Origin of the sequence: Mycobacterium sp. 852013-51886_SCH5428379 (assembly GCF_001665575.1) — a bacterium.
Taxonomy (GTDB): domain Bacteria; phylum Actinomycetota; class Actinomycetes; order Mycobacteriales; family Mycobacteriaceae; genus Mycobacterium.
In genome coordinates this window covers 1-57,671 of sequence record NZ_LZSU01000003.1, presented here as the reverse complement: position 1 = coordinate 57,671, position 57,671 = coordinate 1, and the positions used below count along the sequence as shown (strand labels likewise).

The window sequence follows — 57,671 nt, the reverse complement described above, 5'->3', positions numbered from 1 at the left end:
GGCGGTGTCCTTGACGCGCAGCACCGTCGACAGCGGGGTGTCGTGCACACCGGCGCGCAGGATCAGGAAGTCACCGTCGCGCGGATCGCGTTCCCACTGCCGGCGGGTGCCCGGAATCGTCGCCAGCACAGCGGGATCGGGATGGGACCATTCCAGGGCGGCCCGCTGCTCGGCGGCGTGCACCCGCACGTTGTCCCGCACCACCGACAGGTAGCGCAGGTAGTCGGCGCGCTCGGCGTCGACCTCCTCGGTGCGCATCTTGTTGTCGGTGCCACGGTAGAGCGCGGTCGCGGCGAGCAGCAGCACGAACGGGAAGAACAGGGTGGTCGGCGAGATCAGCCGCATCCCGGTGGCGACCAGCGCAACGATCATGCCGACGATGAGCAGCACGATCAGATAGGGCAGCACCCGGCGTAGCAACGACGGCGGCACCAGCCGCGGCAGTTCCGGGGGCGGTTCGATGGTGATGGTGCCCTGGCGGGCGGCCGGGGGTGGCAACCGGCGGTGGGCCTCGAAGATCAGCCGGCTCATGGGTTCTCCAGACGCACAGGGCTCGGATCGGGTTGCAGGGTGTCGTGCGCCAGCAGCGCGTCACCCCGGGACAGCGTCGGGCCCGCCGCGAACTGGGCGAGAACCGACCACGGCACCGGCAGCGGCGGACTGCTCAGCCCCAGCGCCGCGACCGTGTCATCCCCGGGTGACGAGGAGCCCCCCTGGTCGATGCCGTAGCGCACGCCGGTGTCGCTGACCCAGAACAACGATCCGGCGGTGGGCGAACCGGGCTCCTGCCCGACGGTCTGGACGAAATAGCCGCTACCGGGGGCGATCGCCACCCGGTCGGCGGTGACGCCGTTGCCCGCGCCGACGAGATCGAGGGTACGCAGACTCTCCGGCAGCGGTAGAGCCGCACCGGACAGCAGCGTCAGCGAGCTCTGCTCAGCGTCAACGGGTTTCGCCCACTGCGCGCAGGTGACCGGATCAGCCGATGCGTCGACCAGGCTGACCCGGACCGCGGGATAGGCGTCGGCGTCGAGCGTTCCGGACACCGGCAGGCGGGCGATGTCGTCGGGGGCGAGCCGCGGTGGCTGTGCCAACCCGTAGGAGTTCGTGTTACGCAGGATCGAGGCCAGCACCGAGGACACCGGTTGCAGCCCGTCGGGCAGCACGGCGTAGTACCGGATGGTGTCGTCGGCGTCGAAGGCCGAGACCACCGACCCCACCGGTGCGGGCACCGGGAGCGCGAACTGCGGCGGCTGACCGGCTTCGGGGACGGGCGGCGCGACCAGGGCGGGCCCCTCGGGGATCGCGTTGAACAGCCCGGCCGCGATCGGACGGGGCGTCACGTCGACGGCGGGGATACCCAGCGCATCGGTCACCGGACGGTTGCCGAGGTCGACGGCACTGCGTCGACCGTTCCACAACAGCCAGGTGCCCGACCCGTTGGAGACCAGGACGGCCCGGTCGCCGGCCAGGGTGGTGGCGCGCTCACCGCCGGTGCCGAGTTCACCGGCGAGCACGGTGACACCCGTCGACGATCCGGAGACGGCGTCGCACACCGTCCAGTCGGCGTCGCGAGAGGTGTTCTGCACCATGCGTTCCGGCGCACCGGGGATGCCGACGAGGTTGCCGCGGGGGAACTGGTCCAGCTCCGAGGTCTTGACGGTGGTCGGGTTGTCGGCCCGCCCTGCGATGAGCCGCGCCGAGGTCAGGTTGAGCACGGGATGGAGTTGCTCCCCGACCTTGACGTAGAGCGCGGCGGTGGAGCGGTCGGCCAGGATGGCGTCTGTGCCCGCGGAGCCCGCCGGGCGGATCAGCGAGAACACGAAGCAACCGGCCAGCCCGGTCACCAGGATGAGGGCGCCGACCAGGACCGAGCGCGACTGGGTGCGCAGCGGATCGACGAGCATCCGGGTGTCGTGCAGCGCGACGCCGGATGCGATGCGGCGCATCATGAATCGCCAGCCCGACACCTGGTGGCGGGTGACGAAGCCGCGCCGGTAGGGCGTGCGCTCGGAACCCTCACTCGCCGGTGTCCGGGAGGTGAAGGAGCGCCGGGGGTCAGAGGGGGACGTCATGCCTGCACCGGCGAGCCCGGCACCAGACCCCGCCCGGTCAGATCCGGTGCGGCCAAACCGAGGCCGCGCAGCAGCGGGGCGGCCGAGCTGCGGACGTCTTCCGCGGTGATGGTCATCAGATCCTCGTCGGTGAAGTCGTCGGCGTCGGAATGGTCGAGCCGGTATTCGCGCTCCTCCTCCGACCGCTCGACCAGGTTGCGGACGAACCGGCCGTTGCCGGCGATGTCGAGGCTGCGCCGGTCGACACCGTTGGCGTCCGGTGACGACGACTGCGCCAGTTGCGCGAACAGCCGTTCCATGTCGTCGTGTGCGGCGGGGGCGAACAGGCTGTCGCGCTTCTCGGCCATGCGCACGGCGATCTCCACGAGTTCGGCGGGCGAGTAGGACGGGAAGTCGATGCTGCGGGTGAAACGGGACCGCAGACCTTCATTGGCGTCGAGGAACATGTCGAGGTCTTTGCGGTAGCCGGCGATGATGACGACCAGCCGGTCGCGGTCGTTCTCCATTCGCGCCAGCAGGGTGTCGATGGCCACCAGACCGAAGTCGTTCTTGGCGCCGGTGGAGACCAGCGCGTAGGCCTCGTCGAGGAACAGCACGCCGTCCAGGGCGCTGTCGATGATCGCGTTCGTCTTGGCCTCGGTCTCGCCGATGTGCTGTCCGATCAGATCGGCGCGGTGGACCTCGCGGACGGTCTCCTTGCGCAGTAGACCCAGGCCGCAGTAGATCTTGGCGACCACGCGCGCGATCGTCGTCTTACCGGTGCCGGGTGGACCGGCGAAGACGAGATGGTTGGTGCGCTGGGCGACGGCCAGACCGCGCTCCTGCCGGCGCAGCGCCATCGCCACGGAACTCTTCAACCGGGCGACCTGGTACTTGACCTCTTCGAGGCCGATGAACTCGGCCAGTTCGGCTTCGGCCTCGATGAGTAGGTGCGCCTTGCGGTCCTTGGCGCCGGGGTCGACGAATTCGGCCTCGGAGGGTTCGGACTCCGGATCCCACGGGTTGCTGCGCGCCTCGATCCGGGCGGCGGTGGTGGTGGGGATGCCGTAGCTGGTGTCCAGCAGCGCCGCTTCGAGATCGGCGTTCTCGGGGTTGGCGGCGTAGAGATCCTGCAGAACGTCGGCGGCGTCCTCGTCCTCCCCCTGCGCGCGCAGGGTGAGGCCTTTGGCCAGCGCACCGTCGATGGCGGCGACGGCGACCGGACCGGCGGGATCCTCGAGGTAGGACATCGCCGGGGCGAACATCCCGAGCCGCGCCAGGGCGATGCCGAGGGTGACACGCACGGCGTGGCTGTAGGTCTCGTCGACGGAGGTGTCGTTCACCACCGGGGTGAGCAGCCGGATGACGTCGGACCAGCGTTCGGCGCGGTGGTGGATCGCCACGCGCACCCAGCGGGCCTGCAACCAGCCCGGGCGGCGTTCGAGGACGTCACCGACGAGTCGGTCGGCATCGGCGAAGGCCCCGGCCACGCAGCGGTCCGCGGCGTAGGCGAGTTGGAAGTCGTCGGGATCGGAGGCCCGGAACTGTAGGTACAGCCCGCTGTCATACAAGAAGCCGAGCGCGCCCGGCGCGATCTCCACATGACGCTGCAGCAGGCCGGCACTGCTGCGGGTGCGCCAGACCGATTCGACGACGCGGCTGGACAGGTCGCCGGCGGCGGCCAGTCCGATCCACGCATCGCAGTGGTCGTGCGCGATGTGGGTCAGCGCCTCGAAGCCCGAGCGGGCGGCGGGCAGGTCGGCGGGGCGCTGCCGGTCGTTGACCGTCAGCCCCAGCGCGCGACAGCACGTGGCAAACCGACTGACGACGTCGCGGTCGACGCGGGTGGGCGCCGTCGTCGGCGCCGCGAGCGTGTCACTTCCCATATCCATGAACCGTTTACACACGGAGGCATGAACCCCCGCTGTCTCCCTTTAGGTTTGGTGAGGCTAACTTCAGGTGGAAGTTAGCATTGCATAAGCTAACCGTCCAGACGCACGCCGGTGCGCCTGATCACTCCCACAGCACCCGTGACCAGGGGATGAGCGCCGACTTCGGGCCCGGGTGCGGGCCGTCGGACGATGACCGGACGGCCGGACCGGACGGGGATTCCCGCCGGTCGAACGACGGGCGCCACGGTTCGCGGGTGGCTCTGCGGGCCTGGCGGCCGATGTCCCGACGGGCGGCGGCGCCACCTCACCGACGACCACCCTGCGTCGCGGTCAGCCCGGGCGTCGTCACCGCCGAAGAGGGTGCGCCGCGCGGCGCGATGGCCGCCCGCCAGCAATCGATGCTGACGGTGGCGCCGGGTCAGATGAGCGGACGGCCGGTGCGGATTCGCCGGTCGAGGTCCATCAGCAGGACGTTGAACGGGAACCGGCGCAGGGGCCGCGGCAGGAGGTTGTTGACGGTCCGCAGGGCGCCCATCACCCGGTCGAAGCGCCGCTGGTGTTCGGCGTCCCACGGGAGCCGCATCTCGTCGCGGAACCGCTGCGGCAGGAAGCCGGTGGTGATCAGCAGGTTGAAGGCCTCCAGGCGGCGCTGCAGCGGTCCGGGGGCCTGCAACCCGCGCAGGCGCCCCACGGCGATCGGATACAGGTATTCGCGCACCGCGTCGTCGATGTGCACCTGGTCGAGCGACTCCTGCCAGTACTTGTCAAAAGCGGCGCGGTCGGCGGGCCACATCTCGAGCGGCACCTGCAGCGTGGTGCCCATGGTCGCGCTGTCGCGAAAGTGCTGCTCAGCGGTCTCGTCGTCCATGTCGCCGATGAAGATGCGAAAGACGTCGACGCCGCCTTTGTAGAGGCACGCCGCGACCCACAGCTGCAGATCCTTGTCGAAGGCGTGGTACTTCACCGGGCTCTCATCGGTCGAGTACACCTGCGCGTGGGCGCCGTTGACGGCCCGGCGGAAAGCGGCCTTCTGTTCGTCGGTGCCGTTGGTCGCCACGGCCAGATAGGTGAAGGTGGTGCGGGCCCGCTTGATCGGGTGCAGGTCCACCCGGCCGCTGTCGACCCGGCTCTCCATCACGCCGTAGCCGACGCCGGGGCGTGCCAGCTGCATGATCACGTTCGCCGGGCCGGCCAGCAGGGCCACACCCATCAGTCCGTCGTCGAACGTCGCTTTACCGAGCCGCCGCCCACCGGGCATCCGGTCGGGCCGCGCCGGATCCGTGACCGGCCGATCCACCTGCGAGGTCAGTGCGCTGACGGTCATGGTCCACCTCGGGAGCAAAAGTGAGAACGAATGTTTCCTGATCGTCCACTGTAGCGCGAAGGGCTGTCAAGCAAGATGGACTGATGGCACAGGTCCGGCCCTACCGCGGCGTCGAGGCGCCCGAGCGCGCCGCGCACCGCCGCATGCGGTTCCTGGAGGCCGGACTGGAGCTTCTCGGCTCCCCCGAACACGACATCCTCGAAGGACCTGCCGAGTTGACCGTGCGCGCCATCTGCCGCCAGGCCGGTGTCACCGTGCGCTACTTCTATGAAGCCTTCGCGGACAAGGACGAATTCGTGGCCGCAGTCTTCGACTGGGTGATCGGTGGCATCGCCGGCACCACCCAGGCCGCGGCCGCATCCGCCGAACCGCGGCATCGCATCCGCGCCGTGATGACCGACATCGTGCGCACCGTGGCCGACGATCCGCGCGTCGGACGGCTGCTGTTCAGCTCCAAACTGTCCAACGCGGTCGTCATGCGCAAACGGGCCGAGTCGGGAGCGCTGTTCGCGATGCTGTCGGGCCGACACGCCAGCACCGCGCTCCAGCAGAGCCCGACCCCGCGGATCACGGCGGCCGCGCACTTCGTCGTCGGCGGTGTGGCCCAGACGATCAGCGCGTGGCTGGCAGGCGACGTCGCGCTCGACAAGGACCAGCTCGTCGACCAGCTCACGGCCATGATCGGCCAGCTGTCGGATCCGCGCCTGTACTGAGCGGTCTACAGGTCCCGTTTGGTCTCCGAGCGGGCGCCGGAGACGGTCACCGACGCGCCCGTCTGGACGACAGCCTGATCTCCTTCTCGCTCGGTCACGATGTGCGACACGACCACTTTGACGGAGTACGGTCCCGCCCAGTCCGCCGGCGGCGTCAGAACCAGGCCGGCCCGATCTTCCGCCGTCAGACTCCACGTCCCGTTGCCGTTGTCGATGCCCTGGTTGAAGCGGAAGCCGGCCGGTACGCCACTGATGAGGTAGCTCAAAGTCTCCGAACCGTCGGTGTCGGTCAGCTCCCCGTCGATGTTCAGAGCGACGGTGCCGTCACCCCGGTCGACGGCCACGCTGCGGGCCTTCGCGACCGGGTCGGCGGATGCCATCACCGTCACCGGCGTCGTCACCACCGTCGTCGGCATCCCCAGGAGCCCGAACGTGGTGACGCGGAGCAAGAAATCCGCATCGGCATCGGGAGGCAGGACGATGTCGAGCGTCCCGTCCGTCGGCAGACCCAGGATTCCACCACTCATCCACCGGCCGTTGGTGACCGTGGTGCCGTTCACGATGGTGCCGTCGGGCAGACCGGACAGCTCGAACCCGGACATCAGCAGGCCCACCGAAGTGCGCAGACGGTCCAGCAGTGCGTCTCCGTCGATCTGTCCACCCTCTCGGACGAACACACCCTCCGGCGTCCCGAGCTCACCGGATGAGGCCAGCGAGTCGACTTCCACCCCGTCCACGATGACGCCGACACCGATAGCGCCCGGCCGCCGCAAGGCCTCGATGTCGACGTGCGGGCCGCCGGCGCCGATGGTCACGACGAAGAACGAACCTTCGCCCGCGGCCGTCGAACCGTCCTCGTCGTGTGCCACCGGGGTGACGTTGAGCGCAAGCGACCCCTGGAAGCGGTGCGGTGCGACGAGCCGCAGATCGGCCAACTGCTCCTGACGCAACGTCCAGGAGTTGTCGCCGTTGTTGATTCCCTGGTTCAGGCTGAACCCGTCGGGCACACCCGATATGCGATAGGTGAGCGTCTCCGATCCGTCGGTGTCGGCGAGTTGGCCACCGACGACGAGTCCGATCGGGTCACCGAAGCCTGCCCTGACGTCTTGCCCCCATGCGGTTGACGCGTCCGCCACCGCGTTCACGGTCACACGCAGGCGCATCGGTACCGACTCCATCGATTGGCCGCCCTCGGTGGCCACGGCCCAGATGGTCAGGATGAAGTCGTCGGCGCTGTCGGCGGGCGGGGTGATGGTGAGGTTGCTCAAGTCATGGGCTTCGACGAGCCACGTGCCGTCGCCCTGATCGGATCCCCGGGACAGCTTCGCCCCGACCGGGACACCGGCGATGAAGACTGCCACCGACTCGTCCGGATCGGGGCTCGACACGTTGAGCCCCAACGCAATCGAGGTGTCTTCCGCCCCGGTCACCAGTCCACCGTCGGGCAGCTCCACCGCCGGCACATCCGCAACCGGCCTGAAGTCCACGACCAGGGACGTGAAGATGGAGCCGCCCTCACCCGCCGCGTCACGAACCTCCGCAAAGATCGTCAGACCGAACCAGCCGGAGTAGTCCTCGGGCATGGTGATCGACAGGTCGGCCGCCTCATCAGCCGTCAAAGTCCATGTGCCATCACCGTTGTCGATCCCCGCCGACAACACCGCATCGGCGGGCACCTCGCCGATGGTGATCGTGACGTCCGAGCCGACATCAGGTGTCACGACGGCAAAACCGATGTCCAGAGGAGCCCCCTCTCGACCGGTGACGATCTGATTCTCATCACCCGGCAGTTGCAACTGCGGGATATCGCCCACGTTGACGACATCGACCACCAACGATGCGGCGGTGGAGGCGACCGCGCCGCTCGAATCGGTAGCCGTGGCGGTGATCGCCAAGGTGAAAGTCCCGAAATAATCCTGGGCCGGACTGATCGACACGTTGGCCGCCTCCGCCGCCGTCAACGTCCACGTGCCGTCACCGTTGTCGGCGCCTGCCGACAGGACCGCGCCCTCCGGGACGCCCTCGATCCGGACCGTCACCGTCTCATCGGAATCACCGCTCGAGACGTTGATGCCCAGTGCGATCGCCGAATCCTCCCGCCCGATCACCACTTGACCGGCCGGCAGTTCCAGCGCCGGCGGATCGGTGACCGGCTCCACCGTCACCGTGAGCACGGCTGCCTCCGCTGACCCGTCGGCGCCGACTGCGGTCACCGTTAGATCGAACGACCCCGCGAAATCCACGGGCGGCGTCACCGTCAGACCCGCGAGATCAGCACGATCCAACGTCCAGCTGCCGTCACCGTTGTCCGCGCCCGACGACAGCACCGCCCCGTCCGGGACACCCTGGATGGTGACCGTCACCACCTCCTCCGGATCTCGAGTCGACACCGCGATCCCCAACGCGATCGCCGAATCCTCGGCACCGGTGACGCCACCGCCGGCGGGCAACTCCACCACCAGAGCATCGACGGGCGCCGCGACGATGATGGTGGCGGTCGTGACGTTGCCGACGACCGAGCCATGGACGACCCGGTAATCGAAGGAGTCCCGTCCACTGAAGTTCGCGTCGGGCTTGTAGGTGAACGACCCGTCTTTGTTGAGCGTCAGCGAGCCGTGGGTGGGGCCGGCGGCCATTTCGACTGTCAGAGCGGTGTCGTCGTCGGGCGTCTGGTCGATGTCGTTGGTGAGCACATTGCCGGTCAGCGAAGTGTTCTCATCCATCCGGAAGCTGTCGGGGATGGCCACCGGCGCCAGGTCGGCAGGCGGCGGATCCACGGGCGGCGGTTTCACGGGCGGCGTGTTCACGGGCGGAGGCGGGGTCCGGACCGGGGCCACCGTGACGTTGACGACGGCGAAGTCGGTGTTTCCGCCGCGGAGCAAGGCGAGGAGTCGGTGCAGGGGCCGCGGGGAGGAATCGGCCAACCGGACGACGAAGGTGTCGGTTCCACCGGACCGCGCGAAACTGTCGTCCGGATCGTAGGTGTAGGTACCCGTCGCCTGATCGATGGTGACCGTGCCGAACCGCGGGCCACCCGCCTCCCCACGCTCGGCAACCGAGTACTGCAACACATCACCGTCGGGGTCGAAGCCGCCGAGCGGGATGCGTTGGCTGACATCGCGCGCATCGCCGAGTTCGACGTGATGATGCTGGTCCCTGATCTGCGGACGGCGGTTGAACCAGGTGCGCTGCATCTCCCGACCGAGGAGGTTCAGCATCGTCCAGACCGACAGCGGCTGGGCGGGCGCGGTACGTCCCGCGACACCGACGAAAGGCGTGAGAACGGCGCTGACGAACGACGTCACCGGGGCGGTCGCCTCGAACGCCGCATCCGGTGTCGTCGCCACCGGCGACGCTGCCCACGTCGACAGCGCCCTCCCCCGCTCCGCGGCCGGCGATGACCGCCACGAGGTGAGCCACTCTCGGCCGTCGGCCAGACGGGCCGTCTCGACGCCGGTCGACGGGCCTCGTCCCGCGTCTTTCAGCCGGCTTTCAGCGAACCCACCCGGTAGCTCCCGGGTGTCTGATTCGCCGGCGGTGACCGTAGCCCGCGGCTCCCTGCCCCGGATCGGCGCGTCAAGAAAGACGAACGGCCGAATCCGTTCGACGGCAGCGTCGTCGAGTGCACCGGAATCAAGCGCCGTGGCGTCCAGTCCATGCGTGGCGCCTGCCGAACCGCCGCGGCGCACGCGGGATTCGACAAGGCGGTCGGACGGCGCCTCCTCGTCGGACGGCAGGGCCGTGGTGCGTGACGGTGACTCGCCGACATCCCTCGTTCCCGCGTTGTCCGACGCGCGCGAGCCTTCCGATGCTGTTGCGCCGGAGGTGTTTCCGGAATCTGACCGGTCGACCGAGATGGCCCCCGGGTCGGCGTGGGCCAGACCGACACCGTGCGCCGACGTGATCGCCATCCCGACCCCGAGTGCGACCGCCAGGGCGCCGACCCTTCCGACATAGCGGGCATAACCCTCGGAAGGATGGTTCTGGTGGACGCGTCGCGCGGGCACACTCATCTTGGAATCCTCACGGGTTCGATCGTCGCCGGAATGCGACGCCGGTAAGCCCTGCACCACGGTCAACGTGGTCGGCCCACTGGCATCAGTGGGCAATGTAGGCCGTCTAACTTGCCCCCCGCAGGCAAATTGTCGAAGTCGTCAGTAATTGACCGTCTCGGTGACCTCGCCCGAGCTGCTCAAGCATCGATTACCGCTCCCGACAGGGGATTACGACAAACGATTCCCGAAATAGCTACCGAAGACCCCCGTCGGCTAAATGCCTGGCAGATGTCTCCAGCAACGCCTCGACAGTCGTTTGCCAAAAGTCGGGGTGGGTGACTTCCAGCAACCATTGGGCCGAAACCCGACCGGCGCGGGCACGCTGCTCCTACAATCTGAGATCGGTGCAGCCAGCCGCCGACGAGTGCCGGAGCTTTATGAGCAGAACCGCGTCCACCACCCAAAGCCCTGGGGTCCTAAGAGAATTCGTGGGTCTGGATTCGACCAGCGCCCGCCGTGCGGGATCGGGTGGTCATCCGTGCCAGGGCATCTACTACCGCGGCGTCGGCCGTCGCCCCAAGGTGGCGATCATCGCCAGCCACTATCAGATCGACTTCAGCGAGCACTATCTCGCCGATTACCTGGCCACCCGCGGCATCGGGTTCCTCGGCTGGAATACCCGCTTCCGCGGCTTCGAGAGCAGCTTCCTGCTCGACCACGCACTCGTCGACATCGGCGTCGGCGTCCGGTGGCTGCGCGAGGTGCAGAACATCGACACCGTTGTGCTGCTGGGTAATTCGGGCGGCGGTTCACTGATGGCGGCGTATCAGGCGCAAGCCTGCGACAAACACGTGCAGCCGATGCCAGGTATGCGCCCGGCTGCCGGACTGGGCGACCTGCCACCCGCCGACGGCTACATCGCCAGCGCGGCGCACCCTGGCCGGCCCGACGTGCTGACCGCCTGGATGGACGCGTCGGTGACCGACGAGACCGACCCCGTCGCCACCGACCCGGCGCTCGACCCGTTCGACGAGCGCAACGGTCCGCCGTACTCCGCCGAGTTCGTCGACCGCTACCGCGCGGCGCAGATCGCGCGCAACCACGCCATCACCGACTGGGCGGAGGCCGAACTGACCCGCGTCCGAGCGGCGGGATTCTCCGACCGGCCGTTCACGGTGCTGCGAACCTGGGCCGATCTGCGGATGATGGACTCCACCCTGGAACCATCCAGACGGCCCGCCAACACCTGCTACGTCGGGGCGCCGAAGAACGCGAACCGCTCCGCGCACGGCATCGCCGCAGCGTGCACGCTCTGGAACTGGCTGGGCATGTGGAGCCTGCGCCGCGCACAGACGCGCGCAGAACCGCATCTCGCCCGCATCCGGTGTCCCGCACTGGTCATCACGGCCGACCAGGACACCGGGGTGTTCCCGTCGGACGCCGAACGGATCAGCAACGCGCTGAGCTGCGCGGACAAGACCCAGCGCAGTATCGACACCGACCACTACTTCACGACTCCCGGCGCCCGCAGCGAACAGGCCGACATGATCGCGCGGTGGATCGCCAAGAGGTGGCGCTGACCGCCGCGGGTACATTGGCTCCCAACCGACCGGTTATTAGGGAGGCAACGCCGCTATGCCCATCGCCATCACCGAAGAGCACAACGACCTGGCCGATTCGGTGCGCAGCCTCGTGGCGCGCGTCGCGCCGTCGGAGGTGCTGCACGAAGCGCTCGAGACCCCCGTGCCCAACCCGCCGCCGTACTGGAGGGCCGCCGCCGAGCAGGGACTGACCGGTGTGCACCTCGCGGAGTCCGTGGGCGGACAAGGCTTCGGCTTCCTCGAACTGGCCATCGTCCTGGCCGAATTCGGCTACGGCGCCGTCCCGGGGCCCTTCGTGCCGTCGGCGATCGCCAGCGCGCTGATCGCCGCCGACGATCCGAACTCCGCGCTGCTCTCCGATCTGGCGTCAGGCGCGGCCATCGCGACCTACGCCTTGGAGTCGGACCTCGCCGCCACCCGGCACGGCGACGGCTACCTCGTCCGCGGTGAGGCCCGGTCGGTCATGTCCGCCGGCCAGGCCGCGCTGCTGGTCCTCCCCGTGGCGGGCCTCGAATCCGGTCTCGGCTGGGTCGTCATGGACGCCGATCAGCTCGAGATCGAACCCGTCACCTCCGTCGACCTGCTGCGCCCGATCGCCCACGTGCGGGCCAACGCCGTCGAGGTCGCCGGCGACCGGGTGCTGGGCAATCTGACGGCGGCCGCGGCACGCGCCGTGATCACCACGCTGCTGTCCGCGGAGTGCGTCGGTGTCGCCCGCTGGTCGACCGACGAGGCGTCGGCCTACGCGAAGATCCGCGAACAGTTCGGCCGTCCGATCGGGCAGTTCCAGGCGATCAAGCACAAGTGCGCGGAGATGATGGCCGACACCGAGCGCGCCACGGCCGCGGTGTGGGACGCCGCCCGTGCGCTCGACGAGGCGGTCGAGAAGGGTTTCGAAAGCGCGGACGCGGCAGTCGATTTCGCGACTGGCGTCGTTGCCACACTCGCTCCCGCCGCAGCCCAGCACTGCGCGCAGGAGTGCATCCAGGTGCACGGCGGCATCGGGTTCACCTGGGAGCACGACACCAACGTCTACTACCGGCGGGCACTCGCGCTGAACGCCGCATTCGGCCGGCACGCCGACTATCCCCAGCAGGTGGTCGACACCGCCACCACCTCCGGGATGCGCCGGATGAACCTCGACCTCGACCCGGACACCGAGAAGCTGCGCGACGAGATCCGCCAGGAGGTGGCCGCACTCAAGGCGATGCCCCGCGAGGATCGCCTCACCGCGATCGCCGAGGGCGGCTGGGTTCAACCGCACCTGCCGACACCGTGGGGCCGCGCCGCGAGCCCGATCGAGCAGATCATCATCGCGCAGGAGTTCAGCGAGGGCCGGGTCAAGCGACCGCAAATGGGCATCGCGGCCTGGCTGATCCCGTCGATCGTGGCGTTCGGCACCGACGAACAGAAGCAGCGCTTCCTGCCGCCGACCTTCCGCGGCGAGATGATCTGGTGCCAGCTGTTCTCCGAGCCCGGCGCCGGATCCGATCTGGCCGGCCTGTCCACCAAGGCCACCAAGGTTGACGGTGGCTGGCGCATCACCGGGCAGAAGATCTGGACCACCGCGGCGCAGTTCTCGCAGTGGGGCGCCCTGTTGGCCAGAACGGACCCAAACGCTCCCAAACATCAGGGGATCACCTACTTCCTGCTCGACATGAACAGCGACGGCGTCGAGGTCAAGCCGCTGCGCGAACTCACCGGCAATGCCATGTTCAACACCGTCTTCATCGACGACGTCTTCGTGCCCGACGAACTGGTGCTCGGCGAGGTGGACCGCGGCTGGGAGGTCAGCCGCAACACCCTGACCGCCGAACGGGTTTCGATCGGCAGCAGCGAGCCCGGCTTCCTGGCCAACCTCGACGGCTTCGTGGATTTCGTCCGCGAGGGTCACTTCGACCAGATCGGCCAGAACAGGGCCGGCCAGCTGATCGCCGAGGGCCACGCCGCCAAGCTGATGAACATGCGCTCGACGCTGCTGACCCTCGCCGGCGGCGACGCCATGCCGTCGGCGGCGATCTCCAAGCTGCTGTCGATGCGCACCGGTCAGGGCTACGCCGAGTTCGCGGTGTCGTCGTTCGGGATCGACGGCGCGATCGGCGATTCGAAGTCACTGCAGGGCAAGTGGGTGGAGTATCTGCTGGGCAGCCGCGCCACCACGATCTACGGTGGCACGTCCGAGGTGCAGCTGAACATCATCGCCGAGCGGCTGCTGGGGCTGCCCCGCGACCCGTAGGCCCGCCGACACTCCGCTTGTTGACGCGATCCTCGGCGTGTCGCGTCAACAACCGTACTTTCGGCGCATAAGCGCCCGTCGGCCGGGAAACCGTTGCCCATGACCAACGACGTCGAGAAGCGGTGGCATGACCCGGAGGCCTTCCGGGCCGCGGTGGGCTACGTCGTCGCGTTCGTCGCCCTGGCGGGGGTCGCGTTGGGCTTCTTCGTCATCCCCGGGGATCACCCGCTGATCCCGGCCATCCTGGTGCCCGTGATCCTGTTCGCCGGTGGCCTCGGCGCCTTCATCCGCACCTACCGGGTGTGGAGGGCCGGCGGAACGTGGGTGATCTGGCAGGGCGCGGGATGGTTCCTGTTCGCGCTGTTCCTGCTGGGACTATCGGTGCCCGGGGCGGCGCTGACGGCCTAGGGCAGGATCGAGTCGACGTAGCCGCCGTCGGCGCGCACCGCGGCACCGGTCGTCGCCGACGCCAGCGGCGACGCCAGGTAGGTCACCATGTTGGCGATCTCCTCGGGCTCGATGAGCCGCTGCAGCAGCGACTGCGGCCGATGAGCACGCATGAACTCGCGTTGCGCCTCGTCCCACGGCAGCGAGCGGTCCACCAGCTGATAGACGAAGTCCTCGACACCCGCGGTGTGCGTCGGTCCGGCGATCACCGAGTTCACCGTGACTCCGGTGCCCGCGGCGTCTTTGGCGAAGCCGCGGGACACGGCGAGCAACGCCGTCTTGGAGACGCCGTAGTGGATCATCTCCTGCGGAATGGCGATCGCCGAGTCGCTGGCGATCTGGATCACGCGGCCCCAGCCCCGGTCGGCCATCCCCGGCAGGTAGCTGCGGATCAGGCGGACCGCGGCCAGGACGTTGACCTCGAAATAGGTGCGCCATTGGTCGTCGGTGATCTCGCGCGCCGGTACTGCGCCGAAGATGCCGAGGTTGTTGACCAGGATGTCGACGTCGGGCAGCTCGCGCACCAGGTCGGCCACCCCGTCGTCGGTGGCCACATCCGCGGCGATGCCGATCACGTCGCCGTCCAGGCCGGCAACAGCGGCGTCCACGCGGTCGCGGTTACGGCCGTTCACCACGACGCGGGCGCCCGCCGCGGCGAGGCCCTCGGCGATCGCCAAGCCGATGCCCTGCGTCGAGCCGGTGACGAGCGCGGTCTTTCCGGTGAGATCGATGTTCATGCCCTGCTACGACAGCAGGGCGGAGCCGCCTATTCCTTCTCGGTGCCCTTCTCGGCCCCGTCGACGTCGATCTCACGGAGCTCGCGCTTGAGGATCTTGCCGGTGGGGTTGCGGGGCAGTTCGTCGATGAAGATGACCTCGCGCGGCACCTTGTACCGGGCCAGGTGCTCCTTGACGTAGGCCTTGATGTCGTCCTCGCCGATGCTGGCGCCCTCGGCCTTGACGACGAAGGCGCGCAGCCGGTGGCCCCATTCCTTGTCCTCCACGCCCAGCGCGGTCGCCTCGACCACCTCGGGATGTCCGCTGATCAGGTCCTCGACCTCGGCGGGGAACACATTCTCGCCGCCGGAGACGATCATCTCGTCGTCGCGTCCCGACACGTACAGCAACCCGTGCTCGTCGAAGTAACCGACATCGCCCGACGACATCAGACCGTCGATGATCTGCTTGTGCCCGCCGCCGGTGTACCCCTCGAACGGGAACGTGGTGCCGACGAAGATCCGGCCCACCTCACCCTTGGGCACTTCTTTGCCGTTCTCGTCGTACAGCTTGACCCGCACCCCCTTGACGACGGGGCCGACGGTGGCCGGGTTCTTCTCCAGATCCTCCGGCCGGGCGATGGTGGCGAAGGCGATCTCGGTGGAGCCGTAGAGGTTGTAGACCACCGGTCCGATGTCCTTCATCGCCCGCTGCGCGAGTTCCGCACCGAGCTGCGAGCCCGAGACGAACACGATGCGCAGCGAGGACAGATCGGGTTTGGAGTCCATCTTCTCGATGTGGTCGAGGATGCGTGACAGCATCACCGGCACCACGATCATCGCTGTGGCCCTGTGCTTTTCGATGTCGGCGAGGACGGTGGCCGGTTTGAAGCGCCGGCGCAGCACGAGCGTCGACCCCAGCATCATCCCGATGGTCGCGTGCAGGTAGCCCAGTGCGTGGAACATCGGCGCGGGCAGCAGCGTGACCTCGCCCGACTTGAACGGGACGTGGGAGAGCACGCCGCCGATCGGCGCCAGCGACAGCGGTGGTTTCCGGTTGGCCCCCTTGGGCGTACCGGTGGTGCCGCTGGTGAGGATGATGACCGACGAATGCTTGGTCACCTTTGGGGCGGGTTTGAAGCTGGCACGCTCGACGATGGAGGCTAGGGGCTCGGCGTCGCTTTCGGAGGGCTCGTCGTTATCCGGGTTCGTGGGCAGCGCGCGCAGGAACCCGAGCTCGGGTGAAGCCTGCGAGACCGCCTTGCTGTACTCGTCGTCGTGGATGATCAGCCGGGCGCCCTCGCGTTCGGACACCTCTTTGATCTGCGGCCCGGAGAACTCGCTGTTGAGCAGGATGATCCGGGCGCCGGTGCGGGCGGCCCCGTACACCGCGACGACGAACCACCGGTGGTTGCGGGCCAGGATCGCCACGCCGTCACCACCCTTGACGCCCTTCTCCAGCAGCGCGTTGGCGACGGCGTGGGCGGCGTCGTCGAGTTCCTTGTAGGTCATCTCGCCGTCGTCGTCGATGACCGCGGCGCGGTGGGGTGTGCGGCGCGCGTTCAGCGCCGGGATCATGCCGAACTCACCCCAGCGGCGCATGTCGGCGACGAAGGCGGCCATGTTCTGCGGCGGTTCGATCTGGAGCGCGCCGGCTTCGAACATCTTGCGGGCGTAATGCAATTCGGCCGAACCCCGGTCGAGATACTGCTTGGCCTTCTCGGCCGCCTGCAACGAAAGATCGGTGAGTTTCGGCATGACACCACAATATGTGACTCGCGCCGCAGGCCGGGTGGGTATCGCCAGTCCCTACCATTGCTGACATGGCCGGACCCAGAGCGCTGGACATCGGCGGCCACGAGCTGACCGTCACGCATCCGGACAAGGTCGTGATCGACGGTGAAACCCGCGTCACGAAACTCGATCTCATCGAGTACTACCTCTCGGTGGCCGACGGTGCGCTGCGCGGAGTGGCCGACCGTCCGATGATCCTCAAGCGCTTCGTCAAGGGCATCTCCGAGGAAGCGGTGTTCCAGAAGCGCGCCCCGCAGAAGCGGCCCGACTACGTCGACGTCGCGGAACTCAAATACGCGTCGGGCACCTCGGCCAAGGAAGCCGTCATCAGGGACGCCGCCGGACTGGCGTGGGCGGTCAACATCGGCTGCGTCGACCTCAACCCGCATCCGGTGCGCTCCGGCGACCTGGCCCATCCGGACGAGCTGCGTGTCGACCTCGACCCGATGCCGGGCGTCACCTGGGAGCAGATCCTGGACGTGGCGCTGGTGGCGCGCGCGGTGCTCGAAGACCATGGCCTGACGGCCTGGCCGAAGACGTCGGGTTCGCGGGGGTTCCACATCTACACCCGCATCGCGCCGCGCTGGCCCTTCAAGTTCGTCCGTCTCGCGGCCCAGGCGGTGGCCCGCGAGGTCGAGCGCCGCGCACCGGACCTGGCCACCAGCCGCTGGTGGAAAGAGGAGCGCGAGGGGGTGTTCGTGGACTTCAACCAGAACGCCTTCGACCGTACGGTCGCCTCGGCCTACTCGGTGCGCGCGATGCCCGACGCGCGGGTCTCGACACCGCTGTTCTGGGACGAGGTGCCAGGCTGCCGGCCGGAGGCCTTCACGATCGACACCGTGCCCACCCGCTTCGCCGAACTGGGCGATCCGTGGGAGCCGATGGACGACCACGTCGGCAGCCTCGACGCCCTGCTGGACCTCGCCGACCGGCAGGGCCCGGCGGAGAAGGCGCCGCGCGGGGCGCGCAAAGCGGACGGCACGGGTACCGGCCGTCGCCGGTCGGTGATGCCGCTGATCGAGATCGCCCGCACCAAGACCAAGGACGAGGCCCTGGCCGCACTCGACGTCTGGCGCAGCCGCCATCCGCAGGCCGCGGCGAAGCTCGAACCGGTCGACGTCCTCGTCGACGGGATGCGGGGTCCGAGCTCGATCTGGTACCGGATCCGGATCAATCTCCAGCACGTCCCCGAAGCCGAGCGGCCCTCCCAGGAGCCGCTGCTGGCCGATTACAGCCCCTGGGAGAACTACTCAGGGGCGCAGTCGCGCAACCCCTGACGGAGACCGGCCACAACAGCGCTACCGGGCGGTAACAATTGCATCACGAGTCCCGGGAATGTCTTTTCTTATCAAAGCATTAGCGGTAGCCACCCAGCCGCCTTAATCTCCCGCCCTAAATTCGGTGTCAGATTCAGTGACGAAGTCGCCGAATCGCAAAAGGGAATTCGCCGAAGGGAGGCCGCTCATGACACGCACGAGCACCCGCACCAGGACTTCACAGGCTTCTGATGCTGCTTTCCACTACGGCAATCCGGCCTTCGACTGCCACGGCGTCCGCATGCGGGCACGCTGCCGTCAGCTGGCCACGGTCGTCACGGTCAGCGGTGACATCGACTCCACCAATGTCGACTGTGTCGCCGAATACGCCAAGCGATTCGTACTGGCCGAGAAGCCGTTCGTCCTCGATCTCAGCGGTGTGAATTCCTTTGCCGCCGAGGCTCTCTCGATGTTCTACGACCTCGACGAGCAGTGCGCGGCGGCCGAGGTCGAGTGGTCGGTGGTCGGCAGCCAGCCGGTTCTGCAGGCGATGCGCTCGTCGGCCGGGCTCGACGCGATGCCGGTGACGAACTCGGTGCCCGAGGCCCTGCACCACTTCAGCGAAGGCATCCTGGCACGCCGCCGGCTGCTCCCCCTCCTGACCAAGACCGCCTGAGGCGCAGAAAGGACCACCATGCTCATCGACGTCCGCTGGCTCAGCTATCTACTCAAGCGTCGGCATCATTCCCTGCCGGCAATGACGGCCATCTCGAGCTGATTCTCCAGAACACAACGCCCGGTGCCCACGCGCCGGGCGTTTCTGGTATTCCGGGGAACGGATGAGCCGTTCCGGTCGGACGACCCGACCCTCGCATTCTTTGGCTGGGACACCCAGCGTGATTAGCTAGACGCGACGCGACGCGACGCGAGGACGAGGTTCGGATGTCGCAGCAGAACCAGGTGCATCTACGGCTCGCCGAGATGGTGCGTGAGCTGAGCCGGGAACACGTCGACGACATCGAGACCCTGATGGTCGAGATGACCCGAGCGGCCGTCGACTACGTCCCCGGCGCGGATTCGGGCGGGATGACGATGGTCGAAAGCAGCCGAGCCGTGCGCACCATCGGAGCGACCGACGAAGTCGCGCGCAGGATCGACGGCATCCAGGAACGGCACGGCGAGGGCCCCTGCCTGTCGGCGGCGTGGGAACTCGACACAGTGCTGGTCGACGACTTCGCCGACGACCACCGATGGCCGCAGTTCCGGCAGGCCGCGCTGGCCGAGACGCCGATACGGTCGTCCCTGTCGTTCCGGATGTTCACCCACCGGACCTCAATGGGCGCGCTCAACCTGTATTCGACGACGCCGGGCACGTTCGACCAGGACGCCGTCGAGCTCGGCTCGATCTTCGCGACGCACAGCGCCGTGCTGTGGGCAGTGTCCCTGCGCGACGATCAATTCCGTAGTGCACTCGCCTCGCGCGACCTCATCGGGCAGGCCAAAGGCATGTTGATGGAGCGCTTCAGCATCGATGCGATCCGCGCCTTCGACCTCATGACGCGGCTGTCCCAGGAGTCCAACACCAAGGTCATCGACGTGGCCCGCAAGGTGGTAGACACCGGTCCGAAGATCTGACCGCTCAGCCGCCGGGTTTGACCCACCGCCACTGGCCCGGAATCCACTCCCCCGCGTCAGGGAGACCGTCCGCGACCGCCGCCACCACACCCGGCCACCACTCGGGGTGGTAGTCATCGCCCGACAGCCAGCCGCCCGGCCGCACCTTCGGCGCCCATGCTGCGATGTCGGCGCGGACGCTGTCGTAGTCGTGGCGGGCGTCGATGTGCACCCAATCCAGTGAACCATCAGCGAAAAGCGTTGCCGCGGCGAGAGAATCGCTGATCAGCAGCTGCACCAGATCGGCGAAGCCGCACGCGAGCACATTGCGGTGCAACAGCCCCGCGAACGTGCCGCCGCCGTATTCGACGGCCGGGCCGTGGGCGTTGACCTGCTGGTTGCCCTCCGGGCCGCTGCCCTGGCAGGTATCGACGCCGACGACCGCGATCGACCGTCCGGATCCGCGCACCACCTCGGCCAGCGAGCACAGGCTGCGACCGAGATAGCTGCCGACCTCGACGAACCGGGCACCGTCGGTGAAGTGGGCGACGGCCTCCTCCTGGGCGGCGCGCCAGCCGAACCAGCCGGGGATGTCCTCCCAGCGGTGGACGGGCTTGTCGAAGGCGGAGGCGTTGGCCTGGATCTCAGCGGACACATCACCATCCTCGTCATGGCGCGCGCCGGCCGTCGGGGCGGGGTCAGACCGGCCAGGTCTCCCGACGCTGCGCCGCATCCCAGAACATCCATTCGTAGCGCGATGTGGTGACGAAGTGGGCGCGGGCCGCGGCCTCGTCGGCCGGGGTGAGGGTCTCGCCGACCCGGTCGGTCAGCGCGAGCACCTCGGCGACGGTGGCCGCGAACTCCTCCCCGCCGTAACTGTCGATCCAACGCTGATAGCGCGGGTCCGCCGACCCGCGCGCCACCAGATCCGCACCGACCCGCGCATAGATCCAGTAGCACGGCAGGATGGCGGCGAGACCGTCGACGAAGCTGCCGCCGTAGACGGTGGCGAGCAGATAACTGGTGTAGGCGCGGGTGGTCGGAGCCACGGGTACGGCGGCGATCGCCGCGGGGTCCAGGCCCAACTCCGGCAGCAGGGTCCGGTGCAGCTCGAGTTCGACGTCCATCACCTCGGCGGCATGCCGGGAGAACATCGCGGTGTCGGCCAGGGTGGGCGCCTTGGCCCCGACGACGGCGAGTGCGCGGGCGTAGTCACGCAGATAGTGGACGTCCTGGGCGACGTAGTGGCCGAACACCCCCTCGTCGAGGGTGCCGTCGACCAGACCCGAGATGAACGGATGGGCCAGGATCGCGGAGTAGATCGGCTCGATGTCCCGCCAGAGCCGTTCCGACCAGCGCTGCGATGCTTCATCCTGCGAACTCACCGTCGCAACGTACAGCGCCGGGTGCTGTCACCGGATCGCAGGGTTGGGCCCCGGTGCGCCCGGGTAACGGACGGGCATGTCCTTCCCCACCGTCCGCAACGACGGCTTCTACGACGTCCTGATCGTCGGCGGGGGGAACGCCGGCATCAGCGCCGCCGCGCGACTCAACCGCCGTGGGATCACCCGTACCGCGGTGATCGAGCCGAACCACGTGCACACCTACCGTCCCCTGCTCTCGTATGTGGGCGGCGGGCAGGCCCCGATGCGCGAGGCGGAGCGCACACAGCGGTCGGTCACCCCGCCGAAGACGACGTGGTTGCACGATTCCGCGCTGACCGTGGACGCGGCGACGCGCACCGTGCGCTGCGTATCGGGACGCAGTTACCGCTACTCCGACCTGATCCTGGGACCGGGTCTGGTACCCGACACCGACGCGCTGCCGGGTATCCACACCGCCCTCGACAGCCCCGCGGTGGCGAGCAACTACACCAATCAGGCCGAGACGACCTGGACGCTGACGCGGGACCTGTCGCCCGGCTCGCGCGCCGTGTTCACCGTGCCCCGCCCGCCGGTGAGCTGCACCGGCACCACCATCAAGCCGCTGCTGCTGGCCGCCGCGCACTGGCGACGCACCCATCGCCTCGAGCGCATCGACATCACCCTCGTCGTCGACCGGCCCGACCTGGTGCCGTCACCCGATGTCGCTAGGCGCGTGGACGACTGCCTCCGGGAGATCGGGGTCCGGGTCCTGCTCGACACCGCGGTGACCGGGTTGGAACCCGCCGATCGGCGCATCATCGTGACCCGGCGCGACGGCCACAGCGAGCAGCTGCCCTACGACATGCTGCACCTGGTCCCACCCTTCCGGGGCCCCCGCTGGCTGGAGACCTCGGCGCTCACCGGCGACCAGCCGCACGGCCTCATCGACATCGACCCGCGCACCCTCCGACATCGTGCCCATCCGAACATCTGGGCGGCCGGCGACGCCGCGGCCGTCGACACCGACCCGTCCGGCGGAGCGCTGCGTCGTCAGATCAAGATCCTGGTCGACAACCTGCTCGCCGCCCGGGCCGGCCGGGATTTACAGGATTACGACGGCTACACCGTCGCCCCGGTCGCGACCGACGCCCACCACCTCATCCCCGGCGAGTTCGACCGCACCGGTGCGGTGTCGTCCTCATTGCCCTCTTTCATCGATCCGCTCAAACCCCGCCGGCCGGCATGGGCATTCGACCGCTACGGGCTGCCGCAGAGCTACTGGCACGCCATCCTCAAGGGACGGCTGTAGCCCGCGGTCCCAGCAGACCCGCCGCGGACCGGACGGCGACGGTGACGCGCTCGAGCAGCGGGCTGTCCAGCTTCCAGCACTGCCAGTACAGCGGGACGTCCAAATGTACGTCGGCGATGCGCACCAGCGAGCCATCGGCGAGCATGCCCGCCGCCAGCCCGTCGGGGTACATCCCCCATCCCAGCCCGGCCAGCGCCGCGGCACCGAACCCCTCGGCCGTCGGGATGTAGTGCACCGGCCGGTCGATCGTCTGGCGGAACACCTTGCGCACCAACATATCTTGGAGAGCATCGTCGCGGCTCCACGCCAGTGACGACGCCTGGGCCGCCGCAGCGACGGTGAACCCGTCGGGTAGATGGCGCGCGACGAAATCGGGAGAGGCCACCGGCAGATACCGCATCACTCCGAGGCCGCGCACCCGGCATCCCGGCACCGCCGTGCGTTCGGTGGTCACCGCACCCATCACGGTGCCCTCACGCAGCAGCTGTGCGGAGTGGTCCTGATCCTCGATCCGCACGTCCCACATCACCCCGTCCAGATCAGCCAGGACGTCGGCGAACCACGTCGCCATGGAGTCGGCGTTCACGGCGACAGCGATCCGGGGGCGCCGAGCCTCGGCGCCGCCGCCCAGCTCTGCGAGCGCGTCGGCCTCCAGCAGCGCGGACTGCGCGGCCAACCGGATCAGCGGTGCCGCGGACGCCGTTGCCCGACAGGGTTTCTCGCGGACGACGAGCACCTGACCCACCCGCTGTTCGAGCGCCTTGATCCGCTGGCTGACGGCCGACGGCGTGACGTGCAGCCGGTCGGCCGCCGCATCGAAGCTGCCGTACTCGATCACCGCCGCCAGGGCGGTGAGCTGATCGGCGCCCAACCGCAGCCCCGGGCCGTCCGATCGCGCTGTGGTCACCCGTCCCAATGTGCCGAACGCATGCCGGGCGGGGGTGATGACTCGCCGTCGGCGGGCGCACAGTTTAGGTTCTACGCATGAATCGCCTCGACCGCTTCTTCGAGATCACCGAGCGCGGCTCCACCGTCGGTGCCGAATTGCGCGGCGGCGTCGTGACGTTCATCGCGATGGCCTACATCGTGGTGCTGAACCCGATCATCCTCTCGGGGACGGCGGACGTCGACGGCAACCGGCTGGAATTCGCGCAGGTGTCGGCGACGACGGCGCTGGCCGCCGGTGTCATGACGATTCTGTTCGGGCTCATCGCGCGGCTGCCGTTCGCGTTCGCGGCGGGCCTGGGGATCAACTCGTTCCTGGCGTCCACCGTGGTCGACGAGGTGACCTGGCCCGAGGCGATGGGCTTGGTGGTCATCAACGGTCTGATCATCGTGCTGCTGGCGGTGACGGGTCTGCGCCGGCTGGTGTTCGACGCGGTGCCGATGCAGTTGAAGCTGGCCATCACCGCGGGTATCGGACTGTTCATCCTGTTCATCGGACTGGTGGACGCGGGGTTCATCAGTTCCACCGGCCGGCCGTCGCCCCCAGTCGGGCTGGGCGCCGGTGGGCTGGGGTCGATCACCACGGTGCCGACGGCGATCTTCGTCCTGACCCTGCTGGTCACCGGTGTGCTGGTGGCGCGCCGGGTTCGGGGCGGCATCCTGATCGGGCTGGTCGCCGGAACCGTCGTCGCGGTCGTCGTGGAGGCGATCTGGAATCTCGAGTCGGCCCAGGACAAACCCGGCGGCTGGAGCCTGTCGGTCCCGCAGCTGCCGAGTTCGCCGTTCGCCCTGCCGGATCTGTCCCTGGTCGGCGAGTTCGATCTGGCCAACAGCTTCGCGCGGATCGGGATCCTCGCCGCGGTCATGCTGGTGTTCACGCTGGTGTTCGCGAACTTCTTCGACGCCATGGGCACCATGACCGGCCTGTCGCGCGAGGCCGGGCTGTCCGACGACAAGGGGACGTTCCCCCGGCTGCGCTCCGCCCTGGTCGTCGAGGGGGCGGGCGCCGTCGTCGGCGGTGCCTCGTCGTCGTCGTCGAACACCGTGTTCATCGAGTCCGGCGCGGGTATCGAGGAGGGCGCACGGACGGGTCTGGCCAACCTGGTGACCGGCGCGTTGTTCCTGGCCGCGATGTTCGTCTCGCCGGTGGCGTCGATCGTGCCGACCGAGGTCGCCGCGGCCGCGCTGGTGATCGTCGGCGCCATGATGGTCGCCCAGCTGCGTCACATCGACCTGTCGGAGTTCTCGGTGGCGCTACCGGTCGTCCTGACCGTCGGGACCATGCCGTTCAGCTACTCCATCGCCAACGGCATCGGGGTGGGCTTCATCGCCTGGGTGGTGGTGCGCAGCGGAGCCGGCAAGATCCGGGAGATCAGTCCGCTGCTGTGGATCGTCACCGCGGGCTTCGTGGTCTACTTCGCGCGCAGCTGGATCGAGGCGCTGCTGGGGGTGTGAGTCCCCGGCCGGGTCCTCGTCTGGATCCGCCCGGAACGTCACGGCGACGTGCTGGAACCCCTTGACCTGTTCGGCCTTCGCTTTGCGGGCATACGTCTTGCGGTCCGCGGCGGTGAGTTCCACCGCATCGGTGAACGGCGTGAGCAACGCCCGCGGATACAACCGGTCCACCCGGACCACGTTCATCTCCGCGCACAGCACCAGGCTCACCGAGATGAGGAACAGGAACGCGAGCAGACCCAGCACCAGGGCGAACACGGTGTTGGTGGCGCTGGCGGAGGCGGCGGTGCGGGCCACGTACCCGGCGCCGAACCACTGCAGCAGCTGCCAGAGCACCGCGGCCGCCAGCGCACCGGGCAGCACCTGGCGGTAGGTGACGTGCCGGGCCGTGGTCACCTTGAAGGCGACCAGCACAATGCCGGTGTTGATCAGGATCGTCAGCACGACGATGCCCGCGGTGCCGAAGAAGCCCAGGGAGGTCGCCGCTCGGCCGATCGCCGACAGCAGCGTCGCGGTGACGGCGGCCGACCCCAGCACCAGCAGGAGCAGCAGGCTGCGGAGCCGGGACCGGATGGGGTCGGGACGCTTGTTGCGCGGCACCGCCCACACCGTGTCCATGGCGTTCTGCAGGGCCACGCCGACACCTGATCCGCCGTATAGCGCACCCACGATGCCGACCACCACCGCGACCGCGCCGCCGCTGAGCTGCTGCGGCTCCTTGAGCTGTTCGCCGAGCACCGGGAACTGGCTGATCGTGGACTGCAGCACCTGCTCCTGCAGATCGGGCCGGCCGACCAGCACCACGCCCAGGGCAGTGGTGAGCAGCAACAGAAGCGGAAAGAGCGAGACGAAGGCGTAGTAGGTGATGAGCGCGGCGAGGTAGCCGCCCTGATCGTCGATGTACTTGTAGACGACGGCGATGATGTATCCGGCGGCGCGGCTGCGCTGCTGCAGCCTGTCCAGCCAACCGATCACGACACCGACACCTCCCCCGACGCCGCGGCCGACACCGTCTGCCGGTGATACCCACGTTGACCGGCACAGACACTTCACAGTTCGCGCCGTAGGCTGGTTGCGGATCGGCGTGTCGCATCGGCGCGGGAGAAGTGGCCGTTTCAACCGGGCGACGGACCGGTAATACAGGCACAGACGCTCGATCATCCACATGCGAAGGGGTTTCATGTCTCAGGCGGCAGAGTCGGAGCCCGACGACCGTGCCGATCCCGGCGTCGAAAGCGACGATCAGGCCAACGAGCCGGCTGAACTGACCTTCGACGAGCATCTGCATCCGGCCCGGCCGCGCGCCCTGCGCTTCCGGCCGCGGGTGCGTACCCCGTTCACCCGCCGCTCCCTGGCTCAGGACGGACCGCCGAACGGGGACAACCCGGCCTACGTGTCCTGGTTGCTGTCGCAGTCGATGCTGGCCGATGCCAACGAGATCAGCCAGCAGTTCTCGGGGCAGGGTTCGATGTGGCAGAACCCGTATGCGACACCGAGCCCCCGCGGGGCCGTCGAGACGGCGTCGGTGTGGTTCACCGCCTACCCGCTGTCGCTGATCACCCGGCCCGACGAGTCGTTCCTCAAAGCCATGGCCGACGAGGAGATGTGGAAGGCGTTCGCCGAGATCGGCATCGAAGGTGTCCACACCGGACCGGTCAAGCGTGCCGGTGGCATCTCCGGGTGGCAGATGACCCCCAGCGTGGACGGGCATTTCGATCGCATCAGCACCCAGATCGACCCCGCCTTCGGCACCGAGGCCGAATTCCGGCAGATGTGCGGCACCGCCAACTGGTACGGCGGCACGATCATCGACGACATCGTGCCGGGCCATACCGGTAAGGGTGCCGACTTCCGGCTGGCCGAGATGAAATACGCCGACTACCCCGGCATCTACCACATGGTCGAGATCGACCCGCGCGATTGGGAGCACCTGCCCGAGGTGCCGGCAGGAGCCGATTCGATCAACATCGACCCGGCCACCGAGGACTGGCTCGACAAGGCCGGCTACATCATCGGCAGGCTGCAGCGCGTCATCTTCTACGCCGAGGGCGTCAAGGAGACCAACTGGAGCGTCACCCGGCCGGTCGTCGGTATCGACGGCGTCGAGCGTCGGTGGGTGTATCTGCACTACTTCAAGGACGGGCAGCCCTCGATCAACTGGCTCGACCCGTCATTCGCCGGGATGCGGCTGGTCATCGGCGACGCCCTGCACTCGCTGACGGACCTGGGAACCGGCGGACTGCGCCTGGACGCCAACGGATTCCTGGGTGCCGAGAAGACCGCGGCCGAGGACAGCACCGCGTGGTCGGAGGGCCACCCGCTCTCCGAGGCCGCCAACCACCTGATCGCCAGCATGGTGCGCAAAGTCGGCGGGTTCACGTTCCAGGAGCTCAACCTCACCATCGATGACATCCGCGAGATCGGCGAGGCCGGTGCGGACCTGTCCTACGACTTCATCACCCGGCCGGCATACCACCACGCGCTGGCGACCGCCGACACCGAGTTCCTCCGGCTGACCCTGCGCACCACCCTGGAACTCGGCGTGGACCCGGCCTCGCTGGTGCATGCCCTGCAGAACCACGACGAACTGACCTACGAACTGCTGCACTGGTCTCACGGGCACCGCGACGACGTCTACACCTACCGGGACAAGGAGATCACCGGTGAAGAGCTCGGCGACCGGATCCGCCGCGACCTGACCGAGAAGCTCACCGGCGAGAACGCCCCCTACAACCAGGTCTTCACCACCAACGGCATCGCCTGCACCACCTCGACCGTGATCGCGGCGGCGCTCGGGTTCACCGACCTCGACGAGCTCGGCTCGGATCCGCACCAGGTCGATCACATCCGACGGGCCCATCTGCTCCTGGCGATGTTCAACGCGCTGCAGCCCGGCGTTTTCGCGCTGTCCGGCTGGGACATGTGCGGCATGCTCACGCTGCCGACTACCCAGATCCCCCAGCTGATCCAGGGCGGAGACACCCGGTGGATCAACCGCGCCGCGCACGATCTGATGGGCGTCAACCCTGATGCCACCCAGTCATCGGCCGGAATGCCCAGGGGCCGAAGCCTTTACGGTTCGATTCCCGAACAGCTCAACGACGAGACCAGTTTCCTGCGTCAGCTACAGGCGATCCTGCGGGTCCGGTCCCACTATGGGATCGCCACCAGCCGGCAGATCGACATCCCCGAGGTCTCGCACCGCGGCATGCTGGTGCTGGTGCACCAGTTGGCCGATGAGGGTCAGTACCAGCTCACCGTGCTGAACTTCGCCAACGAGGACGTCGCGGGCACGGTGCGGTCCAAGAAGCTGCCCCCGGGATCCGCGGTGTCGGACATGTTCACCGGCAAACCGTTGGCCACCGTCGACGATCTGCACAGTTTCGCGGTGGAAATGCCCGCCCACCACGGCATGTCACTTCTGGTGGAGGCACCGCCCGAAATAGAGGGCGACGAGGAGTAGCCGGGGCTAGCTGTTCTCGGCGTCCGGCCGTGCGGGCGCTGTCTCGACCTCGGCCAGTTCGGTCAACCCGCTGATCGTCAGCACCGGGATGAGGAACGGGTGGGCGATCAACCGCATGCGGGCGATGTCATCGGCGTGCACCGCCAGGACGTTGATCGCCGCGCTGTCCAGGTACTCGACGGCGCTGAGGTCGATGATCACCGCGTCGGAGCCGCCGCCTTCGGTGATGGTCGTGGTGATCGCCTGGGTGAAGGTGTCCACGTTGCTCAGGTCGATCTCGCCGGCGGCCACCAGTCGGGGAGTTCCATCGCTGCCCCGCCCACTGCTCAACGAGAGCGGTGTGGCCATCAGGAAATCCTTGCGTGAAGCTCGACGGTCGTCCCGTCCGTGTTGGACCGGATCGAGAAATCGTCCATCAGGCCACGCATCAGTGCCAACCCCCGTCCCCGCCGGATGTTCTCCCCGGGCCTGTTCTCCTTCCACGTCCCGGTATCGGTGACGGTGACACGAAGTCGATCGGCGAAAGCGCAAGCCCGCAGCGTGACGATACCGTCCGGGGTGTTCCGGTGTCCGTGTTCGATGGCGTTCGATACCGCCTCCCCCACCGCGATGAGCACGTTCTGGATCTGATCGGGGTCGACGCCGACCCGTGTCAGCCAATTCCGCAGCTCAGAACGCGACGGGGCGAGCTGATCGGTGTGGGCGGGGAAGGCCATCTCCAGCGGACCGGGCTGCCGGTAGAGCAGCAGCGCCACATCGTCCTGGTATCCGCCGCTCGGTTCCAGTTCGGTCATCAGCTCCTCGGCCATCCGGTCCAGGTCGATCTCCCGGCCCGCCCGCACCACTTCGGCCGCCTGCCTGATCCCCTCGTCCAGCGATGCGCGACGCCGTTCCACCAGACCGTCGGTGTACAGCAGCAGCGTGGAGCGGGGCGGCAGAGTCACCTGGGATTCCGGGCGGTCCGGATCCGGCCGCAGCGCGAGCGAGAAACCCCGCCCGCCGTCCAGCATCCGGGTCATCCCCGCCGAATGGACCAGGATCGGGGGCGGATGACCGGCGCTCGAGTACACCAGATCGCCGGTCTCGGGGGTGAGCACCGCGCAGAACACGGTGGTGCAGCGGGCGCCGGGCAGCCGGGCGGCGAACCGGTCGAGTCCTGAGAGCACGGCGCCGGGCCGGGGCTGGTCGAGCAGCAGCGCGCGACAGGCACTGCGCAGCTGACCCATAACGGTCGCGGCCGCGAGATCGTGCCCGACGCAGTCCCCCACGATCAGCGCGATGCGCCCGTCGTCGAGATCGACGACGTCGTACCAGTCGCCACCGACCTGCAGCGGGCGACCGGCCGGCTGGTAGCGGACCGCGAACCCGCCCGGCAGATCGGCCGGCCCGAGAATCGAATGTTGAAGTGCCAGAGCAGTTTCGCGCTGCTGGTCGACCTGGTGTACCCGGTGCACGCCCTGGCTGAGCCGTCCTGCCAGCACGGTCAGCAGGGTGCTGTCCTCTTCGGTGAACGGCCGCCGTTCGGGCAGTTCGAGGTAGACGACCAGCACGCCACGGGGATGCTGGATCGCGATGCCGGCCGCGCCGGGCACGCTGGTATCGGTGACCACGAGGTCACCGTCGTACAGCGCCAGAATCTGGGCGCGCACCTCGCGCGTGAGCTCGCTCCACCGCGCCGACTCGCCGACCACCAGCAACTCGGAGGGTTCCTCGTCGCTGCGCGAGGGCCGCCCGGCCGGGAAGGTCGCGGCGACGACCCGGTGAGCCTGCCACACCTCGCGCAGCTCGCGGGCCGCGCCCAGCAGCGCGTCGTCGAGTGTGTCTGCCTGGGCGAGTTGCTGATTGATCGCGGCGAGCGCAGTGTCGCGCTGCACCGTGTAGTGGTCGGCGGTGACGTCGCGGAAGGTGCCGACCATCACCGCGCGTCCGGTGTCCGGATCGTGGGTGGGGTTGAAGTTGGCGGTGACCCACAACCGGTGGCCGTCGCGGTGGGTCACGGGGAAGGTGAACTCGCCGTGGACCTTGTCCATCAGCGCGGCGAACGCCTCACCGACCTGTCGGTGCGCCTCGGGTTCGGTATCGGCGTCCGGCCACCACGGGTGGACGGGGTGGTACGGCAGTTGCTCCGGTCCGTACCCCAGGATGTCGGTGAAGGCGGAGTTGATCTCGACGACGGCGCCGGTCTCATCGCAGACGAAGAACGCCTCCTGCAGTGAGTCGACGAGTGCGGTGCGCCACCGCGCGTGATGGTTGCGCAGCCGGGCGAGTTCGACGTTGGCGCGGACGCGCGCGAGCAGTTCGGCCGCGGCGAACGGTTTGACCAGGTAGTCGTCGGCGCCGGCGGAGAGGCCTTCGATGGACGCCTCCTGGCCCGCCCGGGCGGAGAGCAGTAGTACGGGCAGGGCGGCGGTGCGCGAATCGGTACGCAACGCCGCGAGCAGTTCGAGCCCGTCGACGCGGGGCATCATCACGTCGCTGATCACCAGGTCGGGTTCGTCCCCGCGGATCGCCTCGAGGGCCTGCTGACCGTCGCCGACGGCGGTGACCCGGTACCCCGCGCCCGCCAGCAGTCCGGTCAGGTAGTCGCGCATGTCGGCGTTGTCGTCCGCGAGCAGGACGTGCGCGGCGGCGACGGACGATCCGGTGGCGGCTGGGGCGACTCCCGCAGCGGACCCCTCGGGCAGATCCATCTCGGTGGGCAGCCAGCGCAACGCCTCCTGCACGAAGGGATCGGTGACGCCGGAGACGGAGCGCGCCGACCCCGGTGGGGCGAGGTCCGCGGGGTCCAGGTGCGCCGTCCCGAACGGCACGCAGATCCGGAACGTCGTCCCGGTTCCCTCGGCGCTGTCGGCGGTGATCGTGCCGCCGTGCAGACCGACGAGTTCACGGACCAGCGCCAGGCCGATTCCGCTGCCCTCGGTGGAGCGGGCGCGCGCGTTCTCGATGCGGTGGAACCGTTCGAACAGTCGCGGCATCTCAGCGGCGGGGATACCGATCCCGGTGTCGGCGATGGTGACCTCGGCATGGCCGGTCCGACGCGCGACCCCGACGGTGATCGACCCGTCGAAGGTGAACTTGAGCGCGTTGGACAGCAGGTTGAGGACGACCTTCTCCCACATGTCGCGATCCACGTAGACCGGTTCGTCCAGCGCCGGACAGTCGACGTCCAGGCGCAGGCCGGCGCGTTCGACCGCCGAGCGGAACACGCTGGCGAGTTCGGCCGTGACGACGGCCAGATCGACCGGTTCGAAACGGCCCTGCATCCGGCCGGCCTGAATCCGGGAGAAGTCGAGCAGCGTGTTGACCAGCTTGGCCAGCCGTAACCCGTTGCGGTGCACCAGGTCCAGCTCGGTGGCGGCCTGAGCGTCCAGACCCGGTCCGCGGGCGCGCAGGTCCGCGACGGGTCCGAGGATCAGCGTGAGCGGGGTGCGGAACTCGTGGCTGATATTGGAGAAGAAGGTGGTCTTGGCGCGGTCGAGTTCGGCGAGTTCCTCAGCGCGCCGCTGCTGGGCGCTGTAGCTGCGCGCGCTGCCGATGCCCGCGGCGAGGTGCCCCGCGACGAGTTCGACGAAACCGCGATAGGTTTCGTCGAGCCTGCGGTGCTGGTTGAGTGCGGCGACCAGGAATCCGGCCGGTGGTGCGCCCTGCTGCAGCAGCGGCACCACGAGGGCCTCGGTGGGTGGCGCGTCCCACGCCCCGGTCGGCAGGTCGAGGGATTCGCCGTCCAGTTCGGTGAGGACGGATTCTCCTGCGGCGGCCTGCTCGGTCGGCCAGACCGCGTACCCCTCGGCGGGCAGGGTCAGCGGCGCGGCCGGGTGGCCGGCCTCGATCCCGCTGAACCCGGACAGCCGTGCGTTGCCCTCCTCGTCGAACAGGTACGTCAGCGTGAACGGCAGGTCGTACAGGTTCCGGCTGAGTTGGCCTGCGGCGAAGTCGAGCATCTGCCGTTCGGTGCGCACGACCGTCGGGTCGGAGCCGAGGTCGCGCAGCGTCGTCATCCGCCGTTCACCGATCACCCGGTCGGTGTCCTCGCTGACCACGCACAGCATGCCGACGACGGCGCCGTCGTCGTCGCGCAATGGGCTGTAGGAGAAGGTGTGGTAGGTCTCCTCCTTGTAGCCCGACCGCTCCAGGAACAGCCGGAGTCCGACGTCCCAGGTGGCCTCGCCAGTGCCCAGCACCCGGTCGATGCGGGGCCCGATGCCCGGCCAGATCTCGGCCCAGACCTCACTGGCCGGCCGCCCCAACGCCCACGGGTATTTGCGGCCGAGGGTGTCGCGGCGGTACGCCGAGTTGCACAGGAACGTCAGCTCGGGGCCCCAGGCCATCCACATCGAGAACTTGGACGACAGCATCACGCTGACGGTCGTGCGCAGACTCTGGGACCACTGGTCTGGAACGCCGAGGGGGGTGGCCGACCAGTCGACGCGGGCGAGGTGCGCTCCGACCTCGGGGTCGGCGCCGAACACCCCCATCGCCACGTCGCCGTCGACGCCTTCAGCGCTCACTCGCCACATCCCTTCGTGAGCCCTGGAGAAGGCTGCCCCTGACCGAAATCCGACCTTAGTCGACGGGTGTCTACCCCATCGGGCGCAACTCCATACGTCTTCCTCACAGACCGGGACTGAGCAGGTCCGCAATCGCCGTGCGGGGGATCGCAACCCGCGTCGCCGCGTAGGTGGGGTGCAGATGATCGCGGTCGAAGAAGAAGACCACCGCGTCGTCGGTGATCGCGAAGTTCTGATAGTTGGCCGGATCGTTGGCGATCGCAGGATCGATCGTGATCGGTTGTCCCACATCGCGGCCCATCTGGTCGGCCACCATCGGCGCGATCACGTCCAGCGGCCTGGTCCCGGGCCGGAAAAGCGTGCCGAAATCGATCGGCGCACCGGACGCGTTGGCGTAGCTGAAGGCCCGGTACCACGTCGCGGGCCGCTCGTCGCCGAGGTCCTGATACACCTTGACGACCACGGTCTTGGTTCCGGCAGAGCTGTAAGAACTGCTGGTGGCCTCCATTTCATGGATGGGTGACCCGTCGGCGTGCGTGTCGGCAAGGCCTGCCGCGGCGTCGAAATCCTGAAGCACCTGGGTCAGATAGTTGACGACCTGCTGTTCCTGGCGGGCGCCCGCCGTGGCCATCGCGTCACCGCCGTAGGACGGCCCGGAAGCCGACAACGCGCAGCCGCCATGCGCGTCGAGTGAGGCGCAGAGGCCGCCGGGATCGGTTCTCGGTGCGGTGCGTGCGATCCCGGCCATCCCGAGGGCGGTGGCTCCGATCATGGCGGCGACCACGGCAGAACGGACGGTTTTCATGCCCCGAGCGTGCGACCGCGCCCTCTATGGATTCTTGGAGGATTCTTGAAGCCGATTCGCAGCCGGGCGGGCGGCCGTCACGCGGCGGGCGAGAACGCGGCGAGCGGGGCCGGCGCCGTCCCCTCCGCGGCGGCGACCATGGGCACACAGGCGGCGCAGACGTCACTGCCCAGCGTGGGATAGCCGCACGCCCGGCACGTCGTCATCCGATTCTCCCCTGAAGGGTAAGTGGCTGGCATGCGGATTCCTTTCGTTGCAGCCCCTGTACCCGCCACAGCGCTAATTCACGCCTGTGTAGCTTGGATCACCTCCCGGTACCGGAGTGGTCACAGACCGTCCGGGCGCGGCGAGAGTGGGCAGGCGGATGGTGAACGTCGTGGCCCCCGGGGCCGAGCGGGCCGTGATCGTTCCCCCGTGCGCGTCGACGATCGACGCGACGATCGACAGGCCCAGGCCGAAGCTGCCGGCCTGTCGCGATCGGGACTTGTCCGCGCGGACGAAGCGCTCGAAGAGGTGGGGTAACAATTCGCCGTCGATGCCCGGTCCGTCGTCGCTGACCGTGACGTCGACGCAGGCCCCGCCGTCGTCCCCGGTTACAGCTGTCACGGCGGTGGCGACGGTGGTGCCGGCGGGGGTGTGCACGCGCGCGTTCGACAGCAGGTTGGCGACGGTCTGATGCAGACGGGCCCGGTCACCGCTGACCCACACCGCCGTGTCGGGGACGTCGGTGAGCCAAGTGTGGGACGGCGCCGACACCGCCGCGTCGTTCACGGCGTCGACCACCAGGCGGGTCAGGTCGACGTCGGCGGTGTCCAGATCGTGGCCCTCGTCGAGCCGTGCGAGCAGCAGCAGATCCGCGACCAGCGAATTCATCCGCTGGGCCTCGGCCTCGATACGGGCCAGGGAGTACTCCGTGGTCTCGGGCAGCACCGCGCTGTCCTGCCGGGTCAGTTCGGCGTAGCCGTGGATGGCGGCCAGCGGCGTGCGCAGTTCGTGGCTGGCGTCGGTGATGAACTGCCGCATCCGCCGATCGGAGGCGGCGACGTCGGCCAGGGCGCCCTCGACGTGGTCGAGCAGGCGGTTGAGGGTGTCGCCGACCAGACCGACCTCGGTCCGGGGATCGGTGTCCCGGTCAGCGACCCGCGGGGTGATCGCGTGGTTGTCCCGATCGAGCGGGAGCGCCGCCACTTCCGCGGCCGTCGCCGCCACCCGGCGCAGAGGGCGCAGGGCGAACCGGACGATCGCAACGGTGCTCGCCGCGGCGACCACGAGTGCCAGTGCGGTCAACCCCGTCACGATGAGCTCCTCGTCCACCAGCTCGCCCGACTCGGGTGTGCGCGGGACCCCGGTCACGAGGATCTCGCCGCCGCTGCCGGGGCGGCTGACCATCCGGTACCAGTCCAGCTCGGGAAGTTCGACCGACCGCGGCGCGGGGCCGCCGGCCGCCTCGGTGGCCACGGCGGGCAGCGCTTCCGGCGGCAACGGTCGCGCCTCGCCGTCGAGGAAGATCGCGGAATCGATGACCTGTCCGTCCCGGACACGAGCGATGACGTTGCCCGGTGCCTGACCGGCGAAGGCGGTCAGCGGTTTCATCGCGTCCGGCGGCGGCAGTGTGCCGTCTGATCTGGGGGTGATCCGGTACTTCGCCATGCCGGCCTCGAAACTGTCTGCAGACATGGCCAATTGGCCGTCGACGATGCCGAGCATCGACCACCGCAGCGTCAGCACCGACATCGACCCGATGGTCGCCACCGCGATCATCACCACGATCGAGACGCCGACGACGAGTTGACGCAGCAGCGTCCAGCGCTGCCACATCCGTCTCATTCCGGTGGCCGCAACATGTACCCGACGCCGCGCACGGTGTGGATCATCGGGGCCCGGCCGGTGTCGATCTTCTTACGCAGATAGGACACGTACAGATCGACAATGCTGGACCGGCCGCCGAAGTCGTACTCCCACACCCGTTGCAGGATCTCGTCGCGGCTCAGCGCCCGCCGCTGATTCCGCATGAGGAACCGCAGCAGATCGAACTCCGTCGAGGTCAGCGAGATGCGCTCACCGCCGCGGGTCACCTCGTGGCCGGCCGCGTCGAGCACCAGATCTCCGACACGCAGCACTTCGTCGCCCGCCGGCGCCTGGTACGCGATACGGCGCAGCAGTCCGCGCAGGCGGGCCACCAACTCCTCCAGGCTGAACGGCTTCGTCATGTAGTCGTCGCCGCCTGCGGTCAGACCGGTTACGCGGTCGGCCACCGAATCACGGGCGGTGAGGAACAGAACCGGGGTGTAGGAACCGGATTCGCGGATGCGCTCCAACACTCCGAAGCCGTCGGTGCCCGGCATCATGACGTCGAGCACGAGGGCGTCGGGCGGTTCGGCGCGGTACTTCGCGATGGCTTCCTCCGCGTCGTGCGCGACGTCGATCTCCCACCCTTCGTACCGCAGCGCCATCCGCACCAGATTGGTCAGCGCGCGTTCGTCGTCGACGAGCAGGACGCGGATCGCCGACCCGTCCGCGCGGTACATCCGCGGGAGCTGACCCAGGATCGCCCGGCGGGGACCGTTGCCTTCGACCGGCGTTGACACCACCCCGCCATTGTCGCGCCCTCGCCAGGTATCGGCGGCGGTCTCATAGAGATTTCATATGTCCGGCGCCGCCCGGCCCACTTTGATATGCGTTCGATGTGAGACAGGTGCTCCGGCGAGGAGCGACCCATAGCGTCGGAAACATGAAATCCGTTCCTGCCCATGATTCTTCGTCGATTGTCGTTCAAACCCCCTGCAGTGAAGATCTTTTCGATGTCCTCGTCGCCCCGATGCGGGGTGAATTGTTGCGAAGGGCGCGGCGGCTGACCAACGACGGCCCCGATGCCGAAGACCTGGTGCAGGACGCAATGTTTCGCGCCTACCGCAGCTTTTCGACGTTCGACCCGGACACCAATGTGCGGGCGTGGCTGCACCGGATCCTGCGGAACGTCTGGATCAACAACTACCGGATGAGTCAACGGCGGTTGGCGGAGGTCCCGATCGACGGGGTCGCCGAGCAGTACACCGACGGCGCCGGGCCGGAACCGACGTTTCTCGCGGCCGAACCCGACACCGAGATCCACCACGCGATGGCAGCGCTGAGCGACGAGTTCCGGATGGTCGTCTACCTCGCGGACATCGAGGGATATCCGTGCGCCACGATCGCCGCCATGATGGGCACCCCCGTCGGCACCGTGATGTCGCGACTGCACCGGGCACGGAAGCAATTGCGGATGTCTCTCGGCGGCACCGTGCGCCGGCGGCGCCTGGTGGCCACCGCCGACGCCCGCCTCGACGTTGCATAAGCTCAGCTAACCCAGATGAAGAATCTTTAGCTTTACTGCACTGGTCCTGCGGCCTAGCGTCCACGGGTGTGACCTCCCCGCTCGCCTACGGCTTCCTGACCTCGCTGACGCTGATCGTCGCCATCGGTGCGCAGAACGCGTTCGTCCTGCGGCAGGGCATTCGCGGCGAACACGTCGCTGCCGTCGTCGCGCTGTGCACGGTGTCCGACATCGTGCTCATCGCCGCAGGTATCACGGGCGTCGGAGCGCTGATCGCCGCACAGCCCGCCGCCGTCGACGTCGTCCGGTGGGGCGGCGCCCTGTTCCTGACCGGCTACGGCCTCCTCGCCGCCCGCCGCGCCTGGCGGCCCGCTTCGCTCACCCCCGCCGAGCAGGGCCCGACCCGGTTGGCCGCGGTGCTGCTCACCTGCGCCGCGTTCACGTGGCTCAACCCGCACGTTTACCTCGACACGGTCATTCTGCTCGGCGCCCTGGCCAATGAACACCGCGACGAACGCTGGCTGTTCGGCGTCGGCGCCGTCAGCGCCAGCGCGGTGTGGTTTGTCTGCCTCGGGTTCGGCGCGCAGCGGCTGTCGCGGGTGTTCGCGTCACCGACGGCCTGGCGGGTGCTCGACGCCGCGATCGCGCTGTTCATGATCGGGTTGGCCGTAGCCCTCGTCGCAGGCTGAGGTTCCCCGGCAAAAATTACGTACCCGCGAAAACCTTCCCCCAGCGAATTTGAAGCGTACGCTGGCCGTAAGGCCTGGAGCCCTTCTGAACGGTCGTTCTCCCTAGCGCCGCGACGCGGGCTCCAGGTCATTTTGCTGCACATTTGTATAAGTTCTCTGGCGGATGAATCGTCACATCCGTCACATCTGAACCACCAGCCTGGTCTGTCACAGCAAACAGCGCAACAGGCTCCGTCGGCCGCCCAGGTTTGCGATTGCGCCGCAGAGGTGATCTTTACGTATGCCCACCTCCAGAAGCGTTTTCATCACCGGCGCCGCAGCCGGGATCGGCCGTAAGACGGCCATCGCCTTCGCCAAGAAGGGGTACACGGTCGGCGCCTACGACATCGACGACACCGGTTTGGCCTCGCTCACCGACGAGCTCCAACGCGTCCGCGCGACGGTGGTCACCGGGCACCTCGACGTCACCGACGGCGCCGAGATGGCCCAGCGCCTCGAGGAGTTCGCCGCCGAAACCGGCGGCCGCCTCGACGTGATGATCAACAACGCGGGCATCCTACGGCCCGGCCGGTTCGAGGAGATGGATCTGGCCGGCCACCACAAGGAGATCGACATCAACGCCAAAGGTGTGGTGAACGGCCTCCACGCGGCGTTCCCGTATCTGCGTAGTACCCCGCACTCCGTCGTGGTGAATCTGGCGTCCGCGTCGGCGATCTACGGTCAGGCCGAGCTCGCCAACTACAGCGCGACCAAGTTCTTCGTCCGCGGGATCACCGAGGCGCTCGATCTCGAATGGGGCCGCTACGGCATCCGCGTCATCGCGATGTGGCCGCTGTACGTCCAGACCGCCATGACGGACAACGTCAAGATCGGCACCACGGATTCGCTCGGCATCCGGTTGACCGCCCAGGACATCGCCGACGCGATCGTCGCCGCGGTCGAACCCTCGGCCCTGCGCAAGGCCATTCACCAGGTGCACTTCCCGGTCGGCGTGCAGAGCAAGGTGCTCGCCACCGGAGCCCGCTTCTCCCCCGCGTGGCTGACCCGCCTCGTCAACAAGAAACTCGCCCACTCCTGAATTGGCTTCACGCTGAGCGCAACCGGTGTGCGCCGGTCGCGGCTCTCCTATCTTCCGAGCCATGAATGAGGATTGGCTCGCCGTCGTCGCCGGCCTGACCCTGCTCGCCCTGGTGCTCGTCGGCGCGATCCCGGGCAGCGTTATCCCGTGACCGAACAGGCCACCCACCCCGAGACCGGTGCGCGCCGCAGCGGTGGAATCGGTTATGCCGTCGCGGGTGTCGCCGTGGTCGTGGCGCTCGGCGCCGCCACCCGCTTCCTCGAGGCGCAGGTCCCCGAGTGGGCCGACGGGACGTCGTTCGAGCGCGTCGCCAAGGCCGTCGAGTTCCCCGTCTACGCCATCGCCCTCGGGCTGCTCGGCAACGTCGTGCTCAGCCGGCTCGCACTGCGTGACGCACTGTCGGGCGGCTTCCGCACCGAGTTCTTCATCAAGACCGGCCTGGTGCTGCTCGGCGCGTCGATCAACTTGAAGCTGCTCGTCACCGCGGCAGGGCCGGCCATCATCCAGGCGCTGCTGCTCATCACGATCGTCTTCGGCTTCACCTGGTGGCTCGGCGGACGGCTCGGCCTCGACGACAAACTGCGGGCCCTGCTCGCCTCCGCCGTGTCGATCTGCGGGGTCAGCGCGGCCATCGCCGCGGCCGGCGCAGTGCAGGCCAAACGCGAACAGCTCGCCTACGCCGCATCGCTGGTGATCGTCTTCGCGTTGCCGTCGATCTTTCTGCTGCCGTGGCTGGCCGGCGTCTTCGGCCTGCCCGACGCGGTCGCCGGCGCGTGGATCGGCGGCAACATCGACACCACCGCCGCGGTCGCCGCGGCCGGCGCGCTCGCCGGCGAGGATGCGCTGCAGATCGCGACCATCGTCAAGACCACCCAGAACGCATTGATCGGGATCGTGGCGATCGCGCTGACCGCCTACTTCGCCCTCAAGGTCGAGCGCAATGCGGACGCCCGCCCGACCGTCGGTCAGTTCTGGGAGCGGTTCCCGAAGTTCGTGCTCGGCTTCATCGCCGCCTCGGTCATCGGGACGCTGTACCTGCAGTGGGGCGGGGACAAGGCGGCGATCGCCACGGTCAACGATCTGCGGACGTGGTTCCTGATCTTCGCGTTCGTGGCGATCGGGCTGGAGTTCTCGGCGCGCGGCCTGCGCGAGGCCGGGTGGCGGCCCATCGCGCTGTTCGCCTCGGCCACGGTGGTGAACATCGTCGTCGCGCTGGGGCTCGCGTTGGTGCTGTTCGGTGACTTCCAGGTGAGCTGACCGCGGATTCGGCCCCAACCGGGCACGCCTGCGAGAATGTCCCGGTGACCAGCACCGAGACAGCGCACCGCGGCTCCGCGAGTGTGGGTTCAGGCATCTATCCGGTGCTCGTCGCGGTGTTCACCGGACTGGTACTCATCTCCAACATCGCGGCCACCAAGGGAGTCGCCTTCGGACCGCTGCTCACCGACGGCGGATTTCTGGTGTTCCCGCTCACCTACGTCATCGGCGACGTGCTCAGCGAGGTGTACGGCTTCCGGGCGGCCCGGCGCGCGGTGCTCGTCGGGTTCGCGATGCAGGCGCTGGCCGTCCTCGTGCTGTGGACGACCGTGCACCTGCCCGCCGCAGCGGACTACACCAATCAGGAGGCGCTGGAGTCGACCGTCGCGGCGATCTCCGGGCTGGCGATCGCCGGGCTGTCGGGTTTCCTCGTCGGCCAGCTCGTCAACGCCTGGATGGTCGTCCGGATCAAGCAACGCACGAAGGAACAGCATCTGTGGGCACGACTGCTCGGGTCGACCGTCGTCGGCCAGTTCGCCGACACGCTGGTGTTCTGCGCGATCGCCGCGCCCATCATCGGATTCGGCGACATGGGATCGTTCGCGATCTACGCCGCGCTCGGCTGGATCTACAAGACCCTCGTCGAGGCCGCCCTGCTGCCGGTGACCTACCGCGTCATCGGCGTCATCAAACGCCGCGAGCCCACCTACCAACCCGCGGTCTGAGGGTGTTTTAAGGCACCTCTGGCAAAGTCCTCAAGGACGGGACGCGTACCTTACTCGGCGGTAGCTTTGGGTATGACCGCAGTATCGGACGTTATGAAACCACTGACACTCGGCGACGTGGTCGACTACGGCGATCACGCGCTCCTTCTCCAATTCGGCAGTACCACCGAGGTTTTGGCGTGGACCGAAGCGGTGCGCGGCGCCGCGCTCCCCGGTGTCCTCGACATCGTCCCGGCCTCGCGCACCGTACTCGTCAAGCTCGACGGTGCCCGATACCGCGCACCGACGCGGCAACGTCTGGCGGCACTGCGTCTCGACCGATCCGCCGTCGCCGATGCCGCCGAACCCACCGGGCACGAAGCCGACGTGGTGATCGACGTCGTCTACGACGGGGCGGACCTCGACGAGGTCGCCCGGCTCACCGGACTCGCCACCGACGAGATCGTCGCCGCCCACACCGGGACGCTGTACCGCGCGGGGTTCGGCGGCTTCGCTCCGGGCTTCGCCTATCTCGTCGGCGGTGACGAACGTCTGCACGTCCCCCGCCGCGCGGAACCGCGCACCAAGGTGCCCGCCGGATCCGTCGGACTCGCCGGCGAGTTCAGCGGCGTCTATCCGCGGGAATCGCCGGGTGGTTGGCAGCTGATCGGCCGCACCGACGCCGCGCTGTGGGACGTCGATCGCGAGAACCCGGCGCTGATCATGCCGGGTATGTGGGTCCAGTTCCGGTCCGTCGGCTGAGGAGGCGACCATGACCATCACCTTGGAGGTCCTGAACACCGGACCACTCGCCCTGGTCGAGGACCTCGGCAGACCCGGCCTCGCGCACATGGGCGTCACCCGCTCGGGCGCCGCCGACCGCCGCGCCCACACGCTGGCCAACCGGCTGGTCGCCAACCCGGGCGACCACGCAACCGTCGAGGTCATGCTGGGTGGGTTCACCGCCCGCGTGCACGGCGGTGACGTCGCGGTCGCCGTGACGGGTGCCGACACCTCACCGGCGGTGAACGGAAAACCGTTCGGCAGCAACAGCGTCCACTACGCCCACGACGGCGACGTGATCACGCTGGGCACGCCGCAGTCCGGGCTGCGCAGCTATCTGGCGGTGCGCGGCGGATTCGACGTGCACCCCGTCCTCGGCTCGCGAAGCTACGACGTCATGTCCGCCATCGGACCGCAACCCCTGCGCCGCGGCGACACGCTGCCGGTCGGCGACCACAGCGCTGACTTCCCCGAACTCGACCAGGCGCCCGTGGCCGCCATCGACGACGACGTCCTCGAACTGAACGTCGTCCCCGGACCTCGCGACGACTGGTTCGTCGACCCCGACGTGCTGGTGCACACCAACTGGCAGGTCACCAACCACAGCGACCGGGTGGGGATGCGGTTGATCGGGATGCCGCTGGAGTACCGGCGGCCGGACCGCCAGCTGCCCAGCGAAGGCGCCACCCGCGGCGCGATCCAGGTGCCCCCCAACGGTTTTCCGGTGATCCTCGGACCCGATCACCCGGTGACGGGCGGCTACCCAGTGATCGGCGTGGTGACTGACGACGACGTCGACAAAGTGGCTCAGACCCGGCCCGGGCAGACAGTCCGGCTGCACTGGTCGCGGCCGCGCCGGCCACTGCGGGATGGTGCAGAATAGCCGGGTGAAACGCCTGTTCCGACGCGGGCGCGGGGCGGACCCACCCGCGCCGACCGATGCGCCGGACTGGTTCCTGGCCGCCGTGGGGCAGCAGCCGCAACGCCACACCGTCGACGTCGAGAACTGCCCCATCCACGTCCGGGCATGGGGTGAACCCCACAACCCACCGCTGGTGTTCGTCCACGGCGGCGGCGCGCACTCCGGGTGGTGGGATCACATCGCGCCGTTCTTCACCGCCACCCATCACGTCATCGCACCCGATCTGAGCGGACACGGCGACAGCGGCGCCCGCACGAGCTATGCGGTCTCCCTCTGGGCCCGCGAAGTCCTCGCCGCGGCGACGGTGTCCCGTTCCTCGGCTCGACCGACCATCGTCGGCCACAGCATGGGTGGCTGGGTGACCTCGGCCGCCGCCACGCGCCACGGCACCGAGATCGACAGTGTGCTGATCCTCGATTCGCCGCTGCGTGACCGCGCCCCGGAGGAGAACCGGCTGCGCAGCCGACGGCGGCACAGCTACCGAACCGAGGCGGAGATCCTCGCGCGCTTCAAAGCTGTTCCCACACAACCCATCACGCTGCCCTATATTGATGACCACATCGCCAGGCAGTCGGTGCGCCGCACCGACGACGGGTGGGCGTGGAAGTTCGATTCGCAGATCTTCAGCGGCGAACTGCTCGCGCACACCCCGGGCGAACAGGAGCTCGTCGGCGACACTTTCACCCGGCTACCCTGCCGCGTCGGATATCTGCGGTGCGAGAACGGGCTCGTGCCACCGGACATGGCCGAGCAGATCCGCTCGATGTTGCAGCTGCGCGGGCCGTTCGTGGAACTGGCCGAGGCCGGACACCACCCGATGCTGGACCAACCGCTGCCACTGGTGGCCGCGGTGCGGACATTGCTCGAATTCTGGTCGATCACATGACCCGGCGCCCCGAATGCCCCCGAATAGCGTTGTGAGAGGCACCCACCGCTGGTAGAACCGAGGTGTGCAGCTGCAGGAGCCCCGCGCGGTCCGCATCCGAGAGGTGCACACCGCACGTCTGGTGCACACCGCCGACCTGGATCTCGAGACCATGGACGGCGCCCGCCGCATGCTCGTCGAGGCGTTCGACGGCGACTTCTCCGACGACGACTGGGATCACGCCCTCGGCGGTATGCACGCCCTCATCTGGAGCCACGGCACCCTGATCGCCCACGGCGCCGTCGTCGCGCGCCGACTCCTGCACCGCGGCAGCGCACTGCGCTGCGGCTATGTCGAGGCCGTCGCCGTCCGGGAGGAATGCCGGGGGCTGGGCCTGGGCACCGCCATCATGGACGCGCTGGAACAGGTGATCCGCGGCGCCTATCCGCTCGGCGCGCTGGGCTGCACCGAGGCGGGCCGACCGATGTATCTCTCCCGCGGCTGGGTGCCGTGGCGCGGTCCGACGTCGGTGCTCGCACCCGGCGGGCTGACTCGCACCCCCGAGGACGACGGCGCGGTGCTCGTCCTACCCACCGGCGCCGACCTCGACGTCACCGCCGACCTGACCTGTGATTGGCGCGCCGGCGACGTCTGGTGACCATGGCGGCGAGGCGGGCGGCACTCCTCACAGCTTCGCTGCCGATCAGGTGAGCATGATTTCACGCACGAGACATCGCCGAGCGCCTTGAGGTAACGAGCGCTTCCTAACGTTTCGGCCATGTCGTCGCATCGCATCACCGACTGGGATCCCGAAGATGTCGTCGCCTGGGAGGCCGGGAACAAGTTCATCGCGCGCCGCAACCTGATCTGGTCGGTGGCCGCCGAACACATCGGCTTCTCCGTCTGGTCCATCTGGTCGGTGATGGTGCTGTTCATGCCCGAGAGCGTGTACGGCTTCTCCGCGGGCGACAAGTTCCTGCTCGGCGCCACCGCCACACTGGTCGGCGCGTGTCTGCGGATCCCCTACACGCTGGCCACCGCCCGCTTCGGCGGTCGCAACTGGACGGTGTTCTCCGCGTTCGTCCTCCTGATCCCCACCGTCGGCACCATGCTGCTGCTCGCCAACCCGGGGTTGCCGCTGTGGCCGTACCTACTATGCGCGGCGCTGGCCGGGTTCGGCGGCGGCAACTTCGCGTCGTCGATGACGAACATCAACGCCTTCTATCCGCAGCGGCTCAAGGGCTGGGCGCTGGGACTCAACGCCGGCGGCGGCAACATCGGTGTGCCGATGGTTCAGCTGGTCGGTCTGCTCGTCATCGCTGTCGCGGGCAACCGCCAGCCGTACTGGGTGTGCGCGGTCTACCTCGTCGCACTCGCCGTCGCGGGTATCGGCGCCGCGCTGTACATGGACAACCTCGAACAGCACCGGATCGACTCCTCGGCGATGAAAGAGATTCTCCGAGTGAAGGATACGTGGGTCATCTCGCTGCTCTACATCGGCACGTTCGGCTCGTTCATCGGCTTCGCGTTCGCCTTCGGCCAGGTTCTGCAGATCAACTTCGCCGCGGGCGGGCAGACCGCAGCCGAAGCGTCGCTGCACGCCGCGCAGATCGCGTTCATCGGTCCGCTGCTCGGCTCGCTGTCCCGGGTCTACGGCGGCAAGCTGGCCGACCGTATCGGCGGCGGCCGGGTCACACTCGTCGTCTTCGCCGGCATGATCCTCGCCGCGGGCATCCTGGTCACCGTCAGCACGCTCGACGACGCCAGCGCCGGTGCGGCCACCACCGCGACGATGACCGGCTACGTCATCGGGTTCATCGCGCTGTTCCTGCTGTCCGGTATCGGCAACGGCTCGGTGTACAAGATGATCCCGTCGATCTTCGAGGCCCGCAGTCGCTCGCTCGCCGTCAGCGAGGCGGACCGGGTGGCGTGGTCGCGTGCCATGTCCGGTGCGCTGATCGGTTTCGCCGGCGCCGTGGGCGCCCTCGGCGGAGTCGGCATCAACCTGGCGCTGCGCCAGTCGTATCTGAGCAGCGGGTCGGCCACCGCGGCGTTCTGGGCGTTCGCGGCCTTCTACGTGCTCGCCTCGATCGTCACCTGGCACCGGTACGTGCGCCGGCCGAACGCGACCGAGCTCACCACCCCCGCCGGGCAGCGACATGCCTCGGCAATGACTGGGTAACCAGACCGAAACATGACGTGCATAGACAGGGTTCATGAGTGAGCCGACCATGAGTGAGCCTGACTGGGCGCCGCTCACCGGCTTCCGCGTGGCGGTGACCTCCGCCCGCCGCGCCGAGGAGCTGGCCGCACTGCTGCGCCGCCGCGGGGCGGCGGTGACGTGCGCGGCCGCCATCACGATGGTGCCGCTGCCCGATGACGAGGAACTGCGCGCCAACACCCAGGCGCTGACCGACGTCCCGCCCGACATCGTGGTCGCCACCACCGGAATCGGCTTCCGCGGCTGGATCGCCGCCGCCGACGGGTGGGGGGTGGCCGCAGAACTGACCCGCGCACTGGAGAAGGCCCGCATCGTCTCGCGCGGACCGAAGGCAACCGGCGCGCTGCGGGCAGCGGGCCTGCCCGAGGAGTGGTCACCGGATTCGGAGTCCTCCCGCGAGGTGCTGGCCTATCTGCTCAAGGGCGGCATCCGCGGCCGGCGCATCGCCGTCCAGCTGCACGGCGCGACCGACGAGTGGGATCCGTTCCCGGAGTTCCTCGACGAGTTGCGCGCCGCGGGTGCCGACGTCGTCCCCATCCGGGTCTACCGCTGGCGCCCGGCCCCGCGGGACGGCGAGTTCGATCAGCTGGTCCACGGTATCGCCGAGGAGAAGTTCGACGCCGTCAGCTTCACCTCGGCCCCCGCGGTGGCCTCGGTGCTGATGCGGGCCGGCGAACTCGGTGTCGCCGAGCAGGTGCTGAGGGCGCTGCGCACCAACGTCCACGCGATGTGCGTCGGGCCGGTGACAGCGCGTCCGCTGGTGCGCCTCGGGGTACCCACGTCGGCCCCCGAACGGATGCGGTTGGGCGCCCTGGCGCGGCACATCACCGACGAACTGCCGCTGCTGCAGGCCCGCACCATCCGGGTCGCCGGACACCTGCTGGAGATCCGCGGTACCTGCGTGCTGGTCGACGGCGAGGTCAAATCCCTCTCGCCGGCGGCGATGGCCACGATCCGTGCGCTCGCCCACCATCCGGGCGCGGTGGTGTCCCGCACCGATCTGCTCCGCGCGCTGCCCGGCGGCGGCACCGACACCCACGCCGTGGAGACCGCGGTGCTGCGGTTGCGCACCGCGCTGGGCGACAAACGCATCGTGGCCACCGTCGTCAAACGCGGATACCGGCTGGCCATCGACCAGGATCTGGCGCATGACCCGGCCGACGGGTCGGGGGCGCCGTGAGGCGCATCCTCGTCGCTCACGGCACCCGCAAGGCCAGTGGCGTGGCGCTGATCGAGCGAATCGCCGACCGGGTCGCCGGCACCCTCGACCAACCGGTCGACGTCGCGTTCGTCGACGTGGTCGGCCCCAGTCCGGCCGACGTGCTACAACGGACCTGCGACGGGCCCGCGGTGCTGGTCCCGGCGTTCCTGTCCCGCGGGTACCACGTCCGTACCGACATCCCGGAGCACATCGAGGCCAGCGGCCATCCCGATGTGACGGTGGCCGCCGCGCTGGGACCCGACCCCCAGCTGGTGCGGGTGCTCAGCGACCGGCTCATCGAATCCGGTTGGCGCCCTGATGATTCGGTGATTCTGGCCGCGGCGGGCACCTCCGACCGGGGCGCGCTACGTGATCTGCACACCACCGCGACGTGGCTGTCGGCCCTGACGGGCGGGCGGGTCGAGTTGGCGTTCGCCGCCACCGGGACGCCGCGCATCGCCGACGCCGTGGCCGCGGTCCGCGTGCGCAGCGGCCGCCGCGTGGTGGTCGCCTCATATCTGCTGTCGGAGGGGCTGTTCCAGGACCGCCTGCGCGCCTCGGGTGCGGACGTCGTCACCGATCCGCTCGGCACCCATCCGGGTCTGGTGCGGTTGATCGCCAGCCGGTTCCGCCGCGCGCGGTTACCCGTTGCGGCCTAGTGCGCGGCCGTAGCCAGCCGGCCCCCGGCGGGCGCATGCTCGGCGGCCATGATCTGCGCCACCTGCGCCACATACCGAGAGCTGTCGTGGATCGCATGCTCGCCGAACGCGCCGGGCCGGTCGCTGTAGAGCGTCAACACCGCGCACGTGTCACCGTGGTGGACGACCTTCTGCGCCAGTAGGGCGCGCACGGGCGTGGCCGTGAGCGCGTCCGCCGCGAACTCCGGCCAGCGGGAGTCCCGAGCGAGATCGGCGATCAGCAGAGACCGGCCGGCGGCGAGCAGATCGAAGGCCGGGCCCTGCCTGCAGCGTCGGGCGATGTTGGTGAGTACCAAAGCCTGGACATCCGTGGCGGCGAGGCAGCGGATCGATCCGTCGGCCCGCGCGACGGTGATACCGGCGTGGTCGGCGCCTTCGACGGCGTCGACGGCGAGCACGCCCGCCCTGTCGAGGGCGGCGCGGAGGCTGCTGTCACCGGTCACCGCGGCGACGTACCCACTTTCGGGAGATCCAAACCATCACCAGCCTCGGCGGGGCGGATGCGAGCCGACCAGCTCACCCTTCGGGGACACGTCGCGGCTGCGGTAGACGATGTACGGGCGGAACAGATACCCGATCGGGGCACTGAACACGTGCACCAGCCGGGTGAACGGCCACAGGCAGAACAACACCAGCGCGATGATCACGTGGATGTGGAACCACAGCGGCGCCTGCGCCATCAGGTCACCGCGCGGCTGCAGGATCCAGATCGACCGGAACCACGGCGACACGGACTGCCGGTAGTCGTGTTCGGCGCCCACCGGTGTCGCGCCGATCAGCGTGCAGGCCAACCCCGCGACGATCGCCAGCACCAGCGCCAGGTACATCACCTTGTCGTTGCGGGTGGTGGCCATGAACACCGGACCGGTCGTGCGGCGCCGGTACACGAGCAACGCGATTCCGGTCAGGGTGGTGACGCCGGCGATCGACCCGAGCACCAAAGCCTGTACGTGGTAGACGTGATCGCTCATCACGAGGTCGGTCCACGATTCCGGAATGACCAGGCCGATGATGTGGCCGACGATCACCACCAGGATGCCGAAGTGGAACATCGGGCTGCCGATCCGCAGCAGCCGCGATTCGTACAGCTGCGACGACCGCGTGGTCCAGCCGAACTTGTCGTAGCGGTAGCGCCACCAGATGCCTACGGCGACGATCGCCAACGTGACGTACGGGGCCACGTCCCAGAAGATCTCCCAGCCGGCCATCTCAGCTGCCTCCCTCGGCCCGTCGGGGCGGAACCGTCAGCGTGAACGGTTGCAGGCCAACGGCTTCGGCCGGCGGCCCATCAGCGGTCAAGGTGCGGGCCAGGCGGGCGTCGGCTTCGGTGGCGGCGGGCAGCGTCATGAGTACCGCCGCGATGGTATGGGCGTAGGGCGACGACCGTTCCGAAAGCGCCTGGTGCAGCACATCGATCGGCACCCGGTGTGCGGCGAGCAGCCGCAACCCCGACTCGGGGTCGACGGTCGCGGCGAACTCCAGCACCACGGGCAGGTGGTCGGGCGCCTCGTCGACCGGTGGAGTCACCCCCGCGTCGCGGTACACCTGCGCGAAGGACAGCATCGCCGCACCACGGTTGCGGGTGTCGCCGGCGGTCCAGTAGGTCAGGTACATCGTGGCGCGGCGGCGCAGATCGAACGTGGCGACGTAGTCCTGCGCGGCCCGCAGCGGGTCCACCGCGCGCAGCGCGGTCGCGGTCCGTGAAAGGTGTTCGGCCGCAGGGCTGTCGAGCTGCGCCAACAGCTGTTCGGCGGTGTCGAGCCGGCCCTCGTCGGGATAGGCCAGCAGCAGCGACGCGCACTGCCACGCCAGCCGCTGGTCGAGGTCGGGCGCGGTGCGCCTGCGCAGCAGTTTCATCGCCGATCACCGTTCTCCGGGAAGATCCCCTCCGGGCTGCCGCGGCCGTCCCAGTTCAGCAGGTTGACCCGCGACGGGCGGCTCTCGTTGGCGGCGATCCCCTCGGAGGTCTGCCGGTGCTGCAATGCGTGGAAGGTCTCCACAGCCACCGGCACCGGCTGCCCGCTGGCCTCCCCGAACGGCCCCGAGTCGTACATCCCGGGCCCGCCCTCGAACGACAACGAGCACCCCGGCTCCTCCATCGACCACGGCTCGACCTCGGCGTACGCGGTGGGGATGACGTAGCGCTCGTCGTACTTGGCCAGCGCCAGCAGGCGGTACATGTTGTACATCTGCTCCTCGGTCATCCCGACCGCCTCCGGGATGTGCGGCTGGGTCTCGCGGCCGAGGTTGATGTCCCGCATGTAGGAGCGCATCGCGGCCAACCGGCGCAACACCTTGTCGACGACTGCGGTGTCGCCCGCGGTGAACAGTCCGGCGAGATACTCGATCGGGATACGCAGCGCCTCCAGCGCGCCGAACAGGTTGCCGAAGTCCTCGCCGTCGTGTCCGTCGCGGCTGACCGCGTCGACCACCGGCGACAGCGGCGGGATGTACCAGACCATCGGCACGGTGCGGTACTCCGGATGCAGCGGCAGCGCCACCTGATAGGTGTGGATCAGCGCGTAGATCGGGGAGCGTTGCGCGGCCTCGATCCACTCGTCGGAGATGCCCTCGGCACGCGCCCCGGCGATCACCTCGGGATCGTGCGGATCGAGCAGGATCGACTTGTGTGCCTCGTAGAGGTCCCTGTCGTCCTCGACCGACGCCGCAGCCAGCACCCGATCCATGTCGTAGAGCACCAAACCCAGATAACGCAGCCGGCCCACACACGTCTCCGAGCACACGGTCGGCAACCCGACCTCGATCCGCGGATAGCACAGCGTGCACTTCTCGGCCTTGCCGGTTTTGTGGTTGAAGTACACCTTCTTGTACGGGCAGCCCGACACACACATCCGCCAGCCGCGGCAGCGGTCCTGGTCGACGAGCACGATGCCGTCCTCGGAGCGCTTGTACATCGCCCCCGACGGGCACGACGCCACACACGACGGGTTCAGGCAGTGCTCGCAGATCCGGGGCAGATAGAACATGAACGTCTGCTCGAGTTCCATCCGCACCTGCTCGCTGACCTTGGCGAGCACCGGGTCGCCCGGCACGATCTCCGGTGAGCCCCCGAGGTTGTCGTCCCAGTTGGCCGACCACTCCACCTTCATCGGCTCACCGCTGATCAGACTGCGCGGCGCCGCGACGGGCATGTGCTCACCCAGCGGCGCGTTGGTGAGGTTCTCGTAGTCGTAGGTCCACGGCTCGTAGTAGTCGTCGATGCTGGGCATCTTCGGATTGGAGAAGATGTTGAGCAGTTTGTTCAGCCGTCCGCCGCCGCGCAGCCGCAGCCGTCCGCGCTTGTCGCGGACCCAGCCGCCGAGCCAGCGCTCCTGGTCCTCGTAGGTGCGTGGATATCCCTGTCCCGGGCGGGTTTCGACGTTGTTGAACCACACGTACTCGGTGCCCGGGCGGTTGGTCCAGGCCTGTTTGCACGTCACCGAACAGGTGTGGCACCCGATGCACTTGTCGAGGTTCATCACCATCGCCATCTGGGCCATGACTTTCACTGGTAGACCACCTCCTGTGCGCGGCGGCGCACCACCGTCACCTCGTCGCGCTGGTTCCCGGTCGGACCGAGATAGTTGAACGCGAACGCCATCTGGGCGTACCCGCCGGCCAGGTGGCTCGGTTTGATCAGCAACCGGGTCAGCGAGTTGTGGATGCCACCCCGCTTTCCGGTGGTCTCGCTCAGCGGTACGTCGATCACCCGCTCCTGGGCGTGGTAGACGAACACCACGCCGTCGGGCATCCGGTGGCTGACGATCGCCCGGCACACCAGGACCCCGTTGCGGTTGACCGCCTCCACCCAGTCGTTGTCGCGCACGTTGATCTTCGCGGCGTCACGCGGGCTCATCCACATCGTGGGCCCACCGCGCGACAGCGACAGCATGAACAGGTTGTCCTGATACTCCGAGTGGATCGACCACTTCGAGTGCGGCGTCAGATACCGGACCGTCAACCCCACTCCCCCGGAGCCCGCATCTCCCAGTTCGGGTTCGCCGAACAGGCGGTGGATGTCCAGCGGCGGCCGGTAGATCGGCAGCTGTTCGCCGAGTTCCTCGAGCCAATCATGGTCGAGGTAGAAGTGCATACGCCCGGTGAGGGTGTGAAACGGTTTGAGCTCTTCGATGTTCACGGTGAACGGGGCGTACCGCCGCCCTCCGGTCTCGCTGCCCGACCATTCCGGACTGGTGATCACCGGCACCGGGCGGGCCTGGGTGTCGGCGTAGGTGATGCGGCGTTCCTCGCTGCCCTCGGCCAGGTGCGCCAGTGGCCGGCCGGTGCGCCGTTCCAGCTGGCGGAACCCCTCCAGCGCGAGCCGGCCGTTGGAGGTGCCCGACAGCGCCAGGACGACGTCGGCCATCCGCTCGGCCGTGGTGATCGCGGGGCGCCCCGCCGCCGGGCCGGAGTTCAAGACCCCGAACTTCGCGGACAGTGCGCGCACCTCGGCGTCGGGATGTGTGGTCACGCCCTTGGTCGTGACCCCCAGCTTTTCCACCAGCGGCCCCAGGGTGCCCCACTTGTCGGCGATCGCGGTGTAGTCGCGTTCCACCACCGCGATGGGGCCGATCGTCTTGCCCGGCATCGGCGTCTCGCCGGTGCTGCGCCAATCATGTTCCGTGCCGGCGGGATAGGCCATCGCCCCGGGGGAGTCGTGCTGCAGGGCACCCAGCACCACATCGGTTCTGGTGCCCAGATGGGTTTTGGCCAGCGCGGAGAACACCCGCGCGATCGCCCCGAACGCCTGGAAATCCGAACGGGTCTCCCACGGCGGATCGATCGCGGCGGTGAACGCGTGGATATACGGATGCATGTCGGTGGTGTTGAGGTCGGCCTTCTCGTACCAGGTCGCCGCCGGCAACACCACGTCGGAGAGCAGCGTCGTCGACGTCATGCGGAAGTCGATCGACATCAGCAGGTCGAGCTTGCCCTCCGGGATGTCCTTATCCTCGCCCCATTGGATGCCGTTGGGCCGCAACGCCTCCGGTGTCAGATCGGCCTGCAGGTTCGACGCCGCGCCCAGCAGGTGCCGCAGGAAGTACTCATTGCCCTTGCTGGACGAGCCCAACAGATTGGCCCGCCACACGTTGAGCACCCGGGGCCAGTTCGCCGGATTGTCCGGATCGGTGATCGCCAGTTTCAGGCTGCCCGCGGCCAGTTGTTCGACGACGTAGTCGGGGATCTCCCGGCCGGCGGCGCGGGCCTCGTCGGCGACGTCGAGGCTGGACCGGTCGAACTGTGGATAGAACGGCATCCAGCCCATCGCGGCCGCCGCGGCCAGCACGTCCATCGTGTGCTTACCGGTGAACCGGCCGCGACCCGTCGGACTGGCCAGCGCGTCGGCGCGGTAGCCGTCGTAGCGCCATTGATCGGTGTGCACGTACCAGTACGAGGTGCCGGGCATCTGCCGGGGCGGGCGCGCCCAGTCCGTGGCCATCGCCATGGTCGCCCAGCCGGTCACCGGCCGGCATTTCTCCTGGCCCACGTAGTGCGCCCAGCCGCCACCGTTACGCCCCATGCATCCGGTGAGCAGCAGCAGAGACAGCACCGCACGGTACGTGGCGTCGCCGTGGAACCACTGGCAGATCCCGGCGCCCATGATGATCATCGAGCGGCCGCCGGATTCCTCGGCGTTGCGGGCGAATTCGCGGGCGATCCGGATGACCTGGCTCGCCGAAACCCCGGTGATCGCCTCCTGCCAGGCCGGGGTGTACGGATGCTCGAAATCGTCGTAACCCTTCGGCCAGTCTCCCGGCAACCCCGGCCGAGCTACGCCGTACTGGGCCAGCATCAGGTCGAATACGGTGCACACCAGGTGATCCCCGACGCGGCGCACCGGAACGCCGCGCTGCAGCGTCTCACCGTGTCCGTCGATCGTGTCGAACCGCGGCAGCGCGATCCCCGTGACCTCGCCGCCGTCTGTCGCCACCGTGAGCGCCGGGGTGATCTCGCCGAGGTCGAGGTTCCACTTGCCGGCACCGTCATCGCCATAGCGGAAACCGAGCGAACCGTGCGGGACCGCGACGTCGCCGGTGCGCCCGTCGAGCAGCACCGGTTTGAACGGCGCATTCTCCACATGCCGGCCGAGATCGGCTGCGGTGAGCATCTTTCCGGGCACGAGGGCGCCGTTGCGATGCTCGAGTTTCACCAGGAACGGCAGGTCGGTGTACTGGCGCACATAGTCGACGAAGAACGGGATCCGCTGCTTGACGAAGAACTCCGACAGGATGACGTGGCCCATCGCCATGGCCAGCGCACCGTCGGTGCCCGCTGCACACGGCATCCACTCGTCGGCGAATTTGGTGTTGTCGGCGTAGTCGGGGCTGACGCTGACCACCTTGGTCCCGCGGTAGCGCACCTCGGTCATCCAGTGCGCATCGGGCGTGCGGGTCACCGGGACGTTGGACCCCCACATCATCAGATACGAGGCGTCCCACCAGTCGCCGGACTCCGGCACGTCGGTCTGATCGCCGAACACCTGCGGTGAGGCCACCGGCAGATCGGCGTACCAGTCGTAGAACGAGGTCATCGCGCCGCCGATCAACTCGACGAACCGTGAACCCGCCGCATGGCTGACCATCGACATGGCCGGGATGGGCGAGAAGCCGGCGACCCGGTCGGGGCCGTAGGTCTTGATGGTGTGCACGTGGGCGGCGGCGATCATCTCGCATGCCTCCGACCAGCTGACCCGCACCAGCCCGCCCTTACCTCTGGCCTGCTGGTAGCGGCGGCGGCGCTCGGGATCGGCCTGGATGTCGGCCCAGGCCAGCACCGGGTCCCCGAGTCGCGCTTTGGCCTCCCGGTACATCTCGACCAGCAACCCGCGCGCATAGGGGTAGCGCACCCGCGTGGGCGAGTAGGTGTACCAGGAGAACGCCGCACCGCGGGGGCAGCCCCGCGGCTCGTATTCGGGCCGGTCGGGGCCCACCGACGGATAGTCGGTCTCCTGGGTCTCCCAGGTGATGATGCCGTCCTTGACGTACACCTTCCAGGAGCACGATCCGGTGCAGTTGACGCCGTGGGTGGAGCGGACGACCTTGTCGTGGCTCCACCGGTCGCGGTAGAACACATCGCCCTCCCGGCCGCCACGGCGCGTGACCGTCCTGCCGTCGGCGGACGGTTCGCCCGGGGTGAAGAACCGGCCGCTGCGCTCGAGCAGTTCCTCGACAACGCCGCCGACGCGTGGAGTCTGACTCACGGTGCGGTCTCCTTCGGTGGCGGTTCGTGTGCGTGCAGCCGCAGTGCGGTGTAGCCGAATGCGAGCAGCGCCGTGAGGACCAGCAACCCCAGGCCCACCGTGTAGTGGTTCTCATCCGCGTTGTAGGTCGCCCCCATCACCAGCGGCGGGAAGTAACCGCCCAGGCCGCCGAACGCCGCGACGACCCCGGTGACGGCACCGACCGACGTCGCGGGCGCGCGCCGCGCGACCCAGGCGAACACGCCGCCGGTGCCGACGCCGAGGAACAGCGCCAGGGAGATGAAGGTGACCGCCGACCACAGGTCGGGCGGTGGCTGCAGCGCCGCCACGGCGGCCAGCGCCGCGGTGCCGCCGAACGACACCAGGACGACGTATTTCGGCGCGATGCGGTCGGCGAGTGCACCACCGACCGGGCGGGCCAACACGGCGGCCAGCGCGAATCCGGCGGTGCGGGCGCCTGCGTCAACGGCCGAGAAATCGTAGATGTTCTTGATGTAGGTGGGCAGATAGTTGCTGAAGGCGACGAATCCGCCGAATACCACCGCATAGAGGAACGACATCTCCCAGGTCACGCGGAGTTTGGCCGCGGCCCTGAGCTTGGGGACGACGGCGTCGTGGTTGGGTACGAAATGCGGTGAATCGCGCATCACGAACACGCAGGCGGCGGCGGTCATGGCCAGCGCCACCGCGATGATGACGTGTGTGGTGAACAGGCCGAACCAGCCCACGAACCGCGGGGTGAAGAACGCCGACATCGCGGTGCCCACCATGCCCATGCCGAACACGCCGGTGGCGAATCCGCGCTTGGATGCGTCATACCAGTGGCCTGCGAAGGGGATGCCGACGGCGAAGACGGTCCCGGCGATGCCCAGGAAGAAGCCGAAGACCAGCAGCATGGGGTACGAACCGGCAGCTCCGGCGGCGCCGACTGCGAGTACCGGAACGATCGAGGCCAGTGTCACCGCGATGAACATGGCCCGCCCGCCGTAGCGGTCGGTGAGCGGTCCGACCACGATCCGTCCGAGCGACCCCACCAGGATCGGCGTCGCGACGAGCATCGAGGCCTGGGTGCTGCTCAACGACAGATCGCCGGCGTAGGTCGTCGACAGCGGGCCGATCATGTTCCAGGCCCAGAAATTGATCGCCGAGACCCAGGTGGCCAATCCCAGGTTCAGTCCTCGGCGTGCTTCGGTGTGCTGCGCCGTCAACGCGCTCACGTGTCCCACCAAAGCATCAATCGCCGGATATTGCAGCCGGTTTCAGAGCTTTGACGGTGAAACGGGCGTCAGCCGGGAGTGCTCCCATAGTGGGGTAGACCGGGCTCGCGGAACCGCCGACCGGTCATCTTCGCCGACCGGATCCGAATGAAGTGATCTCGGCGGCCGTCCACCCAGGGTTGCACGAATGTGCCGGACACCTCGACCATTTCATCGACATCGGTGATCTCCTCGGCGTGGCCGACCACCACGACACTCCACCCGGTGTGGTGATCGGGGTCGAGTTCGTCGGCCTCGAACGCCACGAGCTCCGCACTGCCCGCCACCGCCAGCTTCGCACCGCCGGCCACCCGGAACACCACATCGTCATGCCACAGCCGGAAGTTGACGGGGTGCACCGCGGGAGCACCGTCCTCGGTGAACACGAGCCGGCCCACCCGGGCATCCTGCAGCAGGTCGAGGCACTGCCTGCGGTTGAGGACGGAAAGGTCTTGCCCCTTGGTCATTTTCACTTCTCCTTGTTGGGCAGTGCGAGTTCACGAGCTGAGTAGGGCTACTCCGGCCGCGACGAGCGCGATCACCTTGACCACCTCGAGGACGACGTAGGCGTGATGGGCGCGCGACCGCGGCGCGTTCTCACCGGCCAGCACCGCACGAGAGCGACGGGTCAACCGCGGTCGGACGCCGAGGAGCTGGACGATCAACATCACCACGACGACCGCAACGGCGACGAGCACGCTGACCGGCGGACGACTGAACGCCACGGCGACGACGACAATGCCGGCCAGCACCACCTCGGCGATGTTGAGCGCCCGGAACACCAACTGGCCGATCCCGAGCCCGATGGGCACCGTCACCCCGGGAGCACGGAACTTCAGCGGCGCCTCCAGGAAGGAGATCGCCAGCACCATGCCGAGCCAGACGAAGACCGCCGCTGCCGCGATCGCTGTCACGGGGCTCATCACGCCACCTCCTTGGCGGCCAGATGCGCCAGGCACAGATCGGGTTCGACGAACGGATCCAGCCGGTCGACGGTCAGCGGCGCGTCCCAGGCGTCGAGCGCTCCCTGCATGAGGCCCAGGTGGACCGGGCAGACGACCGACGACCTCTCCGTCGCCACTTCGAGAAAAGGACAGTGCCGCAACCCGATTCGTACCTGACCGTCAGCACGGCGGCGCTGCGGGGCGAACCCGAGCCCGTCGAGCAGATCGACCAGTCGATCGACCGGTTGAGCATCCGTCGACGGTGGCGGCATCGACCGCACCGCGCGGTCGGCCCACGCCCTGCCCGCGTCGCGAGCCGTGGTCGCGGCGTCCCGATCGCCGGCCAGGCCGGCGACGAGGATTTCGGCGAGCAACAGGTAATGGCGCGGACCTCCCCGGTCCATCTGCCGGGCCGCGCGGAACAACTGGGGCGGTCGCCCGGTGCGACGCTGTTCGGCCTCGGCGCGCTCGACCCGGCCGTCGGCGACCAGGGCGTCCAGATGGAACCGCACGGTGTTCGGGTGTACCCGCAGCCGGTCGGCGATGTCGACGATCGGCATCGGCCCGTCCGCCGCACGCAGCGTGGCGAGCACCGCGGCGCGCCGGCCGCCGGCTTCTTCATCGGTTCTCGTGCGGGTCATCGATTCACCTTCTCGCAACGTAGCCCAACCCGAGTTTATACAAATAGTTTTGGAAAAACTGCGGGAGTTGGAAACTTCTTGTCGGACCCCTCTGCTTTGATGGTGATATGTCCTCAGCGGCAGTGTCTTTGGTCGGTCGGGCGAGCCCGAAGGACCGCCTCGAGGTGCTGTTCGAGGAGTTCGCCGAGCTGTCCGGTCAGCGCAACGCGATCGACGGACGGCTGATCGACATCATCGCCGAGATCGACCGCGACGAGCTGTGGGGAATAACCGGCGCCCGCTCCGTGGAAGCGCTGGTGGCCTGGAAAACCGGCGTCACCCCCCGCAACGCCGAGGTCATGGTCACCGTCGCCCGCCGCGCCGAAGAGTTTCCGCGCTGCACCCAAGCGCTGCGCGAGGGGCGGCTGT

The 57,671-nt window shown here is 68.6% G+C and carries 48 protein-coding genes and 1 pseudogene (1 of these 49 running past the window's edge); 23 read left to right on the top strand and 26 right to left on the bottom strand.

The features are described 5' to 3' along the window. The 4 genes from eccCa to A5757_RS00435 all read right to left on the bottom strand — a co-directional run. Positions 1-531: the beginning of a type VII secretion protein EccCa gene (gene eccCa / locus A5757_RS00450; protein WP_066827988.1), read on the bottom strand. The gene continues 3,441 nt to the left of window position 1, outside the view; only the first 531 of its 3,972 coding nucleotides appear in the window; the start codon lies at positions 529-531; its stop codon lies off the left edge, out of view. Next, positions 528-2,075 (bottom strand): type VII secretion protein EccB, encoded by a 1,548-nt coding sequence (gene eccB / locus A5757_RS00445; RefSeq protein WP_066827986.1) that lies wholly within the window; start codon positions 2,073-2,075, stop codon positions 528-530. Before eccB ends, eccCa begins: the two co-directional genes overlap by 4 nt. Continuing rightward, complete coding sequence (eccA, locus tag A5757_RS00440; protein WP_082929238.1) at positions 2,072-3,946, bottom strand: type VII secretion AAA-ATPase EccA; 1,875 nt, start codon at positions 3,944-3,946, stop codon at positions 2,072-2,074. The genes eccB and eccA overlap by 4 nt, the downstream gene beginning before the upstream one ends. 418 nt (positions 3,947-4,364) lie before the next feature. Further along, a complete protein-coding gene (locus tag A5757_RS00435; protein ID WP_066827982.1) occupies positions 4,365-5,270 on the bottom strand; it encodes an oxygenase MpaB family protein in 906 nt (301 codons plus the stop codon). 83 nt (positions 5,271-5,353) lie between these two features. Between A5757_RS00435 and A5757_RS00430 the strand changes: the two genes are divergently transcribed. Next, positions 5,354-5,983: a TetR/AcrR family transcriptional regulator gene (locus A5757_RS00430; protein WP_066827980.1), complete on the top strand. Its 630-nt coding sequence runs from the start codon at positions 5,354-5,356 to the stop codon at positions 5,981-5,983. A gap of 5 nt (positions 5,984-5,988) precedes the next feature. On the opposite strand, the gene A5757_RS00425 is transcribed toward A5757_RS00430, so the two are convergent. Next, positions 5,989-9,996, bottom strand: coding sequence for an Ig-like domain-containing protein (locus A5757_RS00425; protein WP_156618070.1), 4,008 nt, complete (start codon positions 9,994-9,996; stop codon positions 5,989-5,991). A 419-nt stretch (positions 9,997-10,415) separates the two neighbouring features. Between A5757_RS00425 and A5757_RS00420 the strand changes: the two genes are divergently transcribed. The 3 genes from A5757_RS00420 to A5757_RS00410 all read left to right on the top strand — a co-directional run bounded on the left by A5757_RS00420 (position 10,416) and on the right by A5757_RS00410 (position 14,223). After that, entirely contained in the window at positions 10,416-11,558 is a 1,143-nt protein-coding gene (locus A5757_RS00420; RefSeq protein WP_066827977.1) for an alpha/beta hydrolase, read from the top strand. Positions 11,559-11,613: 55 nt separating this feature from the next. Next, positions 11,614-13,815, top strand: coding sequence for an acyl-CoA dehydrogenase (locus A5757_RS00415; RefSeq protein ID WP_066827976.1), 2,202 nt, complete (start codon positions 11,614-11,616; stop codon positions 13,813-13,815). A gap of 99 nt (positions 13,816-13,914) precedes the next feature. Next, on the top strand, positions 13,915-14,223 hold the full coding sequence (locus A5757_RS00410) for a hypothetical protein (RefSeq protein ID WP_066827974.1): 309 nt from the start codon (positions 13,915-13,917) through the stop codon (positions 14,221-14,223). On the opposite strand, the gene A5757_RS00405 is transcribed toward A5757_RS00410, so the two are convergent. Next, entirely contained in the window at positions 14,220-14,999 is a 780-nt protein-coding gene (locus A5757_RS00405) for an SDR family NAD(P)-dependent oxidoreductase (protein WP_066827972.1), read from the bottom strand. The genes A5757_RS00410 and A5757_RS00405 overlap by 4 nt on opposite strands. Before the next feature lie 29 nt (positions 15,000-15,028). After that, positions 15,029-16,735, bottom strand: coding sequence for a long-chain-fatty-acid--CoA ligase FadD2 (fadD2, locus tag A5757_RS00400; protein ID WP_066827971.1), 1,707 nt, complete (start codon positions 16,733-16,735; stop codon positions 15,029-15,031). Between the two features lie 65 nt (positions 16,736-16,800). Here fadD2 and A5757_RS00395 point away from each other — a divergent pair, with 65 nt between their 5' ends. From A5757_RS00395 to A5757_RS00385, 3 genes are all read left to right on the top strand, one after another. Then, a complete protein-coding gene (locus tag A5757_RS00395) occupies positions 16,801-18,048 on the top strand; it encodes a DNA polymerase domain-containing protein (protein WP_066827970.1) in 1,248 nt (415 codons plus the stop codon). Between the two features lie 187 nt (positions 18,049-18,235). Next, a complete protein-coding gene (locus tag A5757_RS00390) occupies positions 18,236-18,703 on the top strand; it encodes an STAS domain-containing protein (RefSeq protein ID WP_066827967.1) in 468 nt (155 codons plus the stop codon). Between the two features lie 266 nt (positions 18,704-18,969). Then, positions 18,970-19,662: a GAF and ANTAR domain-containing protein gene (locus A5757_RS00385; protein WP_066827966.1), complete on the top strand. Its 693-nt coding sequence runs from the start codon at positions 18,970-18,972 to the stop codon at positions 19,660-19,662. A 4-nt stretch (positions 19,663-19,666) separates the two neighbouring features. On the opposite strand, the gene A5757_RS00380 is transcribed toward A5757_RS00385, so the two are convergent. Together A5757_RS00380 and tenA are read right to left on the bottom strand one after the other, a co-directional pair. Continuing rightward, positions 19,667-20,296: a class I SAM-dependent methyltransferase gene (locus tag A5757_RS00380; protein ID WP_231983841.1), complete on the bottom strand. Its 630-nt coding sequence runs from the start codon at positions 20,294-20,296 to the stop codon at positions 19,667-19,669. Positions 20,297-20,339: 43 nt separating this feature from the next. Beyond that, a complete protein-coding gene (gene tenA, locus A5757_RS00375) occupies positions 20,340-21,026 on the bottom strand; it encodes a thiaminase II (protein ID WP_066827965.1) in 687 nt (228 codons plus the stop codon). A 76-nt stretch (positions 21,027-21,102) separates the two neighbouring features. Here tenA and A5757_RS00370 point away from each other — a divergent pair, with 76 nt between their 5' ends. Beyond that, entirely contained in the window at positions 21,103-22,314 is a 1,212-nt protein-coding gene (locus A5757_RS00370) for an NAD(P)/FAD-dependent oxidoreductase (protein ID WP_066827964.1), read from the top strand. On the opposite strand, the gene A5757_RS00365 is transcribed toward A5757_RS00370, so the two are convergent. Continuing rightward, the gene (locus A5757_RS00365; protein ID WP_066828026.1) at positions 22,298-23,191 is read right to left on the bottom strand and encodes a LysR family transcriptional regulator ArgP; all 894 of its coding nucleotides are present in this window, start codon (positions 23,189-23,191) and stop codon (positions 22,298-22,300) included. The two genes, A5757_RS00370 and A5757_RS00365, sit on opposite strands and share 17 nt — an antisense overlap. A gap of 107 nt (positions 23,192-23,298) precedes the next feature. Here A5757_RS00365 and A5757_RS23550 point away from each other — a divergent pair. Then, a pseudogene (locus tag A5757_RS23550) lies at positions 23,299-24,480 on the top strand (NCS2 family permease); the annotation flags it as partial. Between the two features lie 33 nt (positions 24,481-24,513). Here A5757_RS23550 and A5757_RS23545 read toward each other — a convergent pair. Beyond that, positions 24,514-25,689, bottom strand: coding sequence for a YihY/virulence factor BrkB family protein (locus A5757_RS23545; protein ID WP_197497216.1), 1,176 nt, complete (start codon positions 25,687-25,689; stop codon positions 24,514-24,516). A 205-nt stretch (positions 25,690-25,894) separates the two neighbouring features. Here A5757_RS23545 and treS point away from each other — a divergent pair, with 205 nt between their 5' ends. Beyond that, positions 25,895-28,177, top strand: coding sequence for a maltose alpha-D-glucosyltransferase (treS, locus tag A5757_RS00355; protein WP_066827960.1), 2,283 nt, complete (start codon positions 25,895-25,897; stop codon positions 28,175-28,177). 6 nt (positions 28,178-28,183) lie between these two features. Here the strand turns inward: treS and A5757_RS00350 are convergent, their stop codons facing one another. The 6 genes from A5757_RS00350 to A5757_RS00330 form a co-directional block, all read right to left on the bottom strand. Beyond that, positions 28,184-28,525 carry an STAS domain-containing protein gene (locus A5757_RS00350; RefSeq protein WP_066827958.1) on the bottom strand — a complete coding sequence of 114 codons (342 nt, stop codon included), beginning with the start codon at positions 28,523-28,525 and terminating at the stop codon, positions 28,184-28,186. Beyond that, entirely contained in the window at positions 28,525-32,694 is a 4,170-nt protein-coding gene (locus A5757_RS00345; protein ID WP_066827956.1) for a SpoIIE family protein phosphatase, read from the bottom strand. The genes A5757_RS00350 and A5757_RS00345 overlap by 1 nt, the downstream gene beginning before the upstream one ends. A 94-nt stretch (positions 32,695-32,788) precedes the next feature. Beyond that, on the bottom strand, positions 32,789-33,490 hold the full coding sequence (locus A5757_RS00340) for an RsiV family protein (RefSeq protein ID WP_156618067.1): 702 nt from the start codon (positions 33,488-33,490) through the stop codon (positions 32,789-32,791). A gap of 77 nt (positions 33,491-33,567) precedes the next feature. After that, positions 33,568-33,696 (bottom strand): hypothetical protein, encoded by a 129-nt coding sequence (locus A5757_RS23860; protein ID WP_255360345.1) that lies wholly within the window; start codon positions 33,694-33,696, stop codon positions 33,568-33,570. A gap of 73 nt (positions 33,697-33,769) precedes the next feature. Then, entirely contained in the window at positions 33,770-35,317 is a 1,548-nt protein-coding gene (locus A5757_RS00335) for a cell wall metabolism sensor histidine kinase WalK (RefSeq protein WP_066827951.1), read from the bottom strand. Continuing rightward, entirely contained in the window at positions 35,314-36,018 is a 705-nt protein-coding gene (locus tag A5757_RS00330; RefSeq protein WP_066828025.1) for a response regulator transcription factor, read from the bottom strand. The genes A5757_RS00335 and A5757_RS00330 overlap by 4 nt, the downstream gene beginning before the upstream one ends. A gap of 203 nt (positions 36,019-36,221) precedes the next feature. Between A5757_RS00330 and A5757_RS00325 the strand changes: the two genes are divergently transcribed. From A5757_RS00325 to A5757_RS00270, 12 genes are all read left to right on the top strand, one after another. Next, on the top strand, positions 36,222-36,824 hold the full coding sequence (locus A5757_RS00325) for a sigma-70 family RNA polymerase sigma factor (protein ID WP_082929236.1): 603 nt from the start codon (positions 36,222-36,224) through the stop codon (positions 36,822-36,824). Positions 36,825-36,892: 68 nt separating this feature from the next. Further along, positions 36,893-37,492, top strand: coding sequence for an L-lysine exporter (gene lysE / locus A5757_RS00320; RefSeq protein WP_066827945.1), 600 nt, complete (start codon positions 36,893-36,895; stop codon positions 37,490-37,492). A gap of 280 nt (positions 37,493-37,772) precedes the next feature. Further along, a complete protein-coding gene (locus A5757_RS00315; protein WP_066827944.1) occupies positions 37,773-38,570 on the top strand; it encodes an SDR family oxidoreductase in 798 nt (265 codons plus the stop codon). A gap of 147 nt (positions 38,571-38,717) precedes the next feature. Next, a complete protein-coding gene (locus A5757_RS00310) occupies positions 38,718-39,827 on the top strand; it encodes a YeiH family protein (protein WP_066827943.1) in 1,110 nt (369 codons plus the stop codon). 44 nt (positions 39,828-39,871) lie between these two features. Beyond that, a complete protein-coding gene (locus tag A5757_RS00305) occupies positions 39,872-40,552 on the top strand; it encodes a queuosine precursor transporter (protein WP_066827942.1) in 681 nt (226 codons plus the stop codon). Positions 40,553-40,624: 72 nt separating this feature from the next. Beyond that, positions 40,625-41,293 (top strand): allophanate hydrolase subunit 1, encoded by a 669-nt coding sequence (locus tag A5757_RS00300; protein ID WP_066827937.1) that lies wholly within the window; start codon positions 40,625-40,627, stop codon positions 41,291-41,293. A 10-nt stretch (positions 41,294-41,303) separates the two neighbouring features. After that, the gene (locus tag A5757_RS00295) at positions 41,304-42,197 is read left to right on the top strand and encodes a 5-oxoprolinase/urea amidolyase family protein (RefSeq protein ID WP_066827935.1); all 894 of its coding nucleotides are present in this window, start codon (positions 41,304-41,306) and stop codon (positions 42,195-42,197) included. Beyond that, positions 42,184-43,122, top strand: coding sequence for an alpha/beta fold hydrolase (locus tag A5757_RS00290; RefSeq protein ID WP_197497214.1), 939 nt, complete (start codon positions 42,184-42,186; stop codon positions 43,120-43,122). Before A5757_RS00295 ends, A5757_RS00290 begins: the two co-directional genes overlap by 14 nt. 151 nt (positions 43,123-43,273) lie before the next feature. Further along, positions 43,274-43,759: a GNAT family N-acetyltransferase gene (locus tag A5757_RS00285; protein ID WP_082929240.1), complete on the top strand. Its 486-nt coding sequence runs from the start codon at positions 43,274-43,276 to the stop codon at positions 43,757-43,759. Between the two features lie 120 nt (positions 43,760-43,879). Continuing rightward, positions 43,880-45,283 (top strand): NarK/NasA family nitrate transporter, encoded by a 1,404-nt coding sequence (locus A5757_RS00280; RefSeq protein ID WP_066827931.1) that lies wholly within the window; start codon positions 43,880-43,882, stop codon positions 45,281-45,283. A gap of 49 nt (positions 45,284-45,332) precedes the next feature. Beyond that, the gene (locus A5757_RS00275) at positions 45,333-46,502 is read left to right on the top strand and encodes a uroporphyrinogen-III synthase (protein ID WP_066828023.1); all 1,170 of its coding nucleotides are present in this window, start codon (positions 45,333-45,335) and stop codon (positions 46,500-46,502) included. Continuing rightward, positions 46,499-47,182 carry a sirohydrochlorin chelatase gene (locus A5757_RS00270; protein WP_066827929.1) on the top strand — a complete coding sequence of 228 codons (684 nt, stop codon included), beginning with the start codon at positions 46,499-46,501 and terminating at the stop codon, positions 47,180-47,182. The genes A5757_RS00275 and A5757_RS00270 overlap by 4 nt, the downstream gene beginning before the upstream one ends. Here A5757_RS00270 and A5757_RS00265 read toward each other — a convergent pair. The 9 genes from A5757_RS00265 to A5757_RS00225 all read right to left on the bottom strand — a co-directional run bounded on the left by A5757_RS00265 (position 47,179) and on the right by A5757_RS00225 (position 57,263). Further along, complete coding sequence (locus A5757_RS00265) at positions 47,179-47,664, bottom strand: GAF domain-containing protein (RefSeq protein WP_066827925.1); 486 nt, start codon at positions 47,662-47,664, stop codon at positions 47,179-47,181. The genes A5757_RS00270 and A5757_RS00265 overlap by 4 nt on opposite strands. A 36-nt stretch (positions 47,665-47,700) precedes the next feature. After that, entirely contained in the window at positions 47,701-48,429 is a 729-nt protein-coding gene (gene narI, locus A5757_RS00260) for a respiratory nitrate reductase subunit gamma (RefSeq protein WP_066827923.1), read from the bottom strand. 1 nt (position 48,430) lies between these two features. Further along, the gene (narJ, locus tag A5757_RS00255) at positions 48,431-49,078 is read right to left on the bottom strand and encodes a nitrate reductase molybdenum cofactor assembly chaperone (protein ID WP_066827921.1); all 648 of its coding nucleotides are present in this window, start codon (positions 49,076-49,078) and stop codon (positions 48,431-48,433) included. Beyond that, positions 49,075-50,730 carry a nitrate reductase subunit beta gene (gene narH, locus A5757_RS00250; protein WP_066827919.1) on the bottom strand — a complete coding sequence of 552 codons (1,656 nt, stop codon included), beginning with the start codon at positions 50,728-50,730 and terminating at the stop codon, positions 49,075-49,077. The genes narJ and narH overlap by 4 nt, the downstream gene beginning before the upstream one ends. Then, complete coding sequence (locus A5757_RS00245; RefSeq protein WP_066827917.1) at positions 50,727-54,422, bottom strand: nitrate reductase subunit alpha; 3,696 nt, start codon at positions 54,420-54,422, stop codon at positions 50,727-50,729. Before A5757_RS00245 ends, narH begins: the two co-directional genes overlap by 4 nt. Next, positions 54,419-55,597, bottom strand: a complete 1,179-nt coding sequence (locus A5757_RS00240) for a nitrate/nitrite transporter (protein WP_369815898.1) — start codon at positions 55,595-55,597, stop codon at positions 54,419-54,421. The genes A5757_RS00245 and A5757_RS00240 overlap by 4 nt, the downstream gene beginning before the upstream one ends. A gap of 110 nt (positions 55,598-55,707) precedes the next feature. Further along, on the bottom strand, positions 55,708-56,145 hold the full coding sequence (locus A5757_RS00235; RefSeq protein ID WP_066827913.1) for a pyridoxamine 5'-phosphate oxidase family protein: 438 nt from the start codon (positions 56,143-56,145) through the stop codon (positions 55,708-55,710). A gap of 30 nt (positions 56,146-56,175) precedes the next feature. Continuing rightward, positions 56,176-56,601 carry a hypothetical protein gene (locus A5757_RS00230; RefSeq protein WP_066827911.1) on the bottom strand — a complete coding sequence of 142 codons (426 nt, stop codon included), beginning with the start codon at positions 56,599-56,601 and terminating at the stop codon, positions 56,176-56,178. After that, complete coding sequence (locus A5757_RS00225) at positions 56,601-57,263, bottom strand: metalloregulator ArsR/SmtB family transcription factor (RefSeq protein WP_066827909.1); 663 nt, start codon at positions 57,261-57,263, stop codon at positions 56,601-56,603. Before A5757_RS00225 ends, A5757_RS00230 begins: the two co-directional genes overlap by 1 nt. Positions 57,264-57,370: 107 nt before the next feature. Between A5757_RS00225 and A5757_RS00220 the strand changes: the two genes are divergently transcribed. Next, positions 57,371-57,671: DUF222 domain-containing protein (locus A5757_RS00220; protein WP_156618063.1), on the top strand; the 301-nt coding region annotated here is incomplete at its 3' end.

Excerpts from the sequence above, each read along its gene's own strand:
- eccB (WP_066827986.1), bottom strand. The coding sequence starts at position 2,075 with ATGACGTCCCCCTCTGACCCCCGGCGCTCCTTCACCTCCCGGACACCG.
- eccA (WP_082929238.1), bottom strand. The coding sequence starts at position 3,946 with ATGGATATGGGAAGTGACACGCTCGCGGCGCCGACGACGGCGCCCACC.
- A5757_RS00435 (WP_066827982.1), bottom strand. The coding sequence starts at position 5,270 with ATGACCGTCAGCGCACTGACCTCGCAGGTGGATCGGCCGGTCACGGAT.
- A5757_RS00430 (WP_066827980.1), top strand. The coding sequence starts at position 5,354 with ATGGCACAGGTCCGGCCCTACCGCGGCGTCGAGGCGCCCGAGCGCGCC.
- A5757_RS00425 (WP_156618070.1), bottom strand. The coding sequence starts at position 9,996 with ATGAGTGTGCCCGCGCGACGCGTCCACCAGAACCATCCTTCCGAGGGT.
- A5757_RS00420 (WP_066827977.1), top strand. The coding sequence starts at position 10,416 with ATGAGCAGAACCGCGTCCACCACCCAAAGCCCTGGGGTCCTAAGAGAA.
- A5757_RS00415 (WP_066827976.1), top strand. The coding sequence starts at position 11,614 with ATGCCCATCGCCATCACCGAAGAGCACAACGACCTGGCCGATTCGGTG.
- A5757_RS00410 (WP_066827974.1), top strand. The coding sequence starts at position 13,915 with ATGACCAACGACGTCGAGAAGCGGTGGCATGACCCGGAGGCCTTCCGG.
- A5757_RS00405 (WP_066827972.1), bottom strand. The coding sequence starts at position 14,999 with ATGAACATCGATCTCACCGGAAAGACCGCGCTCGTCACCGGCTCGACG.
- fadD2 (WP_066827971.1), bottom strand. The coding sequence starts at position 16,735 with ATGCCGAAACTCACCGATCTTTCGTTGCAGGCGGCCGAGAAGGCCAAG.
- A5757_RS00395 (WP_066827970.1), top strand. The coding sequence starts at position 16,801 with ATGGCCGGACCCAGAGCGCTGGACATCGGCGGCCACGAGCTGACCGTC.
- A5757_RS00390 (WP_066827967.1), top strand. The coding sequence starts at position 18,236 with ATGACACGCACGAGCACCCGCACCAGGACTTCACAGGCTTCTGATGCT.
- A5757_RS00385 (WP_066827966.1), top strand. The coding sequence starts at position 18,970 with ATGTCGCAGCAGAACCAGGTGCATCTACGGCTCGCCGAGATGGTGCGT.
- A5757_RS00370 (WP_066827964.1), top strand. The coding sequence starts at position 21,103 with ATGTCCTTCCCCACCGTCCGCAACGACGGCTTCTACGACGTCCTGATC.
- treS (WP_066827960.1), top strand. The coding sequence starts at position 25,895 with ATGTCTCAGGCGGCAGAGTCGGAGCCCGACGACCGTGCCGATCCCGGC.
- A5757_RS00350 (WP_066827958.1), bottom strand. The coding sequence starts at position 28,525 with ATGGCCACACCGCTCTCGTTGAGCAGTGGGCGGGGCAGCGATGGAACT.
- A5757_RS00345 (WP_066827956.1), bottom strand. The coding sequence starts at position 32,694 with ATGTGGCGAGTGAGCGCTGAAGGCGTCGACGGCGACGTGGCGATGGGG.
- A5757_RS00340 (WP_156618067.1), bottom strand. The coding sequence starts at position 33,490 with ATGAAAACCGTCCGTTCTGCCGTGGTCGCCGCCATGATCGGAGCCACC.
- A5757_RS23860 (WP_255360345.1), bottom strand. The coding sequence starts at position 33,696 with ATGACGACGTGCCGGGCGTGCGGCTATCCCACGCTGGGCAGTGACGTC.
- A5757_RS00335 (WP_066827951.1), bottom strand. The coding sequence starts at position 35,317 with ATGAGACGGATGTGGCAGCGCTGGACGCTGCTGCGTCAACTCGTCGTC.
- A5757_RS00330 (WP_066828025.1), bottom strand. The coding sequence starts at position 36,018 with ATGTACCGCGCGGACGGGTCGGCGATCCGCGTCCTGCTCGTCGACGAC.
- A5757_RS00325 (WP_082929236.1), top strand. The coding sequence starts at position 36,222 with ATGAAATCCGTTCCTGCCCATGATTCTTCGTCGATTGTCGTTCAAACC.
- A5757_RS00315 (WP_066827944.1), top strand. The coding sequence starts at position 37,773 with ATGCCCACCTCCAGAAGCGTTTTCATCACCGGCGCCGCAGCCGGGATC.
- A5757_RS00300 (WP_066827937.1), top strand. The coding sequence starts at position 40,625 with ATGACCGCAGTATCGGACGTTATGAAACCACTGACACTCGGCGACGTG.
- A5757_RS00295 (WP_066827935.1), top strand. The coding sequence starts at position 41,304 with ATGACCATCACCTTGGAGGTCCTGAACACCGGACCACTCGCCCTGGTC.
- A5757_RS00290 (WP_197497214.1), top strand. The coding sequence starts at position 42,184 with ATGGTGCAGAATAGCCGGGTGAAACGCCTGTTCCGACGCGGGCGCGGG.
- A5757_RS00285 (WP_082929240.1), top strand. The coding sequence starts at position 43,274 with ATGGACGGCGCCCGCCGCATGCTCGTCGAGGCGTTCGACGGCGACTTC.
- A5757_RS00280 (WP_066827931.1), top strand. The coding sequence starts at position 43,880 with ATGTCGTCGCATCGCATCACCGACTGGGATCCCGAAGATGTCGTCGCC.
- A5757_RS00275 (WP_066828023.1), top strand. The coding sequence starts at position 45,333 with ATGAGTGAGCCTGACTGGGCGCCGCTCACCGGCTTCCGCGTGGCGGTG.
- narI (WP_066827923.1), bottom strand. The coding sequence starts at position 48,429 with ATGGCCGGCTGGGAGATCTTCTGGGACGTGGCCCCGTACGTCACGTTG.
- narJ (WP_066827921.1), bottom strand. The coding sequence starts at position 49,078 with ATGAAACTGCTGCGCAGGCGCACCGCGCCCGACCTCGACCAGCGGCTG.
- A5757_RS00235 (WP_066827913.1), bottom strand. The coding sequence starts at position 56,145 with ATGACCAAGGGGCAAGACCTTTCCGTCCTCAACCGCAGGCAGTGCCTC.
- A5757_RS00230 (WP_066827911.1), bottom strand. The coding sequence starts at position 56,601 with ATGAGCCCCGTGACAGCGATCGCGGCAGCGGCGGTCTTCGTCTGGCTC.
- A5757_RS00225 (WP_066827909.1), bottom strand. The coding sequence starts at position 57,263 with ATGACCCGCACGAGAACCGATGAAGAAGCCGGCGGCCGGCGCGCCGCG.